The organism is Streptomyces sp. XH2 (assembly GCF_049725035.1).
Taxonomy (GTDB): domain Bacteria; phylum Actinomycetota; class Actinomycetes; order Streptomycetales; family Streptomycetaceae; genus Streptomyces; species Streptomyces roseoverticillatus.
The window spans coordinates 22,778-79,899 of the sequence record NZ_JBMMMZ010000015.1 but is presented as its reverse complement, the minus strand read 5'-3'; the positions used below and the strand labels follow the sequence as shown (position 1 = coordinate 79,899).

Sequence of the window (57,122 nt, the reverse complement as noted above, 5' to 3'; positions counted from 1 at the left end):
CCGACCTCCTCGCCGCCCGGGGCGCCCGCCTGCTCCTCGTCTTCCGCAACCCCGAATCGCAGAGCCTGGAGCTGGCGCTGAGGATGGCTGACCCCGGCAAGGACGAGACCGCCGCCCGGCTCGACCGGGTGCGTGACCGCATCGACCACATCGCGCGCCGCGAGCGCACCGCCCACGACCGCACCGCCCTGATCGCCCCGGTGCGGCCCGTGCCGCAGCGAGCCGCCGCCCTGCGCCTGGACCTCACCGCGCTGCGCCGCCACCCGGAGCCGGGCGGCGCGCGCTTCCTCGCCGACCTCGGCGCCTTCGAGAGCACCGTGGAGTCGGAGCTGCTGCGCATCGAGGAGGTGATCGGCCTGGCCGAGACGCAGATCGCCCGGCGCAACGAACTGCGCGGCCGGCTGGAGGCCTTCTTCGCGCTGCTCGCCGCCCGCAGCCTGGAGGAGGAGCGGGCCGCCGCGCCGCTCTACCGCACCGCGCACAACCTCCTGCACCGGGCGCCCTGCGAGCTCGCCGAGGCCGAGCGCGCCGTGGAGCGCTTCGCCGAGGCCGTGCGCCACCACACCCACCGACCGCGAGGGGGCGACGCCTCGTGAACGTCCCGGCCGACCCTCCCGGCGCACGCCCGCCGGGCCCCCGTGCCGCCGCCCCGGCCCCGCCCGCCGTCGGCGCACCCTGCCCCCGGCGCGGCTGCGACGGCCGCGTCGAGTCCACCGGCTTCTGCTCCACGCGCGGCCACGGCGTCCGGTCCGCGGAGCCCGGCGGCGTCCCGCCCGTGCCCGACAGCCCGTCCACCGCCGGCACCCTCAGGCGCGCCGAGACCGACCAGCTGTTCACCGTCGGTCCCGCCGGCGACGGCCTGCTCGACCTGCCCGTCATCGCCACCCCCTCCCCCCAGGCCCTCGTCGTCAAGGACCCCGGGCTCCCCCTCGGCGGCAAGACCTGCGGCCACGAGGGCTGCACCGCCGTCGTCGGCAGGTCGTACAAAGGACAGCCGGCCCTGCCCGTCGGCTACTGCGAACGCTGCGGCCATCCGTACGACTTCACGCCCCGCCTGGCCCCCGGCGACCTGGTCGGCGGGCAGTACCGGGTGGTGGGCTGCGTGGCCAACGGCGGCCTCGGCTGGGTCTACCTCGCCCACGACATCCGGCTCGACGGCAATCCGGTGGCGCTCAAGGGCCTGATCAACGACCGCGACCCCGTCTCCCTGCAGCGCGAGAAGGAGGAGCTGCGCGTCCTCATCAGCTCCGACCACCCGGACATCGTCCGCGTCATCAACTTCGTCTCCCACAAGGACACCACGGGCCAGAGCGGGGACGGCCCGGGCGGGGACGGCAGCCACACCCGCTACATCGTCATGGAGTTCGTCCGCGGCATGCACCTCTCCCAGGTGCACGACCGCATCACCCGCGGCGAGGGCCCCTTCGGCGAGGACCGCGTCTTCGAGTACGTCCTCTCCTACGGCTGCCGCATCCTCGACGCCCTGGAGAGCCTGCACCGCAAGAACCTCGTCTACTGCGACCTCAAGCCCAACAACGTCATGCACTACACGGACCGCATCAAGCTCATCGACCTCGGCGCCGTCCGCGACCTCGACGACCGCACCGGACACGTCCTCGGCGCGCGCGGCTTCACCGCCCCCGAGGTCGTCCGCATGGGCGTCGACGGGCTGTCCGTCCGCTCGGACCTCTTCGCCCTCGGCGTCACGCTGCGCACCCTCTCCGAAGGCTGCCGCAAGCAGCCCCCCGGCCTGGGTGCCGACTCCTACGCGCGGGTCCTCGCCCGCGCCACCGCCGCCGATCCGCGCGAACGCTTCGGCTCCGCCCGCGAGATGGCCGAGCAGCTGCGCGGCGTCCTGCGCGAGACCCGCTCGCTGCGCACCCGCACCGAGACCCCCGAGCCGTCCACCCTCTTCGCCGCCACGGCCACCCTGCTCGACTCCTCGCTCGGGCGCGTCCCGCCCCTGGAGCGCTGGCTGGCGGGCGAGCCGCGCCCGCTCCTGGGCCCCGGCCTGCCCGAGCCGGACCGCGTGCCGCACCACCTGCCCGTGCCGTACCCCGACCCGGCCGACCCGGCCGCCGCGCTGCTGGCCCAGCCCACCACCAGCGGCCCCCGCCGGCTCATCCAGCAGTTGTACGCCTCGGGCCGGGAGACCGCGGAGATCTGCTTCCGGCAGCTGCGCGCCCACCTCGAACTGGGCGAGCTCGACGCCGCGCGCGAGCGGCTGACCACCGCCCGCGCCCTCCTCGGCGACCTCGCCCCGTACGACTGGCGGCTCTGCTGGCACCAGGGGCTGCTGTTCCTCGCCCGGCGCGACACGGGGGCGGCGCAGGGCGAGTTCGAGCGCGTCTACCACGCCCTGCCCGGGGAGTACGCACCGAAGCTCGCCCTCGGCTACTGCGCCGAGAAGGCCGGGGCCCCCGCCGACGCCGAGCGCTATTACGACGCCGTGTGGCAGCGCAGCCGGTCGACGCAGGGCAGCGCCGTCTTCGGGCTCGCCCGGCTGCGGCTGGCCGCCGGCGACCGCACCGGCGCCGTCGCCCTCCTCGGCAGCCTGCCCGAGGTGTCCCGGCACTACGACGCGGCCCGGATCGCCTGCGTCCGCATCCTCGCCGGGCGGCTGGAGCACGGCGGCGGGCCCCTCCTCCCCGACCGCTCCGACCTCGCCGCCGCCTTCGGCCGCCTCCCCCTGCTCTACCTGGACGAGGGGCACCACGCCGGGCCCGCCCGCGACCGGCTGGAGGCCGAGACCCTCGAAGTGGCCCTGGAGCGCGTGGCGATGCGGACGGGAGCGGCCGCGCGCACGGGCTCCCGCCTGTTCCTCGGCCCTGACGACAGCACCGACGACGAGGAGTTCACCCTGCGCACCCGGCTGGAGGCGAAGCTGCGCCGGCTCGCCCGCCAGGCCCCCACCCCGGCCGGCCTGGCAGGCCTGGTCGACCTGGCCAACAGCGTCCGCCCCAAGACCCGCTTCTGACCCCGGGGGAACGAATGGACCGCAGCAAGGGACCGAGGCCGTGACCCGCGACGACGGGGCGGCCCCGGAGGACCGCGCGCCGACGGCGGCACTGCCCGCCCTGACCGCCCAGCTGGGCCAGAACAAGTACATGGCGGCGGGGTCCGGCACCGTGCCGGCCCACGCCGTCCTCACCGTCGAGGGCCACGGCCTGGCCGGGCTCACCACCCACGCCTCCTCCGCCGAGGTCGTCGTCATCGACTGCTCCGGCTCCATGAGCTGGCCCAGCACGAAGATCGCCGCGGCCCGGAAGGCCGCGGCCGCCGCCATCGGCGTCCTCCGTGACGGCACCCGCTTCGCCCTCGTCGAGGGCACCGACAAGGCCCGCGTCGTCTATCCGGCGACCGGCCGGATGGCCGTCGCGGGCCCCGACACCCGGGCCGACGCCGCCCGCACCGCGCACACCCTCGTCGCCGCGGGCGGCACCGCCATCGCCTCCTGGCTCGCCTGCGCCCGCGACCTCCTCACCGCCGACGGCCAGGACCACCCCATCCGGCACGCCCTCCTGCTGACCGACGGCAGGAACGAGCACGACCGGCCCGACGAGCTGGAGCGCGTCCTCGCGGACTGCGCCGGGAAGTTCACCTGCGACGCGCGCGGCATCGGCGACCAGTGGGCCGCCACCGAGCTGCGGGAGGTCGCCGGCCGGCTGCACGGCATCGCGGACGCCGTCGAGCACGACTCCGACCTGGAGGCGGAGTTCCGGCGGATGATGCGCAAGGCCATGGACAAGTCGCTGCCCGGCATCCGGATCCGCGTGCGGCTGCGCGTCGGCAGCGAGCTCCACTTCTTCAAGCAGGTGTTCCCCACCGAGCTCGATCTGACCCCGGAGGGCGTGCGGACCGGGGAGCGCACCTGGGAGTTCCCGACCGGAGCGTGGGGCGACGAATCCCGCGACTACCACCTGTGCGTCACCGCCGACCCCACCGGCGACCCGATGGGAGAGGACATGCAGCTGGCCTCGGTGGCCCTCGTCGCCGAGGGCGCGGACGACCACCCCGCCGAGACGGTCGTCTCCGTGCCCAGACCCGTCCCCCTGCTCGTCCACTGGACCGACGACCCCGTCCTGTCCACGCGCATCGATCCGCGCGTCGCCCGCTACAGCGGCTACGCCGACCTCGGCCGGGCCGTCAACGCCGGCTGCGAGGCCTTCGAGGCCGGGCGCCCGGGGACGGCGGAGGACGAGTGGGGCCGGGCGGTGCGGCTCGCGCACGACCTCGGCGACGAGAAGATGCTGCGCCGGCTGCGGCGGCTGGTGGAGGTGGAGGACGCCGGCGAGGGGCGGGTCCGGCTGCGCGACGAGATCACGGCGGGCGACCTCAACTCGGCGTGGATCGTCTCCAACCACAGCACGCAGACCCGCAGGCCCGGGGCGCCGCCGCGGGGCGCCCGCCCGCCGCACGAGCCCGGCCCGCCGCCGGCCGCCGTGCCGGGGCAGTGGCAGCGGAGTCGGCGCGGGGAGAGCGCCGCCGTGCCCGACGTGGAGTGCCCCGCGTGCGGCCGCGTCTCCCCCGGCACGGCGAGGATCTGCGCCCGCTGCGGCGCCGCCCTCCCGGCGGGGGACGGCGGCGCGCCGCAGCGGCGCGCCCGGCCGGAACAGGAGCCCCCGGAGCCGACCGCATGACCGCCCCCACGACCGCCCCGGCGGGGCCGGCCGGGCCCGCCGGCGCCGGGCCGTGGCTCGGCACCCGCCCCTGGCTGATACGCCGTCTGGTCGTGCTGCTGACGGCGACCGTGCTGGCCTGCGGGGCCCTCTTCACGGCCTACTACGGAGTGAGCCGGGGCGCGGACGAGGTCCCCGGCCGGACGATCCCGGCCATGGGCTACGTGGACGGAGCGGAGACGGCCCTGCGGCAATCGCTGGCGGCCGCGAAGACGGCCCTGAACAGCCCCGCCGCCCCGGCGGAAGGCCCCGGCGAGGAGTACAAGGCGAAGCTCAACGCCGCTTTCCGGAGCCTGGAGAAGGCCGCCGCGACCACCGTCGCGGACGGCGGCAGGAACGACCTGGACACCGTGGCCGGCCAGCTCTCCTCGTACGACTACCTCATCGGGCAGGCCGCCCACAGCCGAGCGGCCTCCGGCCGGGCCGACGAGCGGCTCCGCGACACCTACCTGCGCTACGCGGACAGCACGCTGAACCGCGAGAAGAGCGGCATCCTCCCCCGGCTGGAGGCGGTCCAGCACGAGCAGGCCCGGGTTCTCGCGGCACAGACGTCGCCCGGCCGGCTGCTGAAGACGGCCTGGGGCGTGGCCGTCGCGCTGTGGGCCGTGCTGGTCTGGCTGCTCGCCGACACCCAGCGCTTCCTGCGCCGCCGCTTCCGGCGCCGCTTCAACGGCCCCCTCGCCGGGGCCACGCTGCTGGTGGCGGCCCTCGTGCCGCTGCTCCTGCCCGCCGCCGATCAGCTCCAGGACGACCTCGACTGGGCCCGGGGCCACCGCGTCTCCGGGGGCGGGGAGACCGCGAGCGAGCACCTGGCGGCCACGCACTGGCTGACCATCGTTCCCGCCGGGATCCTCCTCGCGGCGGTCGTCGCCGCCGCGCTGGTCGTCCTCGGCCTCCAGCCGCGCATCGAGGAGTACCGCTTCGCCCGCGTCCCGCAGCGGCCCGGCCGGCGGATCCGTTCCTTCGAGGCCGCGACGGTGCTGCTCGCCCTGTGGCTGGTGCTCCTCTCCGCCGTCGGCGCCGGCGACGTGCGCACGGTGCACAACGGACGGATCAGCGTCCTCGCCACGTGGACCGACGCCGAGCAGGAGCGCTTCCAGGCGCTGCTGGACGCGTACGCCGCGAAGTACCACGTCAGCGTCGACTACCAGGGCACCACGGCCCTGCGCGAAGTGCTGCTCTCCCGGCTGAACGCGGGCAACCCCCCGGACATCGCGATCCTGCCCAGCCTCGGCGAGGTCCGGGCATACCTGAAGGAGACGCCCCGGCCGCGGAAGCTCGGCCCCGTCCTCGGCGAGACCCTGAACGCGTACGGCCCGTTGTGGGCCCCCCGGTTCGGCGACGAGGTCTACGCCGTCGCGGTCAAGGCCGACCTCAAGAGCATCGTCTGGTACGACCCGGCCCGCGGGCAGAGCCCGCGCGCGCTCGCGGCCCGGGGCGGCGGCCAGTGGTGCGCCGGCATGGGCGGCGACGGCACGTCCGGCTGGCCGGGCACCGACTGGGTCGAGGACATCCTGCTGCAGCAGAGCGGCACGGAGGCGTACGAGAAGTGGGCCCGGGGCGAGCTGCCGTGGACGGAGGGGCCCGTGCGCGACGCGTGGGAGGCGTTCGGCGGGATCTTCACCAAGGGCCCGGCCGCGGCCGCCCTGGACAGCGACTGGGGCCAGAACTTCCTCACGTCGAAGCACTGCGCCCTCCAGCACCAGGCCTCCTTCGCCCGCGACGCCGGTTACACCGGGCACGCCGCCTTCGCGCCCACGCGCGAGGTGCTGCCGGACATCGCCCGCCGCCCCGCCGCCACCGAGGTCTCCGCGGACTACGCGACGCTGTTCGCGGAGGAGGGCAGCAAGAGGGGCGACGCGGCCGAGGACCTGCTGCGGTTCCTCACCACCCGGCAGGCGCAGGAGGTGTGGGCCTCCGCCCTGTCCAAGGAGGAGAAGCAGCGCAAGATCAAAACCCACCCGGGCCGGCCGTTCTTCGTCACGGCGGGCGCGCCCCGGCCCGACCCCCGCGCCGAGCGGGTCAACGCCGCCATCGACGAGGCGCTCGGCGGACCCCGGCCCAAGTGCCTGGACGCCTCGGACGTGATGCCGCTCCGGATGCGGTTCGCCTTCCAGCACGGCGTGCTGGACTACCTCAGCGACCCCGGCCCGGAGAAGCAGCGGCAGGTGCTGGACTACCTGGAGGACGTGCGGAAGGAGCTGCGGGGCGCCTCGGGGGCCGCCGCGCCGCGCGTGTGCACGTGACGCCCCGCCGGGCGGGCTACTTCGCCAGGTCGTCCGGGCAGCCCGTCCCGCGCGGCAGCTTGTAGCGCGCCACGATGTGGTACGTGCCCGCCTTCGGCGCGTGCAGCAGCGTCCAGTCGTCCTCCGGCCGGTCCTCGCGGGCCTCCTGGACCTCCTTGGACAGGCAGCCGTTGACGTTGACCGGCGGCTCGCCGCGCGCCCCCGCCTTCGGCGGCTGGACGTCCTTGCCGTCCTTGTCGACCAGGCCGAGCCACGGCGAGTACGGGATGCGGATCAGGACCGGCCCGGCCTTGCCGACGGTGATCGTCAGGCCCTCGGCGTCCGTGCGCTCGACGACCGCGGGGGGATCGGCGAGGGGGGTCGGCGACTCCACCTCGAACAGCCGCCAGTTGTCGTCGGACCACACTTCGCGCAGGTACGGCTGGCCCTTGGTGACGAGCTTGGCCTCGTCGACGGCCGCGTGGTCCGGCTCGCCGGCGGGCAGCACCACGTAGTGCACGGCCCAGCGGTCGAGCCAGGCGCGGTAGCTGGAGGGGGTGAGCCGGCCCGGCTCGTAGAAGAGCGGGTTCCGCTCGCGGTCGGCCTGCCGGTTCCAGCCGCGGGCCAGGTTGACGTACGGGGTGAGGGCCGAGGACTCGCGGTGGCTGCGGGCCGGGACGACCTCGACGCGGCCGCGCGCCGCGTCGGCCTGCTGCAGCCGGTGCACCAGGGGCGCGAGCTCGCGCGCCCAGGACGCGGCGGGCGTGGTGTGCATGATGTCGCCGATGGAGACGGCGAGCTGCCAGATCGTGCACGTGGCGAGGGCGGCGGCCAGCGCCGTCCAGCGCAGGCCGCTCTTCAGCAGCTCGGCCGGGCGCGGCACCTTCAGCTCCGGCAGGGCCGCGACCAGCACCGTCCCGCCGAAGATCATGCCGAGCCGGGAGACGTTGGTGCCGATCTGGGAGGGAATGAGCCAGACCAGCAGGACGGCCAGGACGTAGAGCGCCGAGGCCATCCGGACCGTGCGCCACTCCTTGGGGACGAACACCACCCCGAAGATGCCGCTCAGCAGCGGCAGGATCGCCGAGACGAAGGCCATCGGCTGCTGGCCCGAGAACGGGAACAGCCACGCCGAGAGACCCACGACGACGGCCGGGGAGATGCCCAGCGCGTACGCCGCAGGTCGGCGCTTGCCCAGCCACAGGGCGGCCGCGACGAAGCCCACGAACAGGCCGGCGACCGGGCTCGACGCCGTCGCCAGCGCGGCCGCCAGCGCGGCGAGGCCGGCGCGGCCCCAGCGGTACTTGCCCTCCGAGCGCCAGCGCATCGGCCACGCGAAGATCACGGCGACGGCCGCCAGGCCGAACATCGTGCCGAGGCCGAAGGTGACCCGGCCGGAGATCGCGTTGCAGGTCAGCGCGAAGGTGCCGTACAGGGCCGGCACGAGCGGCCGGCGCACCACCCTGCTGCGCACGAGCAGCAGGGCGAGCAGGCCGGCGGAGAGCGTGCCCGCGATCATCATCGTGGTGCGGACGCCGATGCTGGCCATCAGGTACGGCGAGATCACGCTGTACGAGACGGGGTGCATGCCGCCGTACCAGGCGAGGTTGTACGCCGAGTCGGGGTGCTGGCCCACGAACTCCGCCCACGCGTCCTGGGCGGCCAGGTCGCCGCCGCTGTTCGCGAACACGTACACCCAGACCACGTGCGCCACGGCCGCGACGATCAGCGTCGTCAGCACGGGGCGGCCGGCCAGGGCGCGGCGGGTGCGGGCCAGGCGCTCGCGGAAGGCGGAGGACGGCGGTGCTATCCCGGCGGGGGTGCGCCCGTCCTGCTGGTCACCCGGCTCGTCCGGCTTGTCGGCCCGTGCCGGGCCCACGGTGGTCACTGCGGCTCTCCCCGTCTTCCCCCGAGGTCTTCCCCCATCGTCACGCTGTCACGGACTTGCGGGTAGCGCACGGCGCGGCACCATGCGCAAACCCTCGCGACGCTAGCACGCCGCGAGGGCCCGGCAGGGGCGGCGACCGCCGCCCCCGCCCACGCCGGCCGGCGCGACGCCGGCCGGGACGGCTCAGCCGAGGCGGGTCAGCTTCGACCCGAAGCCCGGCTCGGCCAGCGCCGACTTCAGCGCCACCGGCACCCGCACCTGGCCCGGGCCGCTGCCCACGGTCAGCATGCCGACCTCGGCACCGGACTTCGCCGCGTGCGGCAGCTTGTGGCCGCCGTCGTTCAGCGCCAGGTCGACCGTCAGGCCGGACCAGCCGACCGCGGTGACGTCCTTGGTCGCCACGACCGGGGTGCGGCCGCCGAGGCCGTCGTCCACGGCGCCCACGACGTCGCCCTTCTTGACGACCGTCTTCGCCTCCAGCGCCTTCTTCGCGGACTCGATCGCGTCCTTGGTCGCCGCGACCACCGAGTCGATGATCGGCGTCTTGTGCTGCGCCAGCACGGCGCCGATGATCAGCTGCGTCGTGCCGCCGATCTTCTTCTCCGCGGCGAAGAGCAGGTTGCCGCCGGCCGCAGTGGTCGTGCCCGTCTTGATGCCGGTGCCGTACAGCGGAACGATCGGGTTGAAGTTCTTCTGCTTCTCGCCGTTGCTGTCGATGTACTCCGTCAGCCCCGAGATCTCCCGGAAGACCGGGTCCGCCATGGCCTTCTTACCCAGCTTGACCAGGTCCTTCGCGGTGCTCTTGGTCGTCGCGTCGAAGCCGCTCGGGTCGGTGAAGTTCGTGTTCACCATGCCCAGCTCCTTGGCGGTGTCGTTCATCTTCTTGACGAACGCCTCCTCGGAACCGGCGTCCCAGCGGGCCAGCAGCTTGGCGATGTTGTTCGCCGACGGCAGCATCAGCGCTTCCAGCGCCTCGTACTCCGAGAGCTTCTGGTTCTCGGTCACCCGGACCAGCGACTCGCCCTCGGGCTTGCCCTTCTGGTAGTCGCTCACCGCCTTGGCGTCGACCGTCATCAGCGCGCCCTTCTTGTCACCCTTCTTCATCGGGTGGTCGCGAAGGGTGATGTACGCGGTCATCACCTTGGTGACGCTCGCGATCGGGACGGGCTTCTCCTCGCCGTACTCGCCCAGGCTGCCGAGACCGTCCACCTCGACGTACGCCTGGCCGGACGTCGGCCACGTCATCTGCGCCTTGTCGCCGTCGAACTTGAACGCCTTGTTCGCCGTGAGCACCAGCTTCGGCTCCGGCAGCGGGCGGAACGCCTGCACCACGCAGAAGATGATCGCCAGCAGGATCACGAGCGGGGTCCAGATCTTGACCCGGCGCAGCACCGTGCGGACGGGCGTCTCCGGCGGCGGAGGCGTGTTCGTCAGCTGCGCCAGCAGATCCAGCGGCGCGGCGGGGGCGCCGGCGGCGGCGCCTTCCGGCTTGGGGGACGGCTCCTTCGGCGGGGCGACGCTGACCGGGATGGCCGGCTTGGCGGGGGCGCTCGCCTTGGCGGCGGGCGGGGTCGCCTTGGCGGCGGGCTTGGCCTGAGCAGCGGGCTTGGCCGGGGCGGCCTTCCCGGCGACGGCGTCGTCGGACTTCAGCGGTACGAACTGGCTGGTCCGCTCGGAGTCGGAGTCCTCACGCGGGGCGGCCTTGGCGGGGCCGGCCTTGGGCGCACCGGCCTTGGGTGCGGCCGCCTTGGGCGCAGCGGCCTTGGGCTCGGGCACCTTGGGGGCCTTCATCAGCGCGGTCGGCTGATCGTCGGCGGAAGGCTCGGTGGAGGACTTGCCGGAGGCCTTGTCGGCGGACTTGGCAGCCGCGTCGCCCTTGGGCCGGATCGCACCGAAGACGGCGGTGGCCTGGTCTGCGGGCGCGGCGGGCTTGCCCTTGCCGTCACCGGAAGGCGCGCCCTTCGGCGCCGGAGCGGACTCCCCGTCCTTCGGCCGGACCGTACGGAACACGGCGGTGGCCTGGTCGGCGGAGCCGGCGGGCTTGTCCTTGCCGGGGGCGGAACCGTTCGCGGGGCGACCGGCAGCGGGCTTGGAGCCTTCACCGTCGCCGGCGGCGTCGTCGGTCTTGGGGCGGACCGTACGGAAGACGGACGTGGCCCGGTCGACGGAAGCGGAACCCTTTCCGTCACCAGAAGCGGAACCGTTCGCAGGGCGACCGGCAGCGGCGGGCTCGGAGCCCTCGCCATCACCGGCGGCCTCGCCGGCCTTCGGGCGGACCGTACGGAAGACGGACGTGACCCGGTCGACGGGCGCGGCAGGCTTGCCCTCACCGGAGGCAGAGCCCTTGGCGTCGCCGGAGGGCTCGCCCTTCGCCGCCTCGCCGTCACCCGACGCAGCGGGCTTGTCCTCACCGGAAGCGGAACCCTTGCCGTCACCGGAGGACCCGCCCTTCGCAGCCTTCGAGGCCTCGGCGTCATCGGCCGGCGCGGCGTCCTTCGTCCGGAGCGCGCCGAAAACAGCCGTGGCGCGGTCACCGGAAGCCGGGGCCTTGCCCTCGCCGGAAGGCGTACCCGCGCCCTTGCCGGCAGGGCTGCCGTTCACGGGCCGGTCGCCGTCGCCGTCGTTCTCGGCCTCGTCCTTCGAGGCCGCGGACGCGCCGGACGCGCCGGACGACGCGGACGCCCCGGCCTCATCCGGTTCGTCCCCGTCCGTTCCGGCCACCCACGCCGCCACCGCAGCCTTCAGCCGCGCGTCGCCGCCGGCCGTACGGCCCGAGTCGGCCTTTGCGATCGCATCGGCCCCGGCGGACGCCGCGGGCACTTCCTTACGGCCGCCTTCCGCGGCATCCGCGGCATCGGCGGCATCCGCTTTCCCGGACGGCTTTCCGGAGGATTCCCGGAAAACCCCGAGTCGCGGGTCGTGCTCGCCGCGCGTCGTCTCCCCCGACGACTTCCGCTGCTCCGACTTGCCGGGGGACTCGCCCGCCACCGATGCCTCCTCGAAATTCCCACGCGATACGCCACCGCGGGGTGCACCGCACCCCGCAGGCCGAACCTTCTCAAACGCTTACCAGTGTCCTGTGTCGCAGCCCCGTCACCGCGCAACCGCACCGCCAGAAGGGATGGACCGGGCTCACCGTCGTGCTAGACGAGACGACATACCTACCGGTTCCCACCCGAAGCCACCACGCACTCTCGACAGACCAATGTGAGAGGGGTCACCCTGTCAGTCATCCACGCGGGGAGGCATGGATGGGCAGGAGCCGCAGAACAATTCCGGAGGAGCTTCTGCTGCTCGCTTTGGACCCGGCCACGGGAACCACGGCGCAGCCGCAGTCGCTCGACCTGGGTCTCGCCGGGGCACAGCTAGTGGAGCTGGCTCTGGCTGGACGGATAGCCCCAGACGGGGATCGTATCGCCGTGGTGATGCCGCGGCCGACAGGAGATCCGACGCTGGACACCGCGCTCGAACTGCTGCGCCGCCGCGGCAGTCCGGTCCGCGCCGTCCACTGGATCGGCGGGCCCCGGCTGGGGCTGCGCCAGACGTACCTCACGCACCTGGAGCGGTGCGGCATGGTGCATGCCGTGGCGGGCCAGATGTGCGGGGTGCTGCCGACGACGCGCTACCAGGCGACGGACACCGCGATCAGCCGGGAGATCAGGGCCCGGCTGGACAGCGCGATCCGCACCGGCGTCCCGCCGGACCCGCGGACCGCGGCGCTCGCCGCCCTGGCCCACGCGGTGGGTCTCGGCAAGCACCTCTACCCGGGCAACGAGGGGCGGTCGTCCCGCTCCCGGCTGCGGGATCTGATCCGGCACGACCCGATGGGCGGCCTCGTGGCGCACGCCGTGATGGACGTGCAGAACGGCGTCGCGGCGCAGCCGCGGCGGGCCCCGGCTCCGGCCGGTTCCGGCTCGGGCGGCCACGGCGGCGGATCCGGGCGGCGGACGTCCGTCCGCGGCGGAGCGGCGGCCGGTCAGCAGGCGTCCCAGGGGGCGCCCGTGATGGCCCGCGCCGGCGCCTCGTGAGGGCCCCGCACGTGCCCTTGGGGAACAGCGCGACGCACCACAGCACGTTTGCGTAACACTCTGGTTCGACCGCACGGCAGCGCACCGCACAACGGCGCATCGCACGGCATCCGCATCACCCACAGAGCTCGACCGACCGCAGAGCAGTCCCCCGGCCCGGTTCGGGAGCCGCGATATCGCGCGGGGTGGTGGTCCGGCCGCCCGGGACGGCGGTCCGGTCCGCCACCCCGCGCACATGCACGGGACGATGCACGGTCCGTAGCGGCCGGCCCCGGCAAACCGTTCACCGCAGGCGGACTCTGTGTCGCATTTTCCAGCGCCGCCCCGGCATGTGGTGGCAGGCTGCGAGGTCAGGAGACAGCAGCATGACGGAGCCGGAGGTGCGTCCCGTGGCGTCCAGTGTCAATCCCACCGTTAGGCGGCGCCGCTTGGGGCAGGAGCTGCGCAAGCTCCGCGAGCTCAAGGGCATGACCGCCGAGGAGGTCGCCGAGCGGTTGCTCGTCTCGCAGTCGAAGATCAGCCGGCTGGAGAACGGCCGCCGCAGCATCAGCCAGCGCGATGTGCGCGATCTCTGCGGGGTGTACGGGGTCGAGGACCACCGGATTGTCGATTCACTGATGCAGATGGCCAAGGAGTCGCGTCAGCAGGGCTGGTGGCACGCCTTCGGCGACATTCCCTACAGCGTCTACATCGGCCTGGAAACGGACGCGGCCTCACTGCGCGTGTACGAGGCATCTCTCGTACCGGGTCTGCTGCAGACGCCCAATTACGCGAGCGCCGTGACGGAGGGTTCCTGGCCCGAGGCGACGACGGCCGACATCGAGCGCCGCGTGCAGGTGCGGATGCGCAGGCAGGAGCGGATCACCGATCCGGAGAATCCGCTGCGCCTTTGGGCCGTCATCGACGAGTCGGCGCTGCGCCGGATCGTGGGCAACCGCGAGATCATGGCGGAACAGATGCGGCAGCTCGTGCAGTTCAGCCTGGAACCGCACATCACGGTGCAGGTGCTGCCTTATGACGTCGGCGCGCACCCGGGCATGTACGGGAAGTTCTCCATCCTGGAGTTCAATGACCCGCAGGACGCGAGCACGGTCTATCTGGAGGGGATCACCAGTGATCTCTACCTGGAGAAGCCGAACGACGTGCAGACGTACAGCGTGATGTACGAACATTTGCGAATGCAGGCCCTCAACGCGGAGCACTCCCGGCAGTTCATCGACCGGGTCGCGGAGGAGTGGGCGGCGGAGGCCTGACGGAAGGCGCCGCACGGTACACCCTCTGCCAGTCGCCCGGGAAGGGCGTTCCCGAATATGCCATCCGGTCGAGTGAATGGGCCGTTCATCAGGTGATGTTGGCGCGTAACGTCGGTCGCACCTCGGGAAACCGGCGTTCCGACCGGCGTTTCTGATCAAGGCACATACTCACCAAGGCATGGGAGCAATCATGGCCATCCAGCAGGGAAACACCACGTGGCGCAAGTCCTCGTACTCGCTGGCCAACGGCGACTGCGTGGAGGTCGCCTCCCCCCTCCCCCAGTCCATCGCGGTCCGTGACTCCAAGGACCCTCAGGGACCGATTCTCGGTTTCGCGCCGGCCACCTGGTCCGCGTTTGTGACGACCGTTTCCCGTCGCGCATACGACTTCTGACGAGACCAGTCGATTCGGCGTCTTCATCGTCCTCATCACCCCTAGCAGTGCGCACAGAACCCCCTCGGCCGGTCCGTCGTCCCGGCCGAGGGGGTTCTGTCGTGTGCGGGCGTGCGCGGGTGCACACGACCGTACGGGTTGTGCGATCGCAACTGCCGTGGTGCGCCGCGTGGTTGTGCCGCTACACCAGGGGGTAGCGCTCCGTCCACGCCGTGGAGACCGCGCCCGGGCCGTGCAGGTGCGCGCCCTGGGTGAGCTCCATGGCGAAGTCGTCGGCGATTTCGGCGATTTCGGCCCGTCCCTCCAGCTCGGCCAGCAGGTCCGCCGGCAGCGCGGTCTCGCCGTGCAGCGCGCCCAGCAGGTTGCCGCAGAGCGAACCGGTGGAGTCGGAGTCACCGCTGTGGTTGACGGCGAGCAGCAGCCCGTGGCGGATGTCCTCGGCGACCAGCGCGCAGTACACGCCCATGGCAAGGGCTTCTTCGGCCACCCAGCCCTGACCGAGCGTTTCGAGCCGCTCGGCCGACGGCGCGCCCTGGCGTACGGCGTCGAGCGCCTGCCGCAGCGCCGCCGTGGTCTCCTCGTGCCCCGACCACCCGGCCAGCAGGCCGAGCGCCTGGTGGACGGAGCTCTCCAGCGTCCCGCCGCGGACGACCCCGTGCACGACGGCCGCGAAGGCGGCCGCCGCCAGGACGCCCGAGGGGTGGCCGTGCGTCTGGGCGGCGCACTCGGCGGCGAGGTGGAAGACCTGCGCCGGCTCCCGGTCGACCAGCAGGCCGAACGGCGCCGAGCGCATCACCGTGCCGCAGCCCTTGGACTCCCGGTTCTTGGGGGCGGCGAGGGTGCCCATCCGGTCGTCGTCCAGCCCGGACAGGCAGGCGTTGCCCGGCGCCCGCTGCGAGTAGAGCCACTCCTGGCGGCCCAGCCGGCCGAGGCCGGGATCGCGCAGGTCGGGGGCCTCGTAGCGCTGGGTGGCCCGCCACCGCAGGTACGCGCGGTGCACGTCCCCCGCCGCGTTCCCGTCGCCGGTGCTGCGCCGGATCCCGGCGCGGATCAGGCCGTCGACGGTGAACAGCGTCATCTGGGTGTCGTCGGTGACCGCGCCGCGCCGCCCGTAGGCCCGCACGTAGCCGCGGACGCCGGCGGGCCCGTGGTTGTCGCGGATCATGCCGAGCGAGTGGAACTCGATGCCCGCGCCGAGCGCGTCACCGATCGCCCCGCCGAGCAGGCAGCCGCGGACGCGGGCGCGGAAGTCCTGCTGCTGCGCCCGGCTCCACAGTGCGGTGGTGGTCATGGTGTCCCGCCCCTTCGTCTCCTTGCCTTCCGTCCCGCCCTCAGCCCTTGAGCGGGCGGACCGTCTTCATGATCTCGTCGATCCGGGACTCCGGCAGCGCGCCGGAGACGCCCTGGTCGGCGTACATGACCCAGCTGCTGAAGCTGCCGTCGGGGAGCTTGGTGACGATGCTCTTGACGATGGCGGTGGGCGGCACGCAGGGGCTCGGGCGGTTGAGGACCTTGACCTTGGCGGTCGCGGTCCAGCCGTCGATGCCGTTCTGCTTCCAGGGCTTGGCCTCGCTGACCTCGATCTTGGGCTTGTTGCCCAGGCCGCCGTACGCGAAGACGCCCCAGTTCCCGGCCCAGTTGCGGGCGTTCTCCTGGATGCTCAGGGACGCGTCGCCGCCGGTGGTGCCGACGGTCGCGAGCTGGCCCTTGCCCGCCTCGCCGACGGCGTTCGGGTTGGCGGACGAAGCGCAGCCGCCCTCGCTGTAGTTGGCGGTGTCGCGCATCGAGATCTGCGGCTTACCGGACGCGTCGGTGTACGCGAGCATCGTGTCCTGGGGGAAGACCTTCCACTTCTCCCCGGCACCGGGCACGTCGTACTGGAGCTTGTGCTCCTTGCTCGTCTGCGTCTGCCAGCCGGCGGGCGGGGCGGCGGGGGCACCGGCGGAGGCGTCGGGGGCACCGGGCTGCTGCGACTGGCCCTGCTGCCCTTGCTGCCCCTGTGCCGGGTCGCCGGAGGGCTTGGGCAGGCCGCCGGCCGCGACGTTCTGCTTGTCGTCCTTCTTGTCGTCACCGCCCTTGAGGAGGAAGAACGCGCCGCCGCCGATGACGGCGAGGGCCACGACGCCGCCGACGACGGCGAGCAGCGTCTTGTTCTTGCCACCGCCGCCACCGCCGCTCGGCGGTGCGGGAGCGGGCGCCGGGGCCGGCGCGGGGTTCGTCCAGCCGCCCGGCGGCGGGGGCGGGGGCGCCACGCCCCCCGCGCCGCCGGGTCCCGGCGGCTGCACGGCGGGCTGGGCGAAGACGGTCGCCTGGGCGTGGGGGTTGGCAGCACCGTTCGGCGCGGCCGGGGCGGGCGCGGCCGGGGCGGGCGGGGTCACGGCGGGCTGAGCGAAGGCGGTGGGCGCCGCGTGGACCCCGCCGGGCGGCGGGACGACGGCGGGCTGGTCGACGGCAGTGGCCTCCGGACCACCCCACGCCCCGCCCTGCGGTGCGCCCTGCTGCGGAGGCTGCGGCGGATGCGGCTGCGGAGGCTGGTGGGGCTGCTGGGGATTCTGAGGCCAAGACATGCGGGCCACCCTAGACGCCCGTCGGTTGCCGTCGTGTAGAGGCATCTCGACAAGACGGCAACATTGCCGTGCCATAGGCCCCGGGAAACCGGGGGCCCGGGGCACCGCCCCGAGCCGAAGCGCCCCACCCCACCCGACGGCTAGTCGTCCAGCACCGGCAGCAACTCCGGAAGATGCCCGTCCGACGCCGCCGCCGCGGCGATCCGTTCCGCCGGCACCTCCCCGTACAGCGTCGTCCGCGCCCGTGCCGGCCGCCCGGCCGACTCCGCGATCGCGACCAGGTCCCGGACCGACCGGTACGACCCGTACGAGGAGCCCGCCATGCGCGAGATGGTCTCCTCCATCAGCGTCCCGCCGAGGTCGTTCGCACCGGAGCGGAGCATCTCCGCCGCCCCCTCCGCGCCCAGCTTGACCCAGCTCGTCTGGATGTTCGTGATGTGCGGGTGGAGCAGCAGCCGGGCCATGGCCGTGACCGCCCGGTTGTCGCGCGTGGTGGGGCCGGGGCGCGAGATGCCCGCGAGGTACACGGGCGCGTTGGTGTGGATGAACGGCAGCGTGACGAACTCCGTGAAGCCGCCCGTCTCCCGCTGGATCTCGACGAGCCGGCGGAAGTGCCCGAGCCAGTGCCGCGGCTGGTCCACGTGCCCGTACATCATCGTGGACGAGGACCGGATCCCGAGCTCGTGCGCGGTCCTGACGACCTCGATCCAGGTGGCGGCGGGCAGCTTGCCCTTGGTGAGGACCCAGCGGACCTCGTCGTCGAGGATCTCCGCGGCCGTGCCGGGGATGGTGTCGAGCCCGGCTTCCTTCGCGGCGGCCAGCCACTCCCGTACGGACAGGCCCGTGCGGGTCGCGCCGTTGACGATCTCCATCGGCGAGAAGGCGTGCACGTGCATGCCCGGCACGCGCTCCTTCACGGCCCGCGCGATGTCGAAGTAGGCCGTGCCGGGCAGGTCGGGGTGGATGCCGCCCTGCATGCAGACCTCGACCGCGCCGACGTCCCACGCCTGCGCGGCCCGGTCGGCGACCTGCTCCAGGGACAGGGTGTACGCGTCGGCGTCGGTGCGCCGCTGGGCGAAGGCGCAGAAGCGGCAGCCGGTGTAGCAGACGTTGGTGAAGTTGATGTTGCGCGTGACGATGTACGTGACGTCGTCGCCGACCGTGTCCCGGCGCAGGTCGTCGGCGATGCGGCAGAGCGCGTCGAGCGCGGGACCGTCGGCGTGGAGGAGGGCGAGGGCCTGGGGGTCGGTCAGCCGGGTGGGGTCGTCGGCGGCCTGCCGCAGCGCCTCGCGCACGTCCGCGTCGATCTTCTCGGGCGCCATGCCGGGCGCGGCGGCCTCGCGCAGCGCCTCCCAGTCCCCGTAGACCTCGTCGAAGTCGTCGCGCCGGTCGGCGGTGCGGCCCTCGGTGTCGATGGCGCGGTGCAGCTCCGTACGGCCGGAGGGGACGAAGACGTCTTCCGGCTCCTGCCAGGGCAGGCCCTTGACCTCGGCGTGCTCGTTCGCCAGCCCGGTCTCCGGGTCGGCCAGGGCGCGCACGTGCGGCAGCACCCGCGGGTCCAGCCAGGGCTCGCCGCGCCGCACGAACTCGGGGTAGACGGCGAGTCGTTCCTGCAGCCGGAAGCCGGCCGCGGCGGACTGCTCGGCGAGCTCGTCGATCTGCGGCCAGGGGCGCTCGGGGTTGACGTGGTCGGGAGTGACGGGCGAGACGCCGCCCCAGTCGTCGATGCCCGCGCCGATGAGGCGCGCGTACTCGCCGGCCACCAGGTTCGGCGGGGCCTGGAGGCACGCGGAGGGGCCCATGATGTGCCGGGCGACGGCGACGGTGGCGACGAGGTCGTCCAGCTCGGCGTCCGGCATGCCGCGCATCGCCGTGTCCGGCTTGGCGCGGAAGTTCTGCATGATCAGTTCCTGGATGCCGTGATAGGCCCGGGAGACGCGGCGCAGCGCGAACAGCGACTCGGCGCGCTCCTCGTACGTCTCCCCGATGCCGATCAGCAGGCCGCTGGTGAACGGCACGGAGCTGCGCCCGGCGTCCTCCAGGACGCGCAGCCGGACGGCCGGTTCCTTGTCGGGGGAGCCGTAGTGCGGGCCGCCGGGCTCGCTCCACAGCCGCTCGGCGGTGGTCTCCAGCATCATGCCCATCGACGCGGAGACGGGCTTGAGGCGCTGGAAGTCCGTCCAGCTCATGGCGCCCGGGTTGAGGTGCGGGAGCAGGCCGGTCTCCTCCAGGATGCGGATGGAGATGGCGCGCACGTAGGCGATGGTGTCGTCGTAGCCCGCCGCCTCCAGCCATGCGCGGGCCTCGGGCCAGCGGTCCTCGGGGCGGTCGCCGAGCGTGATGAGGGCTTCCTTGCAGCCGAGTTCGGCGCCGCGGCGGGCGATGGCCAGGACCTCGTCCGGGGACATGAACATGCCGTGGCCGGCGCGGCGCAGCTTGCCGGGGACGGTGGCGAAGGTGCAGTAGTGGCACTTGTCCCGGCAGAGGCGGGTGAGGGGGATGAAGACGCTCTTCGAGTACGTGATGACGCCGGGACGGCCGGCGGCTTCCAGTCCCGCGTCGCGCACCCGGGCGGCGGACGCGCACAGGTCGTCCAGGTCCGCGCCACGGGCCTGGAGGAGCACGGCGGACTCGGCGACGTCCAGGGCCACGCCGTCCCGGGCGCGTTTGAGCGCGCGACGCATGGCGTTGGCGGTCGGTGCGGGTCCCTGCGGGAGCGGCGGGGTGGAATTCATTGTCCGAGCATACGAGCGGGTGACGGGCCGTCCGGAAGAGGCCGGGTAGTCGTTCGTGTGCGACTGGTCACGCCACTCGGAGGCAGCCTCCGAAAGGATTCCGCCACGGCGCGCCCGGCTTTGACCCCGGGGTCCGGCACGAGGTCCGGCCCGGTCTCCGGCACGGCGTTTACAGGAACTCCGCGTGGGCGTCGAGCGCCCGCAGGATCTCCGCCTCCCCCGCCGACGGCAACCCCACCACAACCTCGGCGAGCCCCAGCTCGGCGAAGTACGCGAGCTTCCCCGCCGACGGGTGCACGGCGTACGGCACGACCTGCGGCTCGCCCGGCCGCCCGGCCTCCTGCCAGGCCCGGCGCAGCCGCGGGATCGCCTCCTTGAGGCCGCTGCCGCCCACGGGCATCCAGCCGTCCGCGTACTCCGCGACGTGCGCGAACAGCTTCGGCCCGGCCGCTCCCCCGATCAGGGTGCGCGGCCCCACGAGGTGCGGCACGTCTGCCCCGCGCGAGCGCGGCGTCCGCAGCGGCTTCGGGTGCGCGAAGCTCGCACTGACCGCGCCGAACTCGCCGCGGTAGCCCGTCGGTTCCTCCGCCCACAGCGCCCGCATCAGCGCCATCCGGTCGCGTACGAGATCCCGCCGCGTCTTCCAGTCGACGCCGTGGTCGGCGGCCTCCTCCACGTTCCAGCCGTAGCCGATGCCCAGCGTGAGCCGCCCGCCGCTGACGAAGTCGAGCGTCGCGATCTGCTTCGCCAGCGCGATCGGGTCGTGCTGGGCGACCAGCAGGACGCCCGTCCCGAGCCCGATCCGCTCGGTGACCGCCGCGGCCTGCGCCAGCGCCACCAGCGGGTCGAGGGCCCGGCCGTACTCGGGCGGCAGCGGGTCGCCCGTCGGCGCGGGCGTCTCCCGGCTGACCGGGATGTGCGTGTGCTGCGGCAGGTACAGCCCGTCGAAGCCCCGCTGCTCCAGCTCGCTCGCGAGCCGGACCGGGCTGATCGTCTCGTCGGTGAGGAAGACCGTGGTTGCGATCCGCACGCGGCGGCACCTCCTTGGCGTCGATCCTGGGTGAGCTGCCCGGACTGTGGCTCACCGTAAGCCCAAACGGTCCTGCCACGCCGACCGGCGGGGCTGACCGCCACGCAAATGTCGCAATCACGGACCGGCCCCGTACCCCTGCGCGCCACTGAGGCGTACAACAGTGCCCCCGAGGGACCTTCCGCGATGGCACAGGGAGGACGCTGATGAGACGCATCCGGCGGCGCGACCTGCTCAGGACGGCGACGGCCACGGCTGTCGCGGGGGCGGCGGGCGTGCCTACGCTCGATACCGTGACCTTCGCGAGCGGCCCCGGCGCGCCGGCGGTGACCCGCACGGTCTCCGGACGGCTGCCGGCCGGAGCCCCCGACTACGTGTACCTGCCCGTGGAAGTGCCCCCCGGCGTGCACGAGATCGCCGTCGCCTACACGTACGACCGGCCGGCCGTGCCCGCCGGCACACAGGGCAACGCCTGCGACATCGGCATCTTCGACGAACGCGGCACGGGGCTGGGCGGCGCCGGCTTCCGCGGCTGGTCCGGGGGCGCCCGCACCGAATTCGCCATCGGCACGGAACGGGCCACGCCCGGCTATCTGCCGGGGCCGGTCCGCCCCGGCACGTGGCACGTGGTCCTGGGGCCGTACACGGTCGCGCCGCAGGGCCTGGCGTACGAGGTGACGGTGACGCTGCGGTACGGGACGCCGGGCGGGGCTCCGGCTGGGACTCCGGGCGGTTCGCCCCCGCGGGCGGTGTATCCGCCGCAGCGGGCGAAAGGGCGCGGGCGGGCCTGGTACCGCGGCGACAACCACCTGCACAGCGTCCACTCCGACGGCAAGCGCACCCCCGCCGAGATCGCCGCCGCGGCCCGGGCCGCCGGGCTCGACTGGATCACGACCACCGAGCACAACACGACGTCGGCGCACGCGGCCTGGGAGGGCCTGTGGGGCGACGACCTCCTCATCCTCACGGGAGAGGAGGTCACCACGCGCAACGGCCACGTCGTCGCCCTCGGCACGGACCCCGGCACCTTCATCGACTGGCGCTACCGCGCCCGCGACGGCGCGTTCGGCCGCTTCGCGCGCCGGATCAGACAGGCGGGCGGCCTCGTCGTCCCCGCCCATCCCTACGGCACCTGTGTCGGCTGCAACTGGAAGTACGGCTTCGAGGAAGCGGACGCGGTGGAGGTGTGGAACGGCCCCTACACCCCGGACGACGAGGTCGCGGTGGCGGCGTGGGACGCGATGCTGGTCGCGTCCGTACGCGACGGCGGTCGCTGGCTGCCCGCCATGGGCAACAGCGACGCCCACCGGGAACCCCAGGTCGTCGGCCTGCCCCAGACGGTGGTCCTGGCGGACGACCTCTCACGGCAAGCCCTGCAAGCGGGGCTCCGGGCGGGCCGGAGCTGGATCGCGGAGTCGTCGGCGGTGAAGCTGTCCTTCGAGGTCACGGGCGGACGGGGTCGGCATGCGGGCATCGGCGAACGACTGGAAGTGGGGCGGGACACCCCGGTGACGGCCCGGCTGGAGGTCTCGGGCGTACCGGAACGCTGCACGGCGACGTTCGTCACGGACCAGGGCCCCCTCTTCACGACGGCGGTGGGAGGAGGCGGGGTGATCGAATGGCGCACGACGCCGTCGTACGCGGCATACGTACGGGCAGAGGTGCGCCACCCGGTGGCGGACGGCGGGGCGTCGGGAGTGCCGGGGCCGATGGTGGCGATGACGAACCCGGTGTTCCTGGGCGAGCGTTGAAGAGGGCGGGCTCTTTCACCTGTTGGGGCGGTTTACGGGTAACGCTCATGGTCCGGTGCAAGCCATCTCCCCACTGAATGCGTGCAGGGAGAGGGGACCCGTCTTGCCTGACCGTCTGCCCAGAGTTCTGACCCTCGTCGCCTTCCTGGTGGGCGTGGGGGTGATCACCGGCGCGGCCATGGTGCCGGCGGCACCCTTCGACACCATGGCGAACTCGATCAGAATCGCCGAGACCACCGACCGGACGTCGGCCCGCCCCGGGGACACGGTCCACTACACCGTGACGGTGACGAACACCGGCACCACCGCGATCAGCGGTGCGGCCATCACCGACGACCTGTCGGGCGTGGCGGACGACGCGACGATCCTCCCCGCCTCCGCCTCGGCCGATACCGGCAGGGCGTCCTTCTCGTCCCCGGAACTGCGGTGGGAGGGCGACCTGGCCTCGGGCGCCAAGGCCACGATCAGCTACTCGGCGCGGGTGAACGACCGGCCGTCGGGTGACTCCCGCCTGACCAGCAGGGTCACGTCCGGCACGACCGGCAACAACTGCCCGGCGGGCGGCGAGGACCCGGCCTGCGGGACGACTATGCCTGTGGCGCGCTGACGGGCGCGCCGCTACAGGTACAGCCCGGCGCGGGAGTGAGCGCGGGCGGCCCGCCGGTGTGCGGCAGCGGGATCACCTCGATGCGCAGGGTGAGCCGGCGGAGGGACGCGTCCAGGAAGCCCGGGTCCGCGTAGCGCGCGTGGATGGCGGCGTGGGCCCGGCGCCGGCTCGGCCGGAGGAAGCGGACGGGCCGGGAGAACTGCCCGTACAGACACCACCACGTACGGGCAGTCCCCCAGAGCCCCCTCACCTCGGCCCCCGCCGCAGATCGCGGAGCTCCTTGGCCACCAGCCCGAGCCCACGGGCGTACGTGACCGCCGACGTGTACCCGTCTCCGGGCCCCAGCCCGACCCGGTGCCGCGCCTCGCGCACGGCGGCGAGGGCTTCCTCGCGCGTGTCCCCTTCCAGCGCGGAGACCGCCTCACCGATGTGGTCGCGGAGCCGCTGGGTGATGGCCTCCACCTGACTGGGCGCGGGGAGCCAGCGGTCCATGGCGACGGCGGCGCGGATCACCGCGTCGATGCCGGTCCCACCGGCCGACGGGAGGACGTAGGTGAGGCCTCCGCCGGTGTGGGCGGTGCGGGGGAATGGAGGCATGGGTCGGCTCCCTTGCGAGCGGGTGGGGGCTGGCTGAACTACGGTCCCGCAGCACCAAGTTCAACCGCAAGCCAGGCACCAAATGGCGCCGAGAATGGCATATGCCAAACCTCAACAAGGGCTGCGTGAGCGGCAACAGGAGCTGGAAGACTGCCGCCAAGGCGAGCAATCAGGCCCAACAGAAGCTCGACGAGGACCAACACGGACGCATCCGCGGGGTACACGCGCGCGTCGCCGGGTACAGCAACAGGAGGCCTCAGAAGTGGCAGCACGACGCGGTCCGACGTTCCGACGAAGGGAACTGGGCAAGGAGCTCAAGCGCCTGCGCGAGAAGAACGGGTACACGGTGAAGGAAGCCGCAGCAGCCATCGAGAGCTCTGAATCGAAACTGAACAGGGTCGAGTCCGGCCAGAACCAGCTGCCGCGCGTCCGTGATCTGCAAGACCTGCTCAAGCTGTACGGCGTAACGGACCGCGGAGCCCTCGACCAGTTGCTGACGCTCCACCGGGACTCGCTCAGCGCCGACTGGTACAGGCCGTATCAGAACTTCATGCCGTCAGGGCAGACGCTGTACATGGGGTTGGAGTCCGACGCCCGGACGATGCGCGCCTGGCACTCCCAGCTCGTCTTCGGGCTCCTGCAGACAGAGAGCTACGCACGAGCCCTGTTCACGACGGCCAAGCCAGTCGAGGAGAGGACGACCGAGTTCGTGGAGGAATGCGTGATCGCCCGCATGAAGCGCAAGGAAGTCGTGTTCGAAGGCGATCCGATCGAACTACGCGTGATCCTCGATGAGGCGGCCCTTCGGCGCGTGGTCGGCAGCCCGGCCGTCATGCGTGAGCAGTACGAGGAAATCGCGCGGGTTTCTGCGCTTGATCACGTGACCGTGCAGATCCTCCCGATGAACCTCGCCACGTACCGGGCGAGCGCGAACTTCGTCATTCTGGAGTTTGACTCCGGTCTCGAACCCGTCGTCATGGAGGACGGACCGTCCGTCATGACCGTCACTGATCGGCCGCGCGAGGTCTGGAAGCACGCCCGGAAGTTCGATGCGCTGCGAGAAGGAGCGCTTGCCCCAGCGAAGACAGCCGAATTCCTGCATCAACTGGGAAGGGAAACCGATGAGCGCTAAACCGCGTCTCACTGCCCTCGAAGTGGCAGCAGAGATGTCGTGGTTCAAGTCCTCCTACAGCGGCGACAACGGCCCGGCTAGCTGCGTCTCCGTCGCGGCACTGCCCGATACCGTCGCTGTGCGCGACTCAAAACAGCACAACGGCCCCGCATTCGTCACCCCGTCCGCGGCGTGGTCGTCCTTCATACGCGAGGTCAGAGCCGGCCGCTGGGCGGCATAAACGCAGCCGCTGGGCTCAGGCCAGAACAGGCCGGCAGCGGAGGAGAGGGGCTCGGCCCCGTCGGGTGTCCGACGCCCGGTGGGCGGCCGGCCGCCGTACTCCTGCCGTCACGGATGCGGCTGCGTGAGGAGACCTCCCCATCAGCCTGAGCTGATGGGGAGCGGGCTGCTGCCGCGCGGTGGCTGAGCCTGTCGTGGGCGCATTCGCTCGGCTCGCCACCGTCGTGGCCGGGCGGCCGACTGCGGATCGTGGGGGCTGGTGCCCTCCCGGCGCGGAAATCCACCGGCCGGGCCGGCCTCCGCGGCGTACAAGCGCGCCGAGGACGACAGCCGTACGCCTCAACCACAACCCGCCCCACCCCCACCGGCCTCAGACGTCGTCCACGTCCAGCACCGTCAGATCCAGCTTCCCCAGCCGCTCCGGGTCGGCCAGGACCTCGATGGTGGTGATCCTCCCTTCCACCACGGTGAAGGCCATGACGGACACCGGCCGCTTCTGCGGGACGACCACGACACCAGCCGTGCCGTTGATGAGCACCGGATAGGCGAACGGGGACAGCTTGCCCCAGGACGTCGCCTGGGCGGCCACCGTCCGTGCGCCCTGGATGAGGACCGAGAGGCCGGTGCGGGCCGTGCCGCCGTCGGAGCGCAGGACGACGTCGGGGTCGAGGACGGAGACGAGGGCCTCGAAGTCGCCGTCGCGCGCCGCCGCGAAGAACGCGTCGACGGCGACGCGCTGCCGGGCGAGGTCGGGGTCGGGCGCCGGGGCCTGCCCCTGTACGCGGCGGCGGGCGCGGCTGGCGAGCTGGCGCGTCGCGGCCGGGGTCTTCTCGATGAGCGGGGCGATGTCGTCGAAGGGCACGTGGAACATGTCGTGCAGGACGAACGCGAGCCGTTCGGCGGGGGCGAGCGACTGCAGGACGACCAGCAGGGCCAGCCCGACCGAGTCGACGAGCAGCGCCTCCTGCTCGGGGTCGGCTCCGGCGGCGCCCTCCTCGCGGCTGATGACGGGGTCGGGGATCCGTATCTCCAGGGGGTCCTCGCGCCGCTGCTCCCGCGAACGCAACAGGTTCAGGCAGATGCGCCCGACCACCGTGGTCAGCCAGCCGCCGAGGTTGTCGATCTCGGAGGCGTCCGTGCGGTCCAGCCGCAGCCAGGTCTCCTGGACGGCGTCGTCGGCCTCGGCGAGGGAGCCGAGCATGCGGTAGGCCACGGCCCTCAGACGGGGCCGGTGTTCCTCGAAGCGCGTGGCCACAGAAGCTTCGGAAGTTTTTTCGTCCACCTGTCACATTCCTTCTTCGCAGCGGGTCATAGAGGCAGAGACCTGGGAGATCATCTCCCGGGCGGGTGCATGGGAGATGGTGGAGATGACCGCGAAGACCGCCCCCGTTCTGGTCACCGGTGGCACGGGCACGCTCGGCCGCCTCGTCGTGCCGCTCCTGCGGGAGGCGGGCCGCACCGTGCGGGTGCTCAGCCGGCGCGGCGGCGAGCCTGCCGAGGGCATCGAGCACGTGGCCGCCGACCTGCTCAAGGGCGAGGGAATCGAGGCCGCGCTCAAGGGCGTCGGGACCGTCCTGCACCTCGCGGGCGGCCCCAAGGGCGACGACGAGGCCACGCGGCATCTGGTGGCGGCAGCGCAGCGGGCCGGCGTGGAGCATCTGGTGTACATCTCGGTCATCGGGGCGGACAAGCTGCCGCTGGGCTACTTCAGGGCCAAGCTGGGCGCGGAGCAGGCCATTTCGGAATCCGGGATTCCGTGGACGACGCTGCGGGCCGCCCAGTTCCACGACCTGGCCCTGACGGTGGTGGAGAAGATGGCGAAGCTGCCGGTGGTGCCCGCCCCGGGCGGCCTCCGCTGGCAGCCGGTCGACGCGCGCGACGTCGCCGCGCGTCTGGTGGAACTGGCCCTCGGCCGGCCGGCGGGCCTGGTGCCCGACCTCACCGGCCCGAAGGTGTACGGCCTGGGCGACCTGAGCCGCGGCTATCTGCAGGCGCGCGGCAAGCACCGGATGCAGCTGCCCGTCCGGATGCCGGGAAAGGTCGGCCGGGCGTACCGCGCGGGCGAGAACCTGACCCTGGAGGGCGCCTCGGTCGGGCAGCGGACCTGGGAGGACTTCCTCAGCGAGCGCGTGGCCGTGGCCTAGCGCTCCGGCCGTGGCCCGGCGCCGCCGGCGGCGCACCGCTCCCCCCGCAAGTGCTGGATGCCCATGCGGTCCGTCGCGGCCGCCGCACCGCCCAGGCGGTGGACGAGGATCCAGCGGCCGTCGGGGAAGGCGCCGGCGAAGACCGAGGCGTTGCGCGTGGCGCCGTTGTGCCAGACGAGTTCGCCGGCCCGCTGCCATGCCGGGGCCGGTTCTCCCAGCACACGGTCCACCACCAGGCCGGCGAGGATGCGGGCCGCCGCCCGCGGGGTCGCCCACAAGCCGCCCGCGGGGAGGATCGCGCCGGTCATCGTCCACGGCCGGAGCCGGCGGCCGAAGAGCCCGGTCGGGACCAGGCTGCGGTCCTGCGGGGGCTGGTGAGCGACCTCGTCCCGTACGCCCAGCGGGTCCAGTACGCACTCCGCCAGCAGGTCCGTGTACGGGGCGCCCGCCGCGGCCGACAGCGCCGCGCCCAGCACCGCGTACCCGAGGTTGGAGTACTCCTCCTTCTCGCCGGGAGGAGCGACCGCCAGCGCGCCCAGGCCGGCGGTGAGGAGCTCCCGCAGCGCCTGGTCGGTGAACGGCCGGTACGGGTCCGAGCGCCGCGCCCCCGGCAGCAGGGGAGGCAACCGGGGCAGACCCGAGGTGTGCTGCTGGAGCTGCTGCAGCGTGATGCCCGTCCCCGCCGGTGTGGCGAGCCACCGCTCCACGGGATCGTCCACGGCGACGACGCCCCGCGCCGCCAGCCGCATCAGCAGCGTCCCGGTCAGCACCTTCGTCAGGGAGCCGATCTCGACGAAGGCATCGGGGTCGTGGCCGCGGCCGGTGTGGGGCGCGCAGAGGCCGCCACTGCCCAGGACGCACGAAGGCGCAGAGAAGTCCATGGCGTCCTATCCTGGCGGAAGGGGCAGGTCCGAAGGGGCGGAGCCCCTGCCCGGGAGGTGCCATGGGCATCACCAGATGGTTCTTCGAACCCGGCCACACGGGCGCCGAATTCCGCGCCAGGCACATGATGGTCACCTACGTCCGTGGGCAGCTGAAGAACGTGCGCGGCTCGCTGGAGGTCGATCCCGGCGATCCGGAGAGCGCGCGCGTGGAGGCGGTGGTCGACGCGACCCAGGTGTACACGGGCCAGGAGCAGCGCGATGCCCACCTCCGCAGCGCGGATTTCTTCGACTGCGAGACCCACCCGGAATGGACCTTCACGGGGACGGGCGTCCATCAGGCGAGCGCGACCGAATTCGAGGTCACGGGGGACCTCACCATCCGGGGAACGACCCGCCCCGTGACGTTCGACGTCACCTACCTGGGGCAGTGGGACACCCCTTGGTGGGAGGACGGCCGTGACGCCGGCCCCAGGCGCAGGGCCGGTTTCACCGCCACGACCCGGATCAACCGCCAGGATTTCGGGGTGAGCTGGAACGACGTGGTCGACCGGGGCGGGGTGGTCGTCAGCGACATGGTCGACATCACGGTTGACGTCGAGGCCGTCCTGGAGAAGGGCCGGCCTGATGAGGCCCGGCCCGAGGACGACCACCCCGAGGACGAGGACGACAGTCCCGAGGACGAAGACGACCGGCCCGGGGACGACCGGCCCGAGGACGCCTGGCCTCAGGCGGCCTAGCCCCTAGCCCCAGGTGGCCCCGGCCGGCTCCTCGACCGTGGTGTTGAGGCGGTTGAAGAAGTTGGTCGTGGCGACCATGAGGATGATCGCGGCGAGCTGCTTCTCGTCGAAGTGGTCGGCGGCCGCGTCCCATATGTCGTCCGGCACGGCCTTGCCCGTGTGGTCGGCGAGCCGCGTGGCGGACTCGGTCAGCGCCAGCGCGGCGCGCTCGGCGTCCGTGAAGAACGGGGACTCGTGCCAGGCCGCGACGGTGTGCAGCTTGTCGTCGCTCACCCCGGCCTTCTTGGCGCTCGCCACGCCCCCGTACACACAGGCGCTGCAGCCGTTGATCTGGCTGGCCCGCAGGTGGACCAGCTCCAGGATCTCCTGGGAGACACCGCCCTGGCCGGCGGCTCCGAGGAGGTGCTGGATGCCCTTCATGGCATCGGGCAGGACCATCGCGGGGTTCTTCATCCGAGCAGTCATGATCAAATCCTCCGTGTCGGCGCGGTCGCCGTCGTTGTCCGTCACTTCCATGACGGATCGGATCAGGGGGATGTGACACGTGAGCGAGAAAGATTTTCTGGCGCAGCGTTTCGAGGAACACCGGCCGCACCTGAGGGCCGTGGCGTACCGGATGCTCGGCACGCTCGCCGAGGCCGAGGACGCCGTGCAGGAGACGTGGTTGAAGCTGAGCCGCTCCGACGTCAGCGAGGTCGGGAACCTCGGCGGCTGGCTGACCACCGTGACCGGCCGCGTCTGCCTGGACATGCTGCGCTCGCGCGCCACGCGGCACGAGGAGCCGCTCCACGACGGGGAAGGCGGGGTCGTCAGCCTCCCCGACCCGGTCGTCAGCGCGGCGGACCGCGTCGACCCGGAGCAGGAGATCCTCATCGCCGACTCGGTCGGCATCGCCCTCATGGTCGTCCTGCAGACCCTCGCCCCTGCGGAGCGGCTCGCCTTCGTCCTGCACGACATGTTCCACGTGCCCTTCGACGACATCGCCGACATCATCGACCGTACGCCTGCCGCGACCCGGCAGCTCGCCAGCCGCGCCCGCCGCCGCGTGCAGGGGCAGGCCCCGGCGCCGGACAGCGACGTGGCCGCCTGCCGCCGCGTCGTCGACGCCTTCCTGGCCGCCGCGCGCGGCGGCGACTTCGACGCCCTCGTCGCCGTCCTCGACCCGGACATCGTGCTCCGCTCCGACGGCGGCACCCTGCGCCCGAGCGCGCTGCGCCGCGGCGCGGCCGGGGTCGCCTCCCAGGCGATCATGTTCGCCCGCTTCGCCGAGGCGGCGCTTCCGGCGCTGATCAACGGCACGCCCGGCGTGGTCGCCTTCGCGGACGGCCGGGCGATGTCGGTCATGGCCTTCACCGTCCGGGGCGGCCTGGTCACCGCCCTGGACATCCTCACGGACCCGGAGCGGCTGGCGCGGATCGACCTCAGCGCCCTGACGGACTGACCGCGGCGCGGACCACCGCGGCAGACCGGCCGGGGACGCAGGACTACGCAGCAGTCCCGCGCCCCCGGCCGGTCCGGCCTACTCCTCCACCACCAGCGCCGGCGTCGACCGCGTCAGCACCTCGCCGCGGAAGAACGCCGGGCTGCGGCGCTGCATCGCCAGCATCAGCACCACGCCCAACAGCAGCAGCCCCACGCCGATCACGAACACCGAGCCGACGCCCGCCACCGCACTGCCGCTCCCGTACGACGGGTCCCACATGTCGTACAGCGTCTTGCCGAACACGGCCGCCAGCAGGACGCCGCCCAGCACCGGGAACACGCCCTTGAAGAGGGCGTCCCGCACGGAGCGGCCCAGCTCTCCGCGGAAGTACCACGCGCACGCGAACGCCGTGATCGAGTAGTAGAAGCAGATCATCAGCCCGAGGGCGTAGATCGTGTCGATGAGGACGTTCTCGCTGAGGAAGCTCATGGCCGCGTAGAAGACGCCGGTGGCGATGCCGGCGGCGACCGTGGCCCGGCCGGGGGACCTGAAGCGCGGGTGGATGCGGGCGAAGGACGGCGGCAGGGCCTCGTAGGCGCTCATGGCCAGCACCGTGCGGGCGACGGGCAGGAACGTCGTCTGGAGGCTGGCGGCGGCCGAGGCCAGGACGGCCACGAACAGCAGCACGCCCAGGGCCGTGCCCATGACCGGGTCGGCGAGCGCGGCGAAGACGTTGCCGGCGGTGTCGGGGTTGCCGAGGCCGGTGCCCTCCTCGCCGGTGCCGGCGAACATCTGGGCGGCGACGGCGGTCAGCAGGTACGAACCGACGAGGACGGCCATGGCGAGGAGCGCGGCGCGGCCGGGGGTCTTCGCGCTGCCCTGCGTCTCCTCGTTGACGGTCAGGCACGCGTCCCAGCCCCAGAACATGAAGATGGACAGCGAGAGCCCCGCCGTGAAGGCCGCGAAGGACTGGACGGCGAACGGGTTCAGCCAGGTCCAGGAGAAGCCGATCGAGCCGGGCAGGTCGCCCGAGCGGGCCTTGGTCAGGGCCATCGCCACGAAGACGGCCAGGACGGCGAGTTGCAGGGCGACCAGCGCGTACTGCACGCCCTTCGTCGCGGTCATGCCCCGGTAGCTGATGGCCGTCGCCACGGCGATGAAGGCGAGGCACGTCGCCACGTGCACGGGGCGGTTCCCGTCGAGGGCGGCCACGGCGTCGTTGCCGGTGAGCTGCCCGAGGAGGAGGTAGAAGAAGGAGGTCGCCACGCCCGCGAGGTTCGACAGGACGATGATCGTGGCGATCACGAGCCCCCAGCCGCACATCCAGCCGACGCGCGGCCCGAACGCCTGCACCGTCCAGGTGAAGGACGTGCCGCAGTCGGGGACGGCCTTGTTCAGCTCCCGGTACGCGAAGGCGACCAGCAGCATCGGCAGGAAGCCGGCCAGGAAGACGGCGGGCATCTGGACGCCGACCTGGCCCGCGGTGGGGCCGAGGGTGGAGGTCAGGCAGTAGACGGGGGCGACGGTGGAGATGCCGATGACGGCGCTGCCCAGCAGGCCGACGGAGTTGCCGCCCAGGCCCTTGCCCTTGCCGGGCCTTCCGGAACGCCGCCCCTCGGCGACGCTCATCACCGTGTCTGCGGCCTGGGGCCGCGGGGTCACCTGAACCATGGGCAGGACGGTAGGGGGTGCTGTTTCCGTACCGGGGCCTCCGGCGTCCAGGAACCGGACCCTGAACTTCCAAGCAGCCACCGCCAGTTGCCCTCGCATTCAAAGGCCATCAGCGAGTTACGACCGGTAACCAACAGGCCGTACGCGCGATCGCACGCGGTGCGGGAACCGCAGCGCCGCCCCTTTTGCCCCCATTCAGAATTTTCCCGTCCCCACCGTCTCCGTGTCCCTCCCCGACCGCAGCACCGTCCCCGGCAGCGCCCCCGTCACCACGTCGTGCCGCACCGTCTCCACCCCGTTGACCCGTACGCTCACCACGCCCACCGCCCGCGAGTCCAGCCGCGGACCGTCGCCCGGCAGGTCGTGGACGAGCGTGGCCGGGCCGGCGTCGATGCGGCCGGGGTCGAAGAGGACGAGGTCGGCCGCGTACCCCTCGGCGATGCGGCCGCGGCCGCGCAGGCCGAACAGGCGCGCCGGGGCGTCCGTCAGCATCTGCACGGCGCGCTCGACCGGCACCAGCTCGCGGCCCCGCAGGCAGTCGCCCAGGAAGCGCGTCGTGTACGGCGCTCCGCACATCCGGTCCAGGTGCGCGCCCGCGTCGGAGCCGCCCAGGAGCACGTCCGGGTGCTCCCAGGTGGCCCGGCGCAGCTCCCAGCTGGCGGGGTCGTTGTCGGAGGGCATCGGCCACAGGACCGTGCGCAGCTCGTCGGCCGCGCAGATCTCCACCAGGCAGGCGAACGGGTCGAGGCCGCGCTCGGCGGCGATGTCGCGCACGACGCGCCCGGTCAGGCCGTCGTTCTCCTTCGCGTACGTATCGCCGATCACGTACCGCCCGAAGTCGGCCAGCCTGCGGAAGACGCCCGCCTCGGGGCTGCGGGCGCGGCGCAGCATGTCGGCCTGGACGGTCGCGTCGCGCAGGGCGGTGATGCGGTGCGGGACGGGCAGGGAGAGGATCTCGCCCCAGCCGGGGATGAGGTTCAGTGCGCAGAAGGTGCCCAGGGACATGTTCATGGGCGTGAGGACGGGCATCGTCAGGGCGACGATGCGGCCGCCGGCGGCGCGGGCCCGCTCGCTCGCGGCGAGCTGGCGGGGCACGCGCCCGGGCTCGGCGGCGTCGATGGTGAGGACGTTCCAGTTGAGGGGCCGGCCGGCGGCCGTGCTCATGTCCGTCAGCAGGTCGATCTCGTCGTCGTCGAAGCGGTCGAGGCAGCCGGCCACGATCGCCTCGATCTGGGTGCCCTCGTGCTCGCCGACGGCCGCCGCGAGCGCGAGCAGTTCGGCGGGCCGCGCGTGCCGGGAGGCCACGGGGTGGCCGTCGCCGTCGGAGTGGGTGGCCGACTGCGTGGTGGACAGGCCCCAGGCGCCCGCCTCCATGGCCTCGTGCAGGAGGGCGGTCATGTGCCGCAGCTGCCGCGCGTCGGGCTGCCCGCCGACGGCGTCCGGGCCCATCGCGCAGCGGCGCAGGGCGCAGTGCCCGGCCATGAACCCGGCGTTGACGGCTATCCGCCCCTCCAGCGCGCCCAGGTACTCCCCGAAGGACGACCAGTTCCAGGGCGCGCCCTCCTCCAGGGCTGCGAGCGACATGCCCTCGACCTTGCTGAGCATGCGCCGCGTGTAGTCGGCGTCGGCGGGCCGCGCGGGGTTCAGGGGCGCGAGGCTGAAGCCGCAGTTGCCGCCGACGACCGTGGTGACGCCGTGGCTCAGGGACGGGGTCGCGTACGGGTCCCAGAAGAGCTGGGCGTCGTAGTGGGTGTGCGGGTCGACGAAGCCGGGGGCGAGGACGAGGCCGGAGGCGTCCTCCTCGGTCCGGGCCCGCTCCCCCACCCGGCCGCCGGCCTGCACGGGCGACGGCGAGCGGCGGCGGATCAGGGCGATGCGCCCGTCCCGGATGCCGATGTCGGCGGCGTAGGAGGGGGCCCCGGTGCCGTCGATGACGGTGGCGCGTCTGATGAGGTGGTCGAGCATGGCAGGTCACCTTTGCTGTCGGTCACCATTACCCACGCGGAATTGCCCACGCAGCTTTGCCTGCGTGACCGGACGGGCACGCAGGGCCCGGAGAACTCACCCGCCGCAACGGCGCTCTGCTACGACGGGGAGGGTCCGGCGGAAAGCCGCCCACCGGAACGGGCACGTGAGCAGCGATCCGCCGGAGGCCGGGGCCGGGGCGGCGGATCCGGGAAGACGCCGCCCCGGTGCACGAGAGGGGCCTCAGCGTCCCGCCGCCTGGCGCAACCGCGTCGTGCGGTGCACCGGATCCGTGTCGATCTTCGGTATGACGTGCTCCCCGATCAGCCGGATGGTCCGCATCGTGTCCTCGTACGGCACGCCGACCGGCAGCCCGAACGACAGCTGGTCCGCGCCCGCCTGCTCCCACCGCTTGCACTGCCGGAAGACCTCGTCCGGGTCGCCGCAGATCATCAGCTCCTCGGCGATGAGGAGCTCGATGACCTCCTCGGTGTACTCAGGCAGGAGTTCCGGCCAGCGCGGGATGCCCTCGGGGCGGGGGAACGTGTCGTGATAGCGGAAGAGCAGCGACTGGAGGTAGTGCAGCCCGCCCGCGGCCGCGATCTCCACCGCCTTCGCGTGCGTCTCCGCGCAGACGGCCGTGGAGGTGACCATGACGTTGTCGTTGACGTACGCGCCGACGGGCTCGGCCCCCGCGATCGCCGTCTTGTACGAGTCGACGACCCACTCCATGTCGGCGACCTTCTGCACGCTGAAGCCCAGGACGCCGAGCCCCTTGCGCGCGGCCATCGCGTACGAGGAGGGCGACCCGGCCGCGTACCACATGGCGGGGTGCGCGGGCCCGTACGGCTTCGGGAGCACCCTGCGCGGCGGCAGGGACCAGTGCTTCCCCTCGAAGCCGGGGTACTCCTCGTGCAGCCACATCCGGGGGAACTCGGCGATCGTCTCCTCCCAGATCTCCTTGGTGCGGTCCATGTCGGTGATGCCCGGCAGGAAGCCGAGGATCTCGTGGCTGCCCGCGCCCCGCCCGGTGCCGAACTCGAAGCGGCCGCGGGAGAGGTGGTCGAGCATGGCGGCCTTCTCGGCGACCTTGACCGGGTGGTTGACCTGCGGCAGCGGGTTGAAGATGCCGGAGCCGAGGTGGATGCGGTCGGTCGCGTGCGCGAGGTAGCCGAGGAAGACGTCGTTGGCGGAGAGGTGCGAGTACTCGTCCAGGAAGTGGTGCTCGGAGGCCCAGGCGTACTTGAAGCCGGACTTGTCGGCCTGGATGACGTACTCGGTCTCCTCCATCAGCGCGTGGTGCTCGGCCCGGGGATCGTCCCGCCGCCGGCTCGCCGGAACGTATCCCTGCACGAAGATCCCGAATTCCACGGCGGTTCACCGTCCGTCCGTTCAGGTTTTCCGAGTTCTGACGCGACGCGCCTTCTGACGCACCGTCAGATCGCTGGCTGCTGAGACTCTGGCACCGGCCCCCGGCAACGTCAAGACGACATCGCACGCCGGTCCCCGATGACGCCGGGACAACGGCGGACACCGGCCCCCGATGACCTCCGGACAACGGCGGACGCCGGTCCCCGGCGGGGCGCCCGGCCGCCCGACACCGGGGCGTCAGTCGACTACGGGGACCCCCGCCAGCCACCCCCCGTCCACCACGAAATGCTGCCCCGTCACGTACGACGAGTCGTCCGCCGTCAGATACAGCGCCGCCCTCGCCACCTCGTCCGGGCGCCCGGGCCGGCTCAAGGGCACCAGCGTCCGGAAGAGCAGGGCGGCCTTCTCCACGTCGATCATCGGGGTGTCGATCGCGCCCGGGCAGACGGCGTTGACCCGTACGCCATGCGCCGCCAGCTCCAGGGCGGCCACGCGGGTCATGGCGAGGACGGCCGCCTTCGAGGCCGCGTAGGAGGTGAGGCGGGCGATGCCCGCGAGCCCTGCGTACGAGGAGATGTTGACGATGGTGCCGCCGCCCGCCGCGGCCAGCTCGGGCGCGGCCGCGCGCATGCCGAGGAACGTGCCCAGCTGGTTGACCCGGCACACCTCCACGAACTCCTGCAGGGGCGTGTCCACCAAGCGGTTCCGGCGCAGGATGCCGGCGTTGTTGACGAGGCCGTCGAGCGAGCCGAACGCCTCCTTGGCGGCCGCGATCGCCGCCGGCCAGTCGGCCTCCTCGCCGACGTCGAGGTGGACGTAGCGCGCCGCGTCGGCGCCCAGCTCCTTCGCCACCGCGCCGCCCTGCTCGTCCAGGACGTCCGCCAGGACGACCTTCGCGCCCTCCGCGGCGAACAGCCGCGCCTCCTGCTCGCCCTGCCCGCGCGCCGCGCCCGTGATGAGCACGACGCGGCCGTCGAGTTTGCCCATGACGCCCCTCCCTGTCGCCGGTGCCGCCTGTGCCGCCCCTGCCGCCTCTGTTGCTTCTGTCGTCCCCGTCTCCTGTCGGGCTACCCGTTGAGGAGCGGAGCCACCGCCTCCGCGAACGCTTCCATCTGATCGAGGAGTTCGGACGCGTCACGCGAGCGGAACCGCACCTGTATCTGGTCCGCGCCCATCGCCCGGTACGCCCGCAGCGACTCCGCGAGCGCCTCCGGTTCGCCGGTCAGCGTCCGGCCGCCGGTGTCCCAGGCAGGGCTCCCGACGTACAGCGCCTCGGAGATCGCCCCGACCGCGAAGGGCCCGTCCCTGCCCGCCTCCTCGCGCAGCTGCCGCAGCGCGGCGATGCGCTGCGGCAGTTCCTCGCGCCGGTCGCCCTGGGACAGCCAGCCGTCGCCCCGGAGCGCCGCCCGGCGCAGCGCGGCGGGCGAGGAGCCGCCGACCCACAAGGGCGGGCGCGGAGTACGGACGGGCCGGGGCGCCTGGCCGAGCCCGCGGAAGGCGAAGCGGCGGCCGCTGAACTCCGGGAACTCAGCCGGCCCGAGCGCCGCCTTGAGCGCGTCGACCGTCTCGTCCAGGATCACCCCGCGCCGCCCGTAGTCGACGCCGAGCGCCGCGAACTCCTCCCGCACGTGCCCCGCCCCGACCCCGAGCACGAGCCGCCCCTCCGCGAGCCGGTCGACGGTCGCGTACTGCTTGGCGAGCGCGAGCGGGTGCCGCAGCGCGGCCACCGCGACGTGGCTGAGCAGCAGGACGCGCCCGGTGACGGCGGCGAGGTGGGCGAGGGTGGCCACCGGGTCATACCAGACGGTGCCCATCGCGGCGGCCAGGCGTACGGGGACGGCGACGTGGTCGCAGGTGGCGACGTAGGCGAAGCCGAGCCGGTCGGCGGCGCGGGCGATCCGCCGCAGCTCGGCGGGGCCGGCCTCGACCTCCCAGGGCTCGGCGTAGAGGGTGCTGAGGGAGGTGACGGGAAGCTGCATGCCGTAGGAGAGGCGGCCGGGCGGCAGCACCTGCAGGCCGGTGGTCGGCGGGGACAGCGTCTGCGGGCCGGTGGCCGGCGGCGGTTCCTCACCTCGCGGCATGCGCCCACAGCCCTTCCTCCGTGAGCCCCAGCAGCTCGATCGCGTTGCCGCGGACGATGCGCTCGGCGACGTCCGGCGGCAGGTGCCCCATCTGCTGCTCCGCGACCTCCTTCGAGCGCGGCCAGGTGGAGTCGGAGTGCGGGTAGTCGGTCTCGTAGAGGACGTTGCCGGCGCCGATCGCGTCGAGGCTGCGCAGGCCGAAGGCGTCGTCGAAGAAGCAGCCGTGGACGTGCTCGGCGAACAGCTCGGAGGGCGGCCGCCGGACCTTGTCCGCGACGCCGCCCCAGGCGCGGTTCTGCTCCCAGGTGACGTCCGCGCGCTCCAGGACGTACGGGATCCAGCCGATCTGCCCCTCCGCGTACATGATCCGCAGCTCCGGGAAGCGCTCGAAGGCACCGGACATCAGCCAGTCGGCGAGCGAGAAGCAGCAGTTGGCGAAGGTGATGACGGAACCGACGGCGGGCGGCGCGTCGGCCGAGGTGGACGGCATGCGCGAGGAGGAGCCGATGTGCATGGCGATGACGGTGCGGGTCTCGGCGCAGGCGCGCAGGAAGGGGTCCCAGGCGTCGGTGTGGATGGAGGGGAGGCCGAGGTGCGGGGGGATCTCGGAGAAGCAGACGGCGCGCACGCCGCGCCCGGCGTTGCGGCGGACCTCGTCGGCCGCGAGCCCGGCGTCCCACAGGGGGACGATGCCGAGGGGGATGAGACGCCCGTGCGCCTGCGGGCCGCACCACTCCTCCACCATCCAGTCGTTGTAGGCGCGGACGCCGAGGAGGGCGAGTTCGCGGTCCGACGCCTCGGTGAAGGTCTGCCCGCAGAAGCGCGGGAAGGTGGGGAAGCACAGCGCGGACTGGACATGGTTGCGGTCCATATCGGCCAGTCGTTCCGGGACGCTGAAGGAGCCGGGCCGCATCTGCTCGTACGTGATGCCCTCCAGCCTGACCTCATCCCTGGAGTATCCGACGGCGGTATCCAGCCGCGTGAGCGGACGGTGCAAATCCTCATAGATCCACCAGTCCGCCTCCGGGCCGTCGTCGCCGGGGGCGCCCATGACGGGAGTGAACCTTCCGCCGACGAAGGTCAGCTCCTTCACCGGCGCGCGCACGATCCGCGGCCCGACGTCGCGGAACTTCGCCGGTAGCCGGTCCGACCAGACGCAAGGAGGCTCGACCGTGTGATCGTCCACCGAGATGATGCGGGGGATGCTCTCCATGGCTGACACGTTAGCGACGATCTGACGCTTCGTCAGCAAGTGGTCGTCACAGGCGTGGGGCGGTCTTCGGCAGGCCTTGTGGAGAGGCCGGACCCCTGCTGACGCAGAGCCCCCGGACAAGGCAGACTGGCCGTGCGACCGAGCGGGACAAGCAGGGGGTCACCATGGCCGGCGACACAGGGCACGGGCAGCAGCTCCGATTCACCGTGCTCGGGCCCGTCCGGGCCCGCCGCGGCAGGGAACTGCTGAACACCGGCTCGCCGCAGCAGCGGGCGCTCCTCGCCGCCCTGCTGCTGCGCGGCGGCCGGACCGCCACCGCGCCCGAGCTGGTGGACGCGCTGTGGGGCGACGAACCGCCGCACGCCGCCCTCGCCGCGCTGCGCACGTACGCCTCGCGGCTGCGCAAGGCCTTCGGCCGGGACGCCGACGTGCTGGTCAGCGAGTCCGGGGGCTACGCCGTCCGGATCGGCCTCGGCTGCCTGGACATCGACCGGGCCGAGCACCTCGTGGCCGAGGCGGAGAAGACGCGCGCCTCCGGCGACCGCCACCGCGCCCGCGACCTCATCAACGAAGCCCTCGGCGTGTGGGACGGCGAGCCGCTGGCCGGCCTCCCGGGCCCGTACGCGGAGACGCAGCGCACGCGCCTGGAGGAGTGGCGGCTCTCCCTCATCGAGACCCGGCTGGACCTGGACCTGGAGGTGGGCAGCCACGCCGAGGCGGTCTCGGAGCTGACGGCCCTGACCGCCGCCCACCCGCTGCGCGAGCGGCTGCGCGAGCTGCTGATGCTCGCCCTCTACCGCAGCGGCCGGCAGGCCGAGGCCCTCGCCGTCTACGCCGACACGCGCCGGCTCCTCGCCGACGAACTGGGCGTCGACCCGTGCCCCGAGCTCTCCGAGCTCCAGCAGCGCATCCTCAACGCCGACGCCGACCTCGCCCTGCCCTTCGTCCCGGACGGCCGGCCCTGCGCCGGGCCCGCGTTCATCCGGCCGGCGCAGCTGCCCGCTACGGTCTCCGACTTCACCGGGCGCGCCGCCTTCGTGGACGAGCTCGGCGACCAGCTCGCGACGTGCGACGGCCGGGTGATGGCCGTGTCGGCGGTCGCGGGCATCGGCGGCGTCGGCAAGACGACGCTGGCGGTGCACGTCGCGCACGCCGCGCGGCACCACTTCCCGGACGGGCAGCTGTACGTGGACCTGCAGGGCGCAGGCCCCCTGCCCGCCGAGCCGGAAGCAGTGCTCGGATCGTTCCTGCGGGCCCTCGGAATTCCGGATTCCGCTATTCCGGAGGGGGTGCAGGAACGGTCCGCGCTCTTCCGCTCCACCCTCGACGGCCGCCGCGTCCTCGCCCTGCTCGACAACGCCCGGGACGCCGCCCAGGTCCGCCCGCTGCTGCCCGGCACGGAGGGCTGCGCCGCCCTCGTCACGAGCCGGGCGCGCATGGTGGGCCTCGCCGGGGCCCACCTCGTCGACCTGGACGTGATGAGCCCGGACGAGGCGCTGGTGCTGTTCACCCGCATCGTCGGCACCGAGCGCGTGGAGACCGAGCGCGACGCGGCGATGGACGTCGTCGCGGCGTGCGGCTTCCTGCCGCTCGCCATCCGCATCGCCGCCTCCCGCCTCGCCGCCCGCCGGACGTGGACCGTGTCGGTGCTGGCCCGCAAGCTCGGCGACGAGCGGCGCCGCCTCGACGAACTGCGCGCCGGCGACCTCGCCGTCAAGGCCACCTTCGAGCTGGGCTACGGGCAGCTGGAGCCGGGCCAGGCCCGCGCCTTCCGGCTGCTGGGCCTGGCGGACGGCCCGGACATCTCGCTGGCCGCCGCCGCGGCCGTCCTGGACCTGGACCTGGACGCGACCGAGGAGCTCCTGGAGTCCCTCGTCGACACGTCCCTGCTGGAGTCCGCCGCACCCGGCCGGTACCGCTACCACGACCTCGTGCGCCTCTACGCGCGTGCATGCGCCGAGCGGGACGAACAGCCGCCCGCGGAGCGCGAGGCCGCCCTGTCCCGGCTCCTGGACTTCTACCTGGCGACCGCCGCCGGCGTGTACGTCCTGGAGCGGCCCGGCGACCAGCTCCTCGCCCACCTGACGCCGACCACCCACCCCGGGCTCGTCTTCACCGACCGGGGCGCGGCCGGCGACTGGCTCTTCGCCGAGGCCGGCTGCCTGCTGGCCTGCGTCCGCCAGCACGCGTCCGCCACCGGCGACACCCTCCGCCGCGCCGTCGACCTGCTGCTGGCCGCCAAGGACCTCGCCGAGTCCGGCGCCGACTTCCGGCTCTACGAGCAGGCCGCCACGGCGCTGCTGGCCGCCGCGCAGGAGGCCGGGGACGCCCGGGCCGAGGGCCGCGCCCGGACCGTCCTCACGCACGTGAACAGCCTCGCGGGCCGCTTCGCCCAGGCCGACGAGCACGCCCTGCACGCCGTCCTCCTCGGCCGCGCCACGGAGGACCCCATTCCGTGCGGGTACGCCTCCAACAACCGCGGCATCGTCGCCATCTACCAGCACCGCTACGACGACGCCGAGGCGTACATCAGGCAGGCCCTGGAGTGCTTCCGCGAGGACGGCAACCGGCCGTGCGAGGCGACCGCCCTCAGCAACCTGGCGCGGGTCCACCTCGACACCGGGCGCTCCGCCTCGGCCGTCGAGCTCGCCGAGCAGGCCATCCGCCTCTTCCGGGAGATCAACGTCAGCTGGCGGATCGCGAACGGCCTCTACACGTACGGGCTGGCGCTCACCCGCGCGCGGCGCTACGAGGACGCACTGCGGCATCTGAACGAGGCCATGCCCATCTTCGTCGACAACCGGCAGCGGCTGTGGGAGGGCATGACCCACTACCGGATGGCCGAGGTCCACCTCCTGGCCGGGCGGCCGACGGCCGCCGCCCACCACGCCGAGCAGGCGCTGAAGCTGCGCGGCATCGGCGGGGAGTGGCGGCGCGGCAACATCCTGACCGTGCTCGGGCGCTCGCTCGACGCGCTGGGGCAGCCGGGCCGGGCGCGCGCCTGCTGGACGGAGGCGCTGGCGATCTACGAGCAGCTGGGGTCGTCGGAGGCGGCGGAGGTGCGCGACCTGCTGTCGGTGGCGCAGGCGGCGTAGACCGGGCCGCCCGTGGGTGGAACTCTGCGCTCCGGGGTAGCGGACAAGGAGCGGGTGCCGGGATCCCGAGCGGAATCCAGCAATTCGCAGTGGTGTGCGACACAGGGAGCGTCCTTCCGGATGCCCCTCCGGATGTCCTCCGGAGCCGCCGGCACAGTCGTACAGGCCCCGGAAAACGCTGTCACGTGCCCGTTCATCGATCGTTTATCGCGACAGGGCAGTCTGAGTGCTGTCGATCCGTCGCGTCGGGGGGCAGACGGGTCGTAGGTGAGGCCTCACCTCAGGGGTGATCAGCCCCAGTCCCCGTCCGGCGGCCATCGGGGGAGTCGCCGGGCGGGTTCTGCATCCCAGCACCAACCCCTCACGCCAAACGACTCGCACCGACCCATCGGAGTTGATCGCTATGAGCGACGAGCGCAAGCTCACGCCAGGCGTGGCCACACCGCAGGACGACCATCCCACGGGGGGAACGTTCACCGCGGCGCAGCAGTTCGCCCCGCCGCCGGACGACCACGCCACCATCGGCGAGCCCGTCGTCCTCAAGGACAACAAGGTCCTGAAGAGGAAGAAACCCCTTCCGGGCGATGAACCGGTCGTCATGGACGACCACCCCACGGGGGACAAGCCCACAACCGGGCTGATCTGATCGGGCTTCCGGGACGGGGGATTTCTGGCCGGAAACATCGGCGGGCAGGAATTCCCCGGCCGGGGGTCTCGGGGGGAGAGCACGACACGGGCACGTTCCGGGGGAGGAAGATCCGCAGGGAACGCACCCGGGCACGACGTACGACGGGGGAAACGCACGGGGGACGTACGACGGGGGACGTACGGGGGAAACGCACGACGGGGGAACGCACGACGGGGGATTTCCAACGGGGGAACGTACGACGGGGGATTTCCAACGTAGGTCGTCCGACGCGGAAATGAGCGCAACGGGGGGCGTCGGACGGGGAGAAAGGCGCCACAGCACGGGGGAACCACGGGGGACGTACGGGGAAAAGCACGGGGGACCCGTACCCGCACAACAGCACAACAACTGAAGAGAGCAGTTCCAACGGGGGACTGTCAGGGGCCGGCGTCGGCAGCGCGGAGGGGAAGCCGTCGACGCCGACCCCTGCGGTCATGCGCCCAACGGCGCAGAACTGCAGGAAAAAGGACCGGAGTTCAGCCACGCACTTCGGTCCGAACGGCGGACGCAGCCGTCCTCACCCGCTACGTTCACCGGCACGTGCACCATCACCGCAATACCCCCCGAATCAGAGGAGTGGGAAATGAATGGTACGAGCATGCGCGCGAAGAAGGCCCTCGTCATAGCCGCGACGGCCCTCATGGCCGGTGCCGGAGCGCTGACCGCAGCGGGTCCGGCTGCCGCTGACGACCACTCGACCGAGGCGACGCCGGCCCGCCTGGTGCAGCTCGCGCACCCGATCGGTGGCGACGACCACAGCACCGGCGGCCGGGACGACCACGGCACGGGCGGCCGGGACGACCACGGCACCGGCGGCCGGGACGACCACGGCACCGGCGGCCGCGACGACCACGGCACCATCTGGGCCGGCGCCGCCGCAGCGGCACGCTAGGCCGGCAGCAGCGCCGGCCCGGCCCGGTCAGCTCGCGCCACCCAGGTCGGCCGAGTGCCAGTGCCGCGGCCGCATCCTGATCGCCACGGCCGCCTCCGGGTCGGCCATGATCCTCTCCACGTGCGCGTCCACTGCCGCTTTCGTCGGCAGGTAACGGACGGCGATCTCCCTCGCCAGCTCCTTCGTCGCCGTTTCGAGCGACACGAGCTCGCCCTCGACGGAGACGTAGCGGTACGTCGGAGACGTCTGGTCCACCAAGAGCGTGAATCGCCCGGCATCGGCAATGAGCTGCGCTTTGCGGGAGGCGCGGCCGGTGACGAGCACGACCTCACCGCCCGGACGGTAGAGATACCAGACAGGCACGTTCACCGGTCCGCGTCCCTCGCCCGCCTCGACGGCGATCGCCGCCACGTGCGGGCCGGCCAGGAATTTCTCACGCTCTTCGACGGACAGCGGCATCGCATCCACCTCGTTCACGCTCGCTCGGGGCTCCGAGGGCCATCTTCACTCCCCGCCCCGTACAGCACCGTGGGCCGCGCCGCTGTTCCCCCTCATCGGCGCCGTTGTTCCCCTCATCGGCGTCGCTTCCCCGGTAGCGCCGTTCCCCTCATCGGTCCGTCGTCCCGCCGGGCGGCCGCAGTGCGCCCTTGACCACCTTGCCGGAGGCGTTCCGCGGGAGCCCCGGGACGAACTCCACCTCGCGCGGCACCTTGTACGCGGCCATCTCGCGCCGTGCCCAGGCGATCAGCTCGTCCGCGGAGGGGACGGGACCGCCGTCCCTGCGGACCACGTAGGCCCTGCCGACCTCGCCCAGCCGCCGGTCCGGCACGCCCACGACGGCGGCCTCGGCTATCCCGGGATGCCGGGCGAGCAGCCGCTCCACCTCTGCGGGGTACACGTTGAAGCCTCCGACCACGAACATGTCCCTGACCCGGTCGGTGATCCGCAGATTGCCCTCGTCGTCCAGCACGCCGATGTCGCCGGTGTGCAGCCAACCGTCCGCGTCGACCGCCTCCGCCGTGGCCGGCGGATCTTCGAAGTAGCCGGACATGACCTGGTAGCCGCGCACCAGGATCTCCCCCGGACTGCCCGGCGGCAGCGCCTTCCCGTCGGCCCCGGCCACCTGGACCTCGGTGTCCGGCAGGGCCCGGCCCGCGGTGCCCGAGACGACCTCGGCGGGGTCGTGGCGCCGGCACATGGTGACGACACCGGTGGCCTCGCTCATCCCGTAGGCCGTCAGCACCGTGGGAATGCCGGCCTCCGTCCGCAGCCGCTCGACCAGCCGCGGATCCACGGCCGCCGCTCCCGTCACCACCAGCCGCAGTGACGACAGCGCGCACGCCGGCCGGGCCGGGTGGTCGAGCAGCGCCTGGAGGAGCGTGGGCGGGCCGGGCAGCACGGTGATGCGCTCCGCCGCGATGCCGGCCAGCACCGTGTCCACCGCGAAGACGGCCTGCGGCACCATCACCGCGCCGCGCATCAGGCAGGCGAGCACCCCCGCCTTGTAGCCGAAGGTGTGCGAGAACGGGTTGACGATCAGATAGCGGTCTCCTCTCCGCAGCCCCGCGAGGTCGCACCAGGCGCCGAAGGTACGCAGGGTCTGGGCGTGGGTGACGACCACGCCCTTGGGCTCGCCCGTGGTGCCGGAGGTGAAGATGATGTCCGAGGGGGCGTCCGGGCTGACGGCGTTCGCCCGCGCCCGTACGGCCCAGGCAGGCACCGCGTCCCCCGCGGCGATGAACTCCTTCCACGTCCGGAAGCCCGGCGCCGACGGCGCGTCCTCGGCCAGCACGACGACCTGCTCCAGGTCCGGCAGCCCGGACAGGGGGAGCTCCGTCTCCTTCCCGGCCTCCGCACGGCTCCGCCGGCGGTCGCGGCCGCGGTCGTAGGCCGTGGGTGCGCCGCCCGCGACCCGCCGCAGTGCGGCGACGTAGGACGTGCCCAGGAAGGTGCCGGTGACGAAGAGCAGCTTCGCCCGGGTGCGCCCGAGCACATGGGCGGCCTCGGCGCCCTTGAGCCGGGTGTTGACCGGGACGAGGACCGCGCCGGCCGTGACGGCCCCCAGGGCGGAGACGATCCAGTCGAGCGTATTCGGCGCCCAGACGGCCACGCGGTCGCCGGCCTCGACGCCCGCCGCGAGGCACCCCGCGGCGGCCCGCTCGATGCGGGCGGCGAGCTGCTCGTAGCCGATCCTGGTCCGGCCCTCGACCACGGCCTCGCGGTCGCCGTGGCGCGCTGCGGCCGTGCGGACCAGCCGGGGTATGGACATGAACTCCAGGTCTCCGCGCATCGCGTGCCCTCCCCGCCGCCCCGGCCGGCCCAATGCTGACTATTCGTCAGATTAGCGATAGCCTTCCGCGCTGTCAGCAGGGGAAGCAGCGGCAGCAAGAGCAGTAGGGGCAGTAGCGGCAGCAGGGGCAGCAGCACCAGGGCCGGGGCCGGCAAGAGCGGCAGCAGCGGCGGCGCCAAGAGCGATGACAGCAACGGCGGCGGGAACAGCGCCGGCCGTAGCAGCGGCGGCAACGGCGGCAACGGCGGCACCAGCGGTAGCAGCTGCCGCACCAGCGGCAGGAACCGTGCCGGGGACGGCAAGGGGATCGACCGGAGCGCGGAGGCGACGATGGCGACGAGAAGCACGACACCCGCACCTCCCCCGGCACGCAGGGGTTCACCGGCGCTCAAGGACGCCACCGCGATCGTGGGCATAGGTCAGACCCCCTTCGCCCGCCGGCTCGAAGCCTCGGAGAAGTCCCTGGCCTGTCGCGCGATCCTCGCCGCGCTCGACGACGCGGGCATCCCCCCTTCCCAGGTCGACGCCTTCGCCTCTTACACCATGGAGGAGACCGACGAGGTCGAGATCGCCAAGTCCATCGGCGCGGGCGACGTGACCTTCTTCGCCAGGACGGGCTTCGGCGGCGGCGCCTCCTGCGCGACCGTCGCCCACCTCGCCACGGCGATCGCCACCGGGCAGGCGTCCGTCGGCGTCGCCTGGCGCTCCCGCAAGCGCGGCTCCGGCCCCCGCCCCTGGCGCAACACCCGGACGCAGCTCCCCACCCCCGCGCAGTGGAGCCGCCCGTACGGCCTGATCCGCCCGGCCGACGAGATCGCCATGCTGGCCCGCCGCTACATGCACGAGTACGGGGCCACCCGCGACCACTTCTTCAACGTCGCCCGCGCCTGCCGCCTGCACGCCGCCCGGAACCCGGCCGCCGTCATGCACGGGCGCCCGCTCACCCGCGAGACCTACATGACCTCGCGCTGGATCAGCGAACCTCTCTGCCTCTACGACAACTGCCTGGAGACGGACGGCGCCCTGGCCTGCGTCCTCGTCTCCGCCGACCGGGCCCGCGACTGCCGCCGCTCCCCCGTCTACGTGCACTCCGCCGCACAGGGCCTGCCCGCCCAGCACCACGGCATGGTCAACTACTGGAACGACGACCCGCTCACCGGCCCCTCCTGGACCGCCTCCCGGCAGCTGTGGAAGACGGCCGACTTCGGCCCCGCCGACATCGACGTCGCCCAGATCTACGACGCCTTCACCCCCCTCATCCCGCTCTCCCTGGAGGGCTACGGCTTCTGCGGGCGCGGCGAGGGCGCGGCCTTCACCGAGGACGGGGCCCTCGAACTCGGCGGCCGGCTCCCGGTGAACACCGGCGGCGGCGGGCTCAGCGAGGCCTACGTGCACGGCTTCAACCTCATCACCGAAGGCGTCCGGCAACTGCGCGGCACCTCCACCGCGCAGGTGCCCGGCGCCTCGACCTGCCTGGTCACGGCGGGCGAGGGCGTCCCCACATCGGCTCTCCTGCTGAGGAGTTGAGCTCATGTCCTCCATGATGAGGGGCACCACTGACAACGGGCCGCTGCTGCCCGAGCCCGACGAGGACGGCGCGCCCTTCTGGGAATTCGCGGCCCGCGGCGAGCTCCGCGTCCAGGCCTGCGGCCTCTGCCGCGAGCTGCGGTTCCCGCCGCGCCCGTGCTGTCCGCGTTGCCAGTCCTTCGACAACGAGTGGCAGCGGATGAGCGGCCGCGGCCGCATCTGGTCGTACGTCCTGCCCCACCCGCCGCTCCTGCCCGCCTACGCCGCACGGGCCCCGTACAACGTCGTGGTCGTGGAACTGGCCGAGGCCCCGCGCATCCGCCTCGTCGGCAACCTCGTGGCGGCGCCGGGCGCGGACATCGACTCCGTGGACCCCGAGCAGCTCTACATCGGCGCTCCCGTGCGCGTCACTTTCGCCCGGCTCCCCGGCGGCTTCACGGTCCCGCGGTGGCTCCTGGGGGAGACGTCATGAGCGGCGGCGACGGGGACGCTCGCCGCATGGAGACGCCTGCGAGCGGCAGCAGCCCCGGGGCGCGACCGGGAGCGGCTGCGCGCGGCAGCGGCGGCGGCAGCAGCAACCGAGGCGTACGGATGGAGGTGCGCGCGGACGGCGTCGCCCTCGTCACCCTCGACCGGCCCGGCCGGCACAACGCCCTCGACCTGGCTGCTGCCGCCGAACTCGCCGGCATATGGCGCCGGTTCCGCTGTGACGACACCGTCCGGGCCGTCGTGCTGACCGGCGCCGGCGAGCGGGCCTTCTGCACCGGCATCGACCGTTCCGCCGTCGTCCCGCAGCCGGGCTCGCCCTACTCGCTGGACGACCCCTTGCGCACCGTCGGCCCCAAGTCGGCCGACCTGTGGAAGCCGGTCGTCGCTGCGGTCGGCGGAATGGCGTGCGGCGGGGCGTTCTACCTGCTCGGCGAGGCGGAGTTCATCGTGGCGGCCGAGAACGCCACCTTCTTCGACCCGCACACGACGTACGGCATGGTCAGCGCGTACGAGACGGTCCACATGGCGCAGCGCATGCCCTTCGGCGAGGCCGCGCGCCTGGCCCTGATGGGCACGGCCGAGCGGCTGTCCGCGCGGCGCGCGTACGAGATCGGCCTCGTCTCCGAGCTGACCGCGCCCGGGGAGGCCGTCGCCGCGGCGCTGCGCGCGGCCGCCGTCATCGCGGCGTGCCCGACGGAGGCGGTCCAGGGCACGGTGCGGGCCCTGTGGGCGGCGAAGGAGGCGACGCGGGAAAGAGCCCTTTCCCTCGCGCCGCACCTGATCTCCCTGGGGAACCTGCCCCCGGAGGAGCAGGCACGGCTGTTCGCCTCACGGGAGCGGGGGCACCGCCTGCGCTGAGACGCCCGCAGGAACACAGGGCTCACAGCGCCCCCTCAGGGGGCGCGGGGAACTGCGCGACCAGCCACACACGGCCCGCAGCCAACCCACCCGCAGCCCGCGGCACCGCAGCACCGCCGCACCGCAAACCACCGCCCCGCATCGGCGAACCGCCACGCCCCGCACCGTCAGCGACGGGACGACGTCATCCCGGTGCCCTTGGCCGCGTCCAGGGCGTACACGCAGCGGTCCTTGCTGCACGCGTACACGACGCCGCCCGCCGCCACCGGCGAGCCGGTGATCTCCCCGCCCGTGGCGAGCTTCCACCGCAGCTGGCCGCCCGCCGCGTCCACCGTGTACAGACAGTGGTCGGCGGAGCCGAAGTGGATGCGGCCGTCGGCGATGACCGGGGAACCGATCACGTCGCCGCCGGCGGCGAACCGCCACTTCGGCGTGCCGGTGACCGCGTCGAGCGTGTAGAGCGCGCCGCCGCTGCCCAGGTGGACGGAGCCCGCCGTCACCAGCACCGGCTCCGTGGACTGCCGGGCCTCGGTGGCGATGCGCCAGCGGTCGCGGCCGGTGGCGGCGTCCAGGGCGTAGACGGTGCCGAGGTAGTCGGCGATGTAGACACCGCCTCCGGTGACGGCGGGGCCGGGGGCGAAGGCCGGCGGGCTGAGGAACACGGCGGGCGCCTCGAAGCGCCAGCGCACGTCACCGCGCGCCACGTCGATGGCCAGCACGCGCGTGCCCGCGGCGACGTACACGACGCCGTCGGGGCCGGCCAGGAGCCGTACGGGCACGCCGCCGCAGGAGGCGGTGTCGCCCACCGGGTACGACCAGCGCTCGGCGCCGGTACGGGCTTCCAGGGCCCGCAGCCGGGCGTCGGCCCAGACGTAGACCACGCCGTCGTGGACGAGCGGCCCGCAGTCCGGCGTCTCGAAGTCGGTCTGGGCGCCGCCCAGCTCCCACAGCAGCTCGCCGTTGGCGGCCTCCCAGGCCTGGACGCCGCCGCCGCGGGTGCCCGTGACGACCGTGCCGCGGTCGGCCCGCAGGGAGTAGACCCAGCCGTCGGTGGCGAGGCGCCAGCGCTCGGCGCCGTCGGCCGCGTCCAGGGAGTAGAGCGTGGGGCCGTCGGAGGCGTGGATGCGCCCGTCGGTGACGGCCATCGCCCAGGCCACGTCACGGGTCTTGAACTGGCGCCGCCCGGTGGCCACGTCGAGGGCGTGCACCTCGAAGGACGTGACGTACAGCAGCTCGCCGGCGACCGTGGGCGTGCCCCAGACGTCGTTGGACATGCGGAACCGCCAAGGCCGCCAACGGCCTTGGTCACCGGGCGCGTTGGTGGCGGCGTCGGACGCGGGGCCCGTCGCCTGGGCGGGGACGGCGGGGGCGGGGACGGGCGCACCGCCGGGCACGCCGGCGGGCGGACGCACCCAGCCGGTCGCCGGACCGGTGCCCCCCGAGGACTGGGAGTCGCGGCCGTCGGCGACCCGGGGGCCCGGGCCGATGGGGACCTGCGAGCCCGCCAGCCGGACGGAGCCGTCGTGCGCGGGCGGCGCCGGATAGCGGGCCGGAGGGGCGAGCGGAGCCGTGCCGGCGCCGGCACGGGAGTCGAGGGGGGCGCTGAGGCCGCCGCGCGGGTCGTGGCCGACGGGCATCGGGGAGCGGCCCGTGCCGCGCCCGTCGCCCCAGGCGGGGCCGCTGTGGGCACCCGGGCCCGACGGGTCGTAGGGGGGCGCGGGGGTGGGCGGCTGCGCGGGGCGCGGAGGGGCGGCGGCCCGGCCGCGGCCTCCCGCGCGGCCCGCGGCGGCCGCGGCGGGCCGCTGGCCGGCGCGGCGCTGCTCGATGAGCGAGACGGCGTTGTCCGGCAGCCAGGCGGAGGCCGTGCCGCTGTCGTCGCCCCCGCCGGAAGCGAAGAGGTGCGGGGCCAGCTCGGCCTGCAGGTCGGCGGGGCTGGGCCGGTGCTCGGCGGCCATCTGCATGCACGAGTCGATCAGGGGCCGCAGCTCGTCGGGCAGGCCGCTCAGGTCGGGGCCCTCGCGCAGGAGCATGAAGACCGTCTCCACGGGGTTCGCGCCGTGGAAGGGGGCGTGGCCGGTGGCCGCGAAGACGAGGGTGGAGCCGAGGGAGAAGATGTCGCTGGAGCCGGTGACGCTGCGGGAGTCCCGCGCCTGCTCGGGCGACATGTAGGCGGGCGTGCCGACGGCGACGTTGGTCATCGTCAGCCGGGTGTTGGAGACGCCGGAGGCGATGCCGAAGTCGATGACGCGCGGGCCGTCCTCGACGACCAGCACGTTGGACGGCTTCAGGTCGCGGTGGACGAGGCCGGCGCCGTGGATGGACTGCAGGGCCTCGGCGATGCCGGCCGCGAGCCAGCGCACGGCCTGGGCGGGCAGGGGCCCGCACTCGTTGACGATCTCCTCCAGGGAGGGCGCGGGCACGTACGCGGTGGCGAGCCACGGCACGGCGGCGCGCGGGTCGGCGTCGACGACGGCCGCGGTGTAGAAGCCGCTGACGGCGCGGGCCGCCTCCACCTCGCGGGTGAAGCGGACCCGGAAGAGCTGGTCCTCGGCGAGCTCCGTGCGCACCGTCTTGATCGCCACCCGCCGGCCGGACGCCGAGCGGGCGAGATAGACCAGCCCCATGCCACCGGCACCGAGTCGGCCGAGCACCTCGAACGGGCCGATCCGTCTCGGGTCGTGCTGCGTAAGCTGCTCCACCACTGACCTGCCACCTCCCCGTCGGGGCTTGAAGGGTTTCAGCCCCGTGCAGCGTCTCACCGCGAATTATCCCGGGGTACGCATGCTGATTCTTCCTGGCGAACGACGCGGTGGCGAAACCGGGTCGCGCTTCACCTTCTCTCCACCACATGCGGAACGACTCGTCCCGCGCCTCCTACCCCCGCTTCCCGTGCGCGACCCGCCGCTGTCCCCGGGAGCTTCCGCCGTGCCCCGCGGGGTGTGTCGCGACTGCCACGGTAGCGGGCGGAGGGGGTCTTCCGGCGGACCTGTGGACAACCGTGCGAAGGGTCTCCGGTGGGCGTTGTCCACAGCCTGTTGATAAGAGGATTCACCGGTACGGGCCAATCCCCGGCGATCTTCCAGGAGTCCCCGGCATACCCCCTGAGCTGGCCTTACACCCCACTTCAGACCCCTGCCCCCATTTGCATGCGGCCGAATCGCGCTCCGATCACCCCTCGGTAAGCTGACGGCATGACAGGACAAGTACGCACCGTCGACGGCCGCGTGGCCGGTCGGCGCGGCCAGGCGACGCGGCAGAAGCTGCTCGACTGCCTCAGCGAAATGCTCAGCTCCTCTCCCTACCGCGACGTCAAGGTCATCGACGTCGCCCGCAAGGCCGGCACCTCGCCCGCGACCTTCTACCAGTACTTCCCGGACGTCGAGGGCGCCGTCCTCGAGATCGCCGAGGAGATGGCGAAGGAGGGCGCGGGCCTGACCGGGCTCGTCGCCGGGCGGTCCTGGGTCGGCAAGTCCGGCTGGCAGGCCGCCGAGGAGCTGGTGGACGGCTTCCTCGGGTTCTGGCGCAAGCACGACGCCATCCTCCGGGTGGTCGACCTCGGGGCGGCCGAGGGCGACAAGCGGTTCTACAAGATCCGCATGAAGATCCTCAACGCCGTCACCAGCTCCCTCACGGACTCCGTCAAGGAGCTCCAGTCCAAGGGCAAGCTGGACAAGGACGTGAACCCCGCGGCGATCGCCGGGTCGCTCGTGGCCATGCTCGCCGCGGTGGCCTCGCACCAGAAGGGCTTCCAGAGCTGGGGCGTCAAGCAGGCCGAGCTCAAGCCGAACCTCGCCCTCCTCGTCCACCTGGGCATCACGGGCAAGAAGCCGACGAAGTAGCGCCCGGCGGCTTCCAGCGCGCTCCGGCACCTCGTACGTCCGCGCGTCCGTACCCCAGCGCGCCCATACCCCTGCACGTCCTGTCATCGCAGCGGCGGGCCCCCACCGGCCGGGTCCGGAGGGGGCCCGCCGTCGTGATTTCCGCCGGCTACCGACCCGCTGCAGGCCGCTCCCGTCGCTGCGGGCCCGTCACCGCCGCTCCAGCCGGAACAGCCGGATCTCCCGTTCCACGCGTGCCTGGTAGCGCGCGTAAGGCGGCCAGAACGCCACCGCCTCCGCCCACGCGGCCTCACGCTCGGCGCCGCGCAGCAGCCGCGCCCGCACCGGCACGTCACGCCCCCTCCAGCTGATCTCCGCCTCGGGGTGCGCCAGCAGGTTCGCCGACCACGCGGGATGACCCGGGCGCCCGAAGTTGCTCCCCACGAGCACCCATGCGACCGGCGGCGCGGCCCTCGGGCCCTCCGGCACGCAGGCGAGCGGGGTGCGTCGCGGCAGCCCGGTGCGGGCACCCGTCGACGTGAGCACCAGACCGGGCAGCAGGCGGGCGCTGAGCAGCGTCCTGCCGCCCGTCAGCCGGTGCACCGCACGGTCCAGGGCCGGGACGCAGTGCGGCGCGACCCTCGCGAACGTGCGGGTCGACGAGACCCGCTGCACCATGCGCTCCACGCGCTCCGCCGCGGCGCCCTTCACGGGGCCACCGCTTCCCGGTCCGGCCGCCCGGCAAACAGCCCGGCGAGCTCCGCGGCCCGGGCCCGCAGCCGGTCCGGGGGCCCGAAGAGCAGGCCGTCCGAAGCAGCCCGTTTGAAGTACAGCTGGACGTCGTGCTCCCACGTCACCCCGATACCTCCATGAAGCTGGACGGCCTCCGCGGCCACCGAATGCAGCGTCTCCAGGGCCTGCGCGAGGGCGACCCCTGCGTCGCCCGCGTCTGATGTGTCCCCGCCGGAGCCGCCCGAATCGTCGTCCGGTGCGGCATCCGGTGCGGCGGGTGCCGCCTCCCCCGCCACCCACGCCGCGTAGTAGGCGGCCGAACGCGCGGCCTGCACGGACACGTACAGGTCGGCCAGGCGGTGCTTGACGGCCTGGAAGGAGCCGATCGGCCGCCCGAACTGCTCACGCGTCCGCACGTGTTCGATGGTGCGCTCCAGCGCCCGGTCCGCGGCGCCGACGGCCTCCGCGGCCAGCATCGCCGCGACGCTCGTGCCCAGCCGGGCCAGCGCCTCCGGCACCCCGCCGTCCGCGTCCCCGAGGAGGTCGGCCTCCGCGTCCCGCAGCTCGACACGGGCCTGCGGGCGCGTCTCGTCCAGGGCGGTCAGGCGCGTACGGCACACCCCGCGGGCCGCGCCGGGCCGGAGGACGAACAGCAGCGTGCGGCCGCGGACGTACCCGCCCGCCCGTGCGGCCACCAGCAGCAGCCCCGCGCTGTGCCCGTCGAGGACCTGCGGCGCCTCCCCGTACAGCCGCCAGCCCTGCCCCTCCCCCGCCTGCCGCGCCTGTACGCCGCCGGACCTGCCGCCCCCGGCCCACGCGCCGTCCGCCGGCCCGGTGAGGCCGAGCGCTGTGGGGAGCAAGGCGCAGGGCAGCGCGAGGGCCCCTGTCAGCTCGCCGGAGGCGATACGGGGCAGGAGCTCCGTCCGCTGGGCCCGCGTGCCCAGCGCGGCGATCAGAGGGGCCACCAGACCCGCCGTGGCGAGCAGCGGGGACGGCAGCAGCAACCGGCCCGTCTCCTCGCAGGCCAGTGCGAGCTCCGTGGGGCCGCAGCCCACGCCTCCGTAGCGCCGCTCGACGGCCAGCCCGGGCAGCCCCAGCTGTTCGGCCATCTGCCTCCACAGCGACGCGTCGTGGCCGGCCCGGGTGCGGACGGCAGCCCGCAGCTCCTCCGGCCCGCAGCGCTTGAGGAGCAGCTCGCGCAAGGTGCGGCGGATCTCGCCCTGCTCCTCGGTGAATGCGGCGTCCATGGGCAACACCCTCCCGGGATCTGACGGGTCGTCATCTTAGGTGCGGCAACCCCGCATTCCCAGCCCTTATCTGATGTAGCGTCAGTTCATGGCTGCTGTCCGCACCACTGCCCGTGCCGCCGCCCGCCGCACACGCAGGGTCGCCGTCGTCGGCGTCGCGCTCTCGGACTGCGGGCGGGTCGACTCCGCCACGCCCTACGACCTGCACGCGCAGGCGGCCCGGCGCGCCCTCGCCGACTCCGGGCTCGCCAAGGCCTCCGTCGACGGCCTCGCCTCCGCCGGGCTGGGCACCCTGGCCCCCATGGAGATCGCCGACCATCTGGGACTGCGTCCCGCATGGGCCGACTCGACCTCGGTCGGCGGCGCAACCTGGGAGGTCATGGCCGCCCACGCCGCCGATGCCATCGCCGCAGGCCACGCGAACGTCGTCCTCCTGGTCTACGGCTCCACCGCCCGCGCCGACCTCAAGGCGGGCCGCCGCACTGCCGGACTCTCCCTGGGCACGCGCGGCCCGCTGCAGTTCGAGGCGCCGTACGGGCACACGCTCATCGCCAAGTACGCCATGGCCGCACGCCGCCACATGCACGAGTACGGCACCACCCTCCAGCAGTTCGCCGACATCGCCGTTCAAACCCGAGCCAACGCCTTTCACAATCCGCACGCCATGTACCGCGCCCCGATCACCGTCGACGACGTCCTGGGCGGCCCGGTGATCGCCGACCCGTTCACCAAGCTCCAGTGCTGCATCCGGTCCGACGGCGGGTGCGCCGTCCTGCTCGCGGGCGAGGACTACGCCGCGGACGCCGCCCGCCCGCCGGTGTGGGTGCTGGGCGCCGGTACGGCCGTGTCCCACACGGCGATGTCGGAGTGGGAGGACTTCACCGTCTCCCCCGCCGCGCGCTCAGGACGCCTGGCCTTCGAGCGCGCGGGCATCACACCCGCCGAGGTGGACGTGGCCGAGCTGTACGACGCGTTCACCTATATGACGCTGGTGACCCTGGAGGACCTCGGCTTCTGCGCCAAGGGCGAAGGCGGCGCCTTCGTGGAGCACGGCAGGCTCACCGTCGGCGGCGGGCTGCCGGTCAACACCGACGGCGGCGGCCTCTCCGCCTGCCACCCCGGGATGCGGGGCCTGTTCCTCCTGGTCGAGGCCGTACGGCAGCTGCGCGGCGATGCCGAGGCGGGCCGCCAGGTCCGCAGGCGGGACGGGGAGCTCCCGGAGATCGCCGTCGCCTCGGGCACGGGCGGCTGGTTCTGCTCCGCGGGGACGCTGGTCCTGGCGCGCGACTGAGCGCGCCCGGCGCGCGGGCCGCCCACCCCACCCGGTTGGATGGCCCCATGAGCGACGCAGACGCATCGGACGACACCCGTCAGGACAACACCCGTCAGCAGGCCTTCCGCACCCTCCTGCGCTCCCTCCCCGTGTGGGACACGGAACTGCCGCGCTTCGACCCCGCCACCGCCCCCGCCGACCCGCTGCCCCTCTTCCAGCGGTGGCTGTCCGAGGCGGCCGCCGCCGGCTCCCCGGAGCCCCACACGATGACGCTCGCCACCGCGGACGCGGCCGGCCGCCCCTCCGTGCGGACCCTGATGCTCCACGACGCCGACGAACGCGGCTGGCACTTCGCCACCCACCGCACGAGCCGCAAGGGCCGTGAGCTGGCCGTACGGCCGGAGGCAGCGCTGGGCTTCTACTGGCCGGCGGTCGGCCGCCAGGTACGCGTCCAGGGCACGGTGACGGCCGCGGGCGCCGAGGAGAGCCGGGCGGACCTGGCCAAGCGGTCCACGGGCGCGCTGGCGGCAGCGCTCGTGGGCAGGCAGAGCGAGGTGCTCTCCTCGTACGAGGAGCTGGAGCGCGCCTCGGACGCGGCCTGGGAGCGGGCCCTCCACGAGCCGGACGCACCGGTCGCAAGCTGGACGCTCTACGTCCTGGAGGCGCAGGAGGTCGAGTTCTTCCAGGGCGACGACCGGCGCCGCCACGTGCGCCTGAACTACCGCCGCGACCCGTCCGCGGAGAGCGGCTGGAGCACGGAGCTGCTCTGGCCCTGAGCAGGGGCAGGGGCGGGCGTGAAGACCGGCACGGAAAGGGGTGACCACCCTGCCGGCAGCGCCCCTTCCAGCTTCCGGAAGGTGACGGTGAGCGGCATGCCGATGCGCAGTTCGCCCTCCTCGCAGCCGACTATTTCGGTCATCATCCGCGGGCCCTCGGCGAGGTCCACCACAGCCGCCGTGTAAGGCAGGCGTCCGCCGAAAGGCGGCAGGTCGTTCACATGGACCACTGACCAGGTGTAGAGCACGGCCCGGCCGCTCGCCTCCTCCCAGACGACGTCCTCGCTCCAGCAGCGCGGGCAGAACTCCCGGGGATAGTGGTGCGCCTGCCCGCAGCCGGCCGCGCGGCACCGGCGCACGAGCAGCCGGCCCCGGCCCGCCGCCTCCCAGTAGGGACGGGTGAAGGCGTCGGCTTCCGGAACGTCGAATCGCGGCACGGTCGGCGCAGACGGCCGATTCGCATGCAATGCCTCAACCCCCTTGCATTTCCGGGCCTCTTTCCGGGAATCAGCCCTGCCCCGGCCCTCCGTTTGTTTGCCCGCAGCGCCATTCCTGACAGAACGTCAGATCTGTAGCCTGACTATACGTCAGCTTGTCGGCCATTTAGCAGGAGTGGACGAGACACGATGCTTGGATCGACTCACGGCACCCTCACCACCACCTCCCGACCGGCCCGCGTGGTGGCCTGCGGCGAGCGTCCGGGCCCCGCCGTCCACGGCCAGGCCGACGGCGCCGAGGACGTCGACGTCAGCGGCAGGCCGCTGCGCTCGGACATCCCCGACCTCGACCGGCTCTTCCGCCCCGAGACCGTCGCGGTCGTCGGCGCCTCGGACGCCGACGACC

Annotated in this window: 46 protein-coding genes (1 of these 46 cut by a window edge); 24 read left to right on the top strand and 22 right to left on the bottom strand. The window is 73.3% G+C overall.

Annotation, left to right across the window (positions count from 1 at the left end; translation table 11 throughout):
- The 4 genes in view from ACOTKD_RS29160 to ACOTKD_RS29145 are tightly spaced (at most 40 nt apart) and all read left to right on the top strand, a layout consistent with a single transcriptional unit that may run on beyond the window.
- Positions 1-596, top strand: partial view of a trypsin-like peptidase domain-containing protein gene (locus ACOTKD_RS29160; RefSeq protein ID WP_424891974.1) — the final stretch only. 1,285 nt of this gene lie to the left of the window's left edge; only the last 596 of its 1,881 coding nucleotides appear in the window; its start codon lies off the left edge, out of view; its stop codon occupies positions 594-596.
- Positions 593-2,977: a tetratricopeptide repeat protein gene (locus ACOTKD_RS29155; RefSeq protein ID WP_424891973.1), complete on the top strand. Its 2,385-nt coding sequence runs from the start codon at positions 593-595 to the stop codon at positions 2,975-2,977. Before ACOTKD_RS29160 ends, ACOTKD_RS29155 begins: the two co-directional genes overlap by 4 nt.
- 40 nt (positions 2,978-3,017) lie before the next feature.
- Positions 3,018-4,640, top strand: a complete 1,623-nt coding sequence (locus ACOTKD_RS29150) for a VWA domain-containing protein (protein ID WP_424891972.1) — start codon at positions 3,018-3,020, stop codon at positions 4,638-4,640.
- The gene (locus tag ACOTKD_RS29145; RefSeq protein ID WP_424891971.1) at positions 4,637-6,925 is read left to right on the top strand and encodes an extracellular solute-binding protein; all 2,289 of its coding nucleotides are present in this window, start codon (positions 4,637-4,639) and stop codon (positions 6,923-6,925) included. The genes ACOTKD_RS29150 and ACOTKD_RS29145 overlap by 4 nt, the downstream gene beginning before the upstream one ends.
- Positions 6,926-6,941: 16 nt before the next feature.
- Here ACOTKD_RS29145 and ACOTKD_RS29140 read toward each other — a convergent pair whose 3' ends face one another.
- Together ACOTKD_RS29140 and ACOTKD_RS29135 are read right to left on the bottom strand one after the other, a co-directional pair.
- Positions 6,942-8,792 carry an MFS transporter gene (locus ACOTKD_RS29140; RefSeq protein WP_424891970.1) on the bottom strand — a complete coding sequence of 617 codons (1,851 nt, stop codon included), beginning with the start codon at positions 8,790-8,792 and terminating at the stop codon, positions 6,942-6,944.
- 183 nt (positions 8,793-8,975) lie between these two features.
- On the bottom strand, positions 8,976-11,780 hold the full coding sequence (locus ACOTKD_RS29135; protein ID WP_424891969.1) for a D-alanyl-D-alanine carboxypeptidase: 2,805 nt from the start codon (positions 11,778-11,780) through the stop codon (positions 8,976-8,978).
- Between the two features lie 263 nt (positions 11,781-12,043).
- Between ACOTKD_RS29135 and ACOTKD_RS29130 the strand changes: the two genes are divergently transcribed.
- From ACOTKD_RS29130 to ACOTKD_RS29120, 3 genes are all read left to right on the top strand, one after another.
- Positions 12,044-12,820, top strand: coding sequence for a GOLPH3/VPS74 family protein (locus tag ACOTKD_RS29130; RefSeq protein ID WP_424891968.1), 777 nt, complete (start codon positions 12,044-12,046; stop codon positions 12,818-12,820).
- Positions 12,821-13,209: 389 nt separating this feature from the next.
- On the top strand, positions 13,210-14,073 hold the full coding sequence (locus ACOTKD_RS29125; RefSeq protein ID WP_356289373.1) for a helix-turn-helix domain-containing protein: 864 nt from the start codon (positions 13,210-13,212) through the stop codon (positions 14,071-14,073).
- A gap of 190 nt (positions 14,074-14,263) precedes the next feature.
- Positions 14,264-14,467 (top strand): DUF397 domain-containing protein, encoded by a 204-nt coding sequence (locus ACOTKD_RS29120; RefSeq protein ID WP_120756656.1) that lies wholly within the window; start codon positions 14,264-14,266, stop codon positions 14,465-14,467.
- A gap of 181 nt (positions 14,468-14,648) precedes the next feature.
- Here ACOTKD_RS29120 and ACOTKD_RS29115 read toward each other — a convergent pair whose 3' ends face one another.
- The 4 genes from ACOTKD_RS29115 to ACOTKD_RS29100 form a co-directional block, all read right to left on the bottom strand.
- The gene (locus ACOTKD_RS29115) at positions 14,649-15,758 is read right to left on the bottom strand and encodes an ADP-ribosylglycohydrolase family protein (protein ID WP_424891967.1); all 1,110 of its coding nucleotides are present in this window, start codon (positions 15,756-15,758) and stop codon (positions 14,649-14,651) included.
- A 40-nt stretch (positions 15,759-15,798) separates the two neighbouring features.
- Positions 15,799-17,034, bottom strand: coding sequence for a hypothetical protein (locus ACOTKD_RS29110; protein ID WP_424891966.1), 1,236 nt, complete (start codon positions 17,032-17,034; stop codon positions 15,799-15,801).
- Positions 17,035-17,174: 140 nt separating this feature from the next.
- Complete coding sequence (locus ACOTKD_RS29105; protein WP_424891965.1) at positions 17,175-19,769, bottom strand: bifunctional FO biosynthesis protein CofGH; 2,595 nt, start codon at positions 19,767-19,769, stop codon at positions 17,175-17,177.
- A gap of 169 nt (positions 19,770-19,938) precedes the next feature.
- Entirely contained in the window at positions 19,939-20,799 is an 861-nt protein-coding gene (locus tag ACOTKD_RS29100) for a TIGR03619 family F420-dependent LLM class oxidoreductase (protein ID WP_424891964.1), read from the bottom strand.
- A gap of 206 nt (positions 20,800-21,005) precedes the next feature.
- Between ACOTKD_RS29100 and ACOTKD_RS29095 the strand changes: the two genes are divergently transcribed.
- Both ACOTKD_RS29095 and ACOTKD_RS29090 read left to right on the top strand, forming a co-directional pair.
- Entirely contained in the window at positions 21,006-22,550 is a 1,545-nt protein-coding gene (locus ACOTKD_RS29095) for a CehA/McbA family metallohydrolase (protein ID WP_424891963.1), read from the top strand.
- A gap of 103 nt (positions 22,551-22,653) precedes the next feature.
- Positions 22,654-23,157 carry a DUF7507 domain-containing protein gene (locus ACOTKD_RS29090; protein WP_424891962.1) on the top strand — a complete coding sequence of 168 codons (504 nt, stop codon included), beginning with the start codon at positions 22,654-22,656 and terminating at the stop codon, positions 23,155-23,157.
- Between the two features lie 246 nt (positions 23,158-23,403).
- Here ACOTKD_RS29090 and ACOTKD_RS29085 read toward each other — a convergent pair whose 3' ends face one another.
- Positions 23,404-23,754 carry a DUF6415 family natural product biosynthesis protein gene (locus ACOTKD_RS29085; protein WP_424891961.1) on the bottom strand — a complete coding sequence of 117 codons (351 nt, stop codon included), beginning with the start codon at positions 23,752-23,754 and terminating at the stop codon, positions 23,404-23,406.
- A gap of 262 nt (positions 23,755-24,016) precedes the next feature.
- Here ACOTKD_RS29085 and ACOTKD_RS29080 point away from each other — a divergent pair, with 262 nt between their 5' ends.
- Entirely contained in the window at positions 24,017-24,886 is an 870-nt protein-coding gene (locus tag ACOTKD_RS29080; RefSeq protein WP_424891960.1) for a helix-turn-helix domain-containing protein, read from the top strand.
- Positions 24,804-25,106 (top strand): DUF397 domain-containing protein, encoded by a 303-nt coding sequence (locus tag ACOTKD_RS29075; RefSeq protein WP_424891959.1) that lies wholly within the window; start codon positions 24,804-24,806, stop codon positions 25,104-25,106. The genes ACOTKD_RS29080 and ACOTKD_RS29075 overlap by 83 nt, the downstream gene beginning before the upstream one ends.
- Positions 25,107-25,475: 369 nt before the next feature.
- On the opposite strand, the gene ACOTKD_RS29070 is transcribed toward ACOTKD_RS29075, so the two are convergent.
- Positions 25,476-26,360 carry a sigma-70 family RNA polymerase sigma factor gene (locus tag ACOTKD_RS29070; protein WP_424891958.1) on the bottom strand — a complete coding sequence of 295 codons (885 nt, stop codon included), beginning with the start codon at positions 26,358-26,360 and terminating at the stop codon, positions 25,476-25,478.
- A gap of 112 nt (positions 26,361-26,472) precedes the next feature.
- On the opposite strand from ACOTKD_RS29070, the gene ACOTKD_RS29065 reads away from it, so the two are divergent.
- Positions 26,473-27,249: an SDR family oxidoreductase gene (locus ACOTKD_RS29065; protein ID WP_424891957.1), complete on the top strand. Its 777-nt coding sequence runs from the start codon at positions 26,473-26,475 to the stop codon at positions 27,247-27,249.
- Here the strand turns inward: ACOTKD_RS29065 and ACOTKD_RS29060 are convergent.
- Complete coding sequence (locus tag ACOTKD_RS29060; RefSeq protein ID WP_424891956.1) at positions 27,246-28,130, bottom strand: serine hydrolase domain-containing protein; 885 nt, start codon at positions 28,128-28,130, stop codon at positions 27,246-27,248. The two genes, ACOTKD_RS29065 and ACOTKD_RS29060, sit on opposite strands and share 4 nt — an antisense overlap.
- A 62-nt stretch (positions 28,131-28,192) precedes the next feature.
- On the opposite strand from ACOTKD_RS29060, the gene ACOTKD_RS29055 reads away from it, so the two are divergent.
- Positions 28,193-28,870 carry a YceI family protein gene (locus ACOTKD_RS29055; RefSeq protein ID WP_424891955.1) on the top strand — a complete coding sequence of 226 codons (678 nt, stop codon included), beginning with the start codon at positions 28,193-28,195 and terminating at the stop codon, positions 28,868-28,870.
- Positions 28,871-28,873: 3 nt separating this feature from the next.
- Here the strand turns inward: ACOTKD_RS29055 and ACOTKD_RS29050 are convergent, their stop codons facing one another.
- Entirely contained in the window at positions 28,874-29,335 is a 462-nt protein-coding gene (locus tag ACOTKD_RS29050; protein ID WP_424891954.1) for a carboxymuconolactone decarboxylase family protein, read from the bottom strand.
- Positions 29,336-29,414: 79 nt separating this feature from the next.
- On the opposite strand from ACOTKD_RS29050, the gene ACOTKD_RS29045 reads away from it, so the two are divergent.
- Positions 29,415-30,311 (top strand): sigma-70 family RNA polymerase sigma factor, encoded by an 897-nt coding sequence (locus tag ACOTKD_RS29045; RefSeq protein ID WP_424891953.1) that lies wholly within the window; start codon positions 29,415-29,417, stop codon positions 30,309-30,311.
- 78 nt (positions 30,312-30,389) lie between these two features.
- On the opposite strand, the gene ACOTKD_RS29040 is transcribed toward ACOTKD_RS29045, so the two are convergent.
- From ACOTKD_RS29040 to ACOTKD_RS29015, 6 genes are all read right to left on the bottom strand, one after another.
- Entirely contained in the window at positions 30,390-31,964 is a 1,575-nt protein-coding gene (locus ACOTKD_RS29040; protein ID WP_424891952.1) for an APC family permease, read from the bottom strand.
- A gap of 195 nt (positions 31,965-32,159) precedes the next feature.
- Positions 32,160-33,929, bottom strand: a complete 1,770-nt coding sequence (locus tag ACOTKD_RS29035) for an N-acyl-D-amino-acid deacylase family protein (RefSeq protein ID WP_424891951.1) — start codon at positions 33,927-33,929, stop codon at positions 32,160-32,162.
- A 243-nt stretch (positions 33,930-34,172) separates the two neighbouring features.
- Positions 34,173-35,300 carry an LLM class flavin-dependent oxidoreductase gene (locus tag ACOTKD_RS29030; protein WP_424891950.1) on the bottom strand — a complete coding sequence of 376 codons (1,128 nt, stop codon included), beginning with the start codon at positions 35,298-35,300 and terminating at the stop codon, positions 34,173-34,175.
- A gap of 237 nt (positions 35,301-35,537) precedes the next feature.
- Entirely contained in the window at positions 35,538-36,287 is a 750-nt protein-coding gene (locus ACOTKD_RS29025) for a glucose 1-dehydrogenase (RefSeq protein WP_424891949.1), read from the bottom strand.
- Positions 36,288-36,367: 80 nt separating this feature from the next.
- Positions 36,368-37,279, bottom strand: a complete 912-nt coding sequence (locus ACOTKD_RS29020) for a TIGR03619 family F420-dependent LLM class oxidoreductase (protein ID WP_424892153.1) — start codon at positions 37,277-37,279, stop codon at positions 36,368-36,370.
- Positions 37,280-37,367: 88 nt separating this feature from the next.
- Positions 37,368-38,594 carry an amidohydrolase family protein gene (locus ACOTKD_RS29015; protein ID WP_424891948.1) on the bottom strand — a complete coding sequence of 409 codons (1,227 nt, stop codon included), beginning with the start codon at positions 38,592-38,594 and terminating at the stop codon, positions 37,368-37,370.
- Between the two features lie 164 nt (positions 38,595-38,758).
- Between ACOTKD_RS29015 and ACOTKD_RS29010 the strand changes: the two genes are divergently transcribed.
- The 3 genes from ACOTKD_RS29010 (at position 38,759) to ACOTKD_RS29000 (ending at position 43,269) form a co-directional block, all read left to right on the top strand.
- Positions 38,759-41,689: an AfsR/SARP family transcriptional regulator gene (locus ACOTKD_RS29010; RefSeq protein WP_424891947.1), complete on the top strand. Its 2,931-nt coding sequence runs from the start codon at positions 38,759-38,761 to the stop codon at positions 41,687-41,689.
- Positions 41,690-42,092: 403 nt separating this feature from the next.
- Entirely contained in the window at positions 42,093-42,335 is a 243-nt protein-coding gene (locus tag ACOTKD_RS29005) for a hypothetical protein (RefSeq protein ID WP_424891946.1), read from the top strand.
- Between the two features lie 625 nt (positions 42,336-42,960).
- Positions 42,961-43,269 carry a hypothetical protein gene (locus ACOTKD_RS29000; RefSeq protein WP_424891945.1) on the top strand — a complete coding sequence of 103 codons (309 nt, stop codon included), beginning with the start codon at positions 42,961-42,963 and terminating at the stop codon, positions 43,267-43,269.
- A 27-nt stretch (positions 43,270-43,296) separates the two neighbouring features.
- Here the strand turns inward: ACOTKD_RS29000 and ACOTKD_RS28995 are convergent, their stop codons facing one another.
- Both ACOTKD_RS28995 and ACOTKD_RS28990 read right to left on the bottom strand, forming a co-directional pair.
- Entirely contained in the window at positions 43,297-43,728 is a 432-nt protein-coding gene (locus tag ACOTKD_RS28995; RefSeq protein ID WP_424892152.1) for a pyridoxamine 5'-phosphate oxidase family protein, read from the bottom strand.
- Between the two features lie 148 nt (positions 43,729-43,876).
- Positions 43,877-45,559: an AMP-binding protein gene (locus ACOTKD_RS28990; protein ID WP_424891944.1), complete on the bottom strand. Its 1,683-nt coding sequence runs from the start codon at positions 45,557-45,559 to the stop codon at positions 43,877-43,879.
- Between the two features lie 330 nt (positions 45,560-45,889).
- Between ACOTKD_RS28990 and ACOTKD_RS28985 the strand changes: the two genes are divergently transcribed.
- From ACOTKD_RS28985 to ACOTKD_RS28975, 3 genes are all read left to right on the top strand, one after another.
- Positions 45,890-47,086, top strand: a complete 1,197-nt coding sequence (locus tag ACOTKD_RS28985; RefSeq protein WP_424891943.1) for a lipid-transfer protein — start codon at positions 45,890-45,892, stop codon at positions 47,084-47,086.
- Positions 47,087-47,090: 4 nt separating this feature from the next.
- Complete coding sequence (locus ACOTKD_RS28980; RefSeq protein WP_424891942.1) at positions 47,091-47,558, top strand: Zn-ribbon domain-containing OB-fold protein; 468 nt, start codon at positions 47,091-47,093, stop codon at positions 47,556-47,558.
- Positions 47,559-47,677: 119 nt separating this feature from the next.
- Positions 47,678-48,433, top strand: coding sequence for an enoyl-CoA hydratase/isomerase family protein (locus tag ACOTKD_RS28975; protein WP_424892151.1), 756 nt, complete (start codon positions 47,678-47,680; stop codon positions 48,431-48,433).
- A gap of 167 nt (positions 48,434-48,600) precedes the next feature.
- Here the strand turns inward: ACOTKD_RS28975 and ACOTKD_RS28970 are convergent, their stop codons facing one another.
- The gene (locus ACOTKD_RS28970; RefSeq protein WP_424891941.1) at positions 48,601-51,135 is read right to left on the bottom strand and encodes a serine/threonine-protein kinase; all 2,535 of its coding nucleotides are present in this window, start codon (positions 51,133-51,135) and stop codon (positions 48,601-48,603) included.
- 489 nt (positions 51,136-51,624) lie between these two features.
- Here ACOTKD_RS28970 and ACOTKD_RS28965 point away from each other — a divergent pair, with 489 nt between their 5' ends.
- Positions 51,625-52,272, top strand: a complete 648-nt coding sequence (locus tag ACOTKD_RS28965) for a TetR family transcriptional regulator (RefSeq protein ID WP_030368314.1) — start codon at positions 51,625-51,627, stop codon at positions 52,270-52,272.
- Positions 52,273-52,461: 189 nt separating this feature from the next.
- On the opposite strand, the gene ACOTKD_RS28960 is transcribed toward ACOTKD_RS28965, so the two are convergent.
- Positions 52,462-52,929, bottom strand: coding sequence for a nitroreductase family deazaflavin-dependent oxidoreductase (locus ACOTKD_RS28960; protein ID WP_424892150.1), 468 nt, complete (start codon positions 52,927-52,929; stop codon positions 52,462-52,464).
- A gap of 29 nt (positions 52,930-52,958) precedes the next feature.
- The gene (locus tag ACOTKD_RS28955) at positions 52,959-54,230 is read right to left on the bottom strand and encodes an acyl-CoA dehydrogenase family protein (protein WP_424891940.1); all 1,272 of its coding nucleotides are present in this window, start codon (positions 54,228-54,230) and stop codon (positions 52,959-52,961) included.
- Between the two features lie 88 nt (positions 54,231-54,318).
- Between ACOTKD_RS28955 and ACOTKD_RS28950 the strand changes: the two genes are divergently transcribed.
- Together ACOTKD_RS28950 and ACOTKD_RS28945 are read left to right on the top strand one after the other, a co-directional pair.
- Positions 54,319-55,521, top strand: coding sequence for a thiolase C-terminal domain-containing protein (locus ACOTKD_RS28950; protein ID WP_424891939.1), 1,203 nt, complete (start codon positions 54,319-54,321; stop codon positions 55,519-55,521).
- Between the two features lie 47 nt (positions 55,522-55,568).
- Positions 55,569-56,279, top strand: a complete 711-nt coding sequence (locus ACOTKD_RS28945) for a pyridoxine/pyridoxamine 5'-phosphate oxidase (RefSeq protein WP_424891938.1) — start codon at positions 55,569-55,571, stop codon at positions 56,277-56,279.
- Here the strand turns inward: ACOTKD_RS28945 and ACOTKD_RS28940 are convergent.
- A complete protein-coding gene (locus tag ACOTKD_RS28940; protein ID WP_424891937.1) occupies positions 56,222-56,746 on the bottom strand; it encodes a Zn-ribbon domain-containing OB-fold protein in 525 nt (174 codons plus the stop codon). The two genes, ACOTKD_RS28945 and ACOTKD_RS28940, sit on opposite strands and share 58 nt — an antisense overlap.
- A gap of 159 nt (positions 56,747-56,905) precedes the next feature.
- Between ACOTKD_RS28940 and ACOTKD_RS28935 the strand changes: the two genes are divergently transcribed.
- On the top strand, positions 56,906-57,122 hold a 217-nt coding region (locus ACOTKD_RS28935), incomplete at its 3' end, for a hypothetical protein (RefSeq protein ID WP_424891936.1).

What these genes read in the sequence shown, in the direction of transcription:
- ACOTKD_RS29000 (WP_424891945.1), top strand. Translation starts at nt 42,961, where the DNA reads ATGAATGGTACGAGCATGCGCGCGAAGAAGGCCCTCGTCATAGCCGCG.
- ACOTKD_RS29020 (WP_424892153.1), bottom strand. Translation starts at nt 37,279, where the DNA reads ATGCAGCTTCCCGTCACCTCCCTCAGCACCCTCTACGCCGAGCCCTGG.
- ACOTKD_RS28965 (WP_030368314.1), top strand. Translation starts at nt 51,625, where the DNA reads ATGACAGGACAAGTACGCACCGTCGACGGCCGCGTGGCCGGTCGGCGC.
- ACOTKD_RS29130 (WP_424891968.1), top strand. Translation starts at nt 12,044, where the DNA reads ATGGGCAGGAGCCGCAGAACAATTCCGGAGGAGCTTCTGCTGCTCGCT.
- ACOTKD_RS29110 (WP_424891966.1), bottom strand. Translation starts at nt 17,034, where the DNA reads ATGTCTTGGCCTCAGAATCCCCAGCAGCCCCACCAGCCTCCGCAGCCG.
- ACOTKD_RS29095 (WP_424891963.1), top strand. Translation starts at nt 21,006, where the DNA reads ATGAGACGCATCCGGCGGCGCGACCTGCTCAGGACGGCGACGGCCACG.
- ACOTKD_RS29005 (WP_424891946.1), top strand. Translation starts at nt 42,093, where the DNA reads ATGAGCGACGAGCGCAAGCTCACGCCAGGCGTGGCCACACCGCAGGAC.
- ACOTKD_RS29025 (WP_424891949.1), bottom strand. Translation starts at nt 36,287, where the DNA reads ATGGGCAAACTCGACGGCCGCGTCGTGCTCATCACGGGCGCGGCGCGC.
- ACOTKD_RS29050 (WP_424891954.1), bottom strand. Translation starts at nt 29,335, where the DNA reads ATGACTGCTCGGATGAAGAACCCCGCGATGGTCCTGCCCGATGCCATG.
- ACOTKD_RS28945 (WP_424891938.1), top strand. Translation starts at nt 55,569, where the DNA reads ATGAGCGACGCAGACGCATCGGACGACACCCGTCAGGACAACACCCGT.
- ACOTKD_RS28960 (WP_424892150.1), bottom strand. Translation starts at nt 52,929, where the DNA reads ATGGTGCAGCGGGTCTCGTCGACCCGCACGTTCGCGAGGGTCGCGCCG.
- ACOTKD_RS29085 (WP_424891961.1), bottom strand. Translation starts at nt 23,754, where the DNA reads ATGCCTCCATTCCCCCGCACCGCCCACACCGGCGGAGGCCTCACCTAC.
- ACOTKD_RS29015 (WP_424891948.1), bottom strand. Translation starts at nt 38,594, where the DNA reads ATGGAGAGCATCCCCCGCATCATCTCGGTGGACGATCACACGGTCGAG.
- ACOTKD_RS29055 (WP_424891955.1), top strand. Translation starts at nt 28,193, where the DNA reads ATGGGCATCACCAGATGGTTCTTCGAACCCGGCCACACGGGCGCCGAA.
- ACOTKD_RS29120 (WP_120756656.1), top strand. Translation starts at nt 14,264, where the DNA reads ATGGCCATCCAGCAGGGAAACACCACGTGGCGCAAGTCCTCGTACTCG.
- ACOTKD_RS28990 (WP_424891944.1), bottom strand. Translation starts at nt 45,559, where the DNA reads ATGCGCGGAGACCTGGAGTTCATGTCCATACCCCGGCTGGTCCGCACG.
- ACOTKD_RS29145 (WP_424891971.1), top strand. Translation starts at nt 4,637, where the DNA reads ATGACCGCCCCCACGACCGCCCCGGCGGGGCCGGCCGGGCCCGCCGGC.
- ACOTKD_RS28955 (WP_424891940.1), bottom strand. Translation starts at nt 54,230, where the DNA reads ATGGACGCCGCATTCACCGAGGAGCAGGGCGAGATCCGCCGCACCTTG.
- ACOTKD_RS28985 (WP_424891943.1), top strand. Translation starts at nt 45,890, where the DNA reads ATGGCGACGAGAAGCACGACACCCGCACCTCCCCCGGCACGCAGGGGT.
- ACOTKD_RS29035 (WP_424891951.1), bottom strand. Translation starts at nt 33,929, where the DNA reads ATGCTCGACCACCTCATCAGACGCGCCACCGTCATCGACGGCACCGGG.
- ACOTKD_RS28995 (WP_424892152.1), bottom strand. Translation starts at nt 43,728, where the DNA reads ATGCCGCTGTCCGTCGAAGAGCGTGAGAAATTCCTGGCCGGCCCGCAC.
- ACOTKD_RS29105 (WP_424891965.1), bottom strand. Translation starts at nt 19,769, where the DNA reads ATGAATTCCACCCCGCCGCTCCCGCAGGGACCCGCACCGACCGCCAAC.
- ACOTKD_RS28980 (WP_424891942.1), top strand. Translation starts at nt 47,091, where the DNA reads ATGTCCTCCATGATGAGGGGCACCACTGACAACGGGCCGCTGCTGCCC.
- ACOTKD_RS28975 (WP_424892151.1), top strand. Translation starts at nt 47,678, where the DNA reads ATGGAGGTGCGCGCGGACGGCGTCGCCCTCGTCACCCTCGACCGGCCC.
- ACOTKD_RS29115 (WP_424891967.1), bottom strand. Translation starts at nt 15,758, where the DNA reads ATGACCACCACCGCACTGTGGAGCCGGGCGCAGCAGCAGGACTTCCGC.
- ACOTKD_RS28950 (WP_424891939.1), top strand. Translation starts at nt 54,319, where the DNA reads ATGGCTGCTGTCCGCACCACTGCCCGTGCCGCCGCCCGCCGCACACGC.
- ACOTKD_RS29060 (WP_424891956.1), bottom strand. Translation starts at nt 28,130, where the DNA reads ATGGACTTCTCTGCGCCTTCGTGCGTCCTGGGCAGTGGCGGCCTCTGC.
- ACOTKD_RS29010 (WP_424891947.1), top strand. Translation starts at nt 38,759, where the DNA reads ATGGCCGGCGACACAGGGCACGGGCAGCAGCTCCGATTCACCGTGCTC.
- ACOTKD_RS29065 (WP_424891957.1), top strand. Translation starts at nt 26,473, where the DNA reads ATGACCGCGAAGACCGCCCCCGTTCTGGTCACCGGTGGCACGGGCACG.
- ACOTKD_RS29075 (WP_424891959.1), top strand. Translation starts at nt 24,804, where the DNA reads ATGCGCTGCGAGAAGGAGCGCTTGCCCCAGCGAAGACAGCCGAATTCC.
- ACOTKD_RS29040 (WP_424891952.1), bottom strand. Translation starts at nt 31,964, where the DNA reads ATGGTTCAGGTGACCCCGCGGCCCCAGGCCGCAGACACGGTGATGAGC.